At 70.5% G+C, this 54,784-nt stretch carries 56 protein-coding genes and 4 tRNA genes (2 of these 60 only partly in view); 26 read left to right on the top strand and 34 right to left on the bottom strand.

Annotated features, from left to right (window positions below):
- A protein-coding gene (locus AC5YDA_RS09950) for a SulP family inorganic anion transporter (RefSeq protein WP_496189215.1) crosses the window boundary here: on the bottom strand, positions 1-1,164 show its 5' portion. Its footprint begins 627 nt before the window's first position; the window shows 1,164 of its 1,791 coding nt (coding positions 1-1,164); it begins with the start codon at positions 1,162-1,164; its stop codon lies beyond the left edge, outside the window.
- Positions 1,165-1,249: 85 nt separating this feature from the next.
- Between AC5YDA_RS09950 and rph the strand changes: the two genes are divergently transcribed.
- Genes rph through AC5YDA_RS09930 form a run of 4 tightly spaced genes read left to right on the top strand, consistent with a single transcriptional unit; the run spans position 1,250 to position 3,924 of the window.
- Entirely contained in the window at positions 1,250-1,969 is a 720-nt protein-coding gene (gene rph / locus AC5YDA_RS09945) for a ribonuclease PH (protein ID WP_496189284.1), read from the top strand.
- Positions 1,969-2,580, top strand: a complete 612-nt coding sequence (rdgB, locus tag AC5YDA_RS09940; protein WP_496189283.1) for an RdgB/HAM1 family non-canonical purine NTP pyrophosphatase — start codon at positions 1,969-1,971, stop codon at positions 2,578-2,580. Before rph ends, rdgB begins: the two co-directional genes overlap by 1 nt.
- Entirely contained in the window at positions 2,577-3,386 is an 810-nt protein-coding gene (locus AC5YDA_RS09935) for a thymidylate synthase (protein ID WP_496189214.1), read from the top strand. Before rdgB ends, AC5YDA_RS09935 begins: the two co-directional genes overlap by 4 nt.
- A gap of 34 nt (positions 3,387-3,420) precedes the next feature.
- Entirely contained in the window at positions 3,421-3,924 is a 504-nt protein-coding gene (locus AC5YDA_RS09930; RefSeq protein ID WP_496189213.1) for a dihydrofolate reductase, read from the top strand.
- Here AC5YDA_RS09930 and AC5YDA_RS09925 read toward each other — a convergent pair.
- The 3 genes from AC5YDA_RS09925 to AC5YDA_RS09915 are packed head-to-tail and all read right to left on the bottom strand — an operon-like array spanning position 3,918 to position 5,908.
- Positions 3,918-4,439: a mycothiol transferase gene (locus tag AC5YDA_RS09925; RefSeq protein ID WP_496189212.1), complete on the bottom strand. Its 522-nt coding sequence runs from the start codon at positions 4,437-4,439 to the stop codon at positions 3,918-3,920. The two genes, AC5YDA_RS09930 and AC5YDA_RS09925, sit on opposite strands and share 7 nt — an antisense overlap.
- Before the next feature lie 10 nt (positions 4,440-4,449).
- Complete coding sequence (locus AC5YDA_RS09920) at positions 4,450-5,391, bottom strand: hypothetical protein (protein WP_496189211.1); 942 nt, start codon at positions 5,389-5,391, stop codon at positions 4,450-4,452.
- Positions 5,381-5,908: a KwaA family protein gene (locus tag AC5YDA_RS09915; RefSeq protein ID WP_496189210.1), complete on the bottom strand. Its 528-nt coding sequence runs from the start codon at positions 5,906-5,908 to the stop codon at positions 5,381-5,383. Before AC5YDA_RS09915 ends, AC5YDA_RS09920 begins: the two co-directional genes overlap by 11 nt.
- 56 nt (positions 5,909-5,964) lie before the next feature.
- Between AC5YDA_RS09915 and AC5YDA_RS09910 the strand changes: the two genes are divergently transcribed.
- Together AC5YDA_RS09910 and AC5YDA_RS09905 are read left to right on the top strand one after the other, a co-directional pair.
- A complete protein-coding gene (locus AC5YDA_RS09910; protein WP_496189209.1) occupies positions 5,965-7,383 on the top strand; it encodes a DNA polymerase IV in 1,419 nt (472 codons plus the stop codon).
- Complete coding sequence (locus AC5YDA_RS09905; protein WP_496189208.1) at positions 7,383-8,051, top strand: pentapeptide repeat-containing protein; 669 nt, start codon at positions 7,383-7,385, stop codon at positions 8,049-8,051. Before AC5YDA_RS09910 ends, AC5YDA_RS09905 begins: the two co-directional genes overlap by 1 nt.
- Positions 8,052-8,159: 108 nt before the next feature.
- On the opposite strand, the gene AC5YDA_RS09900 is transcribed toward AC5YDA_RS09905, so the two are convergent.
- Positions 8,160-9,302 carry a DUF3048 domain-containing protein gene (locus tag AC5YDA_RS09900; protein WP_496189207.1) on the bottom strand — a complete coding sequence of 381 codons (1,143 nt, stop codon included), beginning with the start codon at positions 9,300-9,302 and terminating at the stop codon, positions 8,160-8,162.
- Positions 9,303-9,458: 156 nt separating this feature from the next.
- Between AC5YDA_RS09900 and AC5YDA_RS09895 the strand changes: the two genes are divergently transcribed.
- Positions 9,459-9,540 (top strand) — tRNA-Leu (locus AC5YDA_RS09895).
- A 39-nt stretch (positions 9,541-9,579) separates the two neighbouring features.
- On the opposite strand, the gene AC5YDA_RS09890 is transcribed toward AC5YDA_RS09895, so the two are convergent.
- Genes AC5YDA_RS09890 through bcp form a run of 3 tightly spaced genes read right to left on the bottom strand, consistent with a single transcriptional unit; the run spans position 9,580 to position 11,729 of the window.
- Positions 9,580-10,578, bottom strand: a complete 999-nt coding sequence (locus AC5YDA_RS09890; protein WP_496189206.1) for a DNA topoisomerase IB — start codon at positions 10,576-10,578, stop codon at positions 9,580-9,582.
- Positions 10,579-10,610: 32 nt separating this feature from the next.
- Entirely contained in the window at positions 10,611-11,213 is a 603-nt protein-coding gene (locus tag AC5YDA_RS09885; RefSeq protein WP_496189205.1) for a class I SAM-dependent methyltransferase, read from the bottom strand.
- 39 nt (positions 11,214-11,252) lie between these two features.
- A complete protein-coding gene (gene bcp, locus AC5YDA_RS09880; protein ID WP_496189204.1) occupies positions 11,253-11,729 on the bottom strand; it encodes a thioredoxin-dependent thiol peroxidase in 477 nt (158 codons plus the stop codon).
- Between the two features lie 68 nt (positions 11,730-11,797).
- Between bcp and AC5YDA_RS09875 the strand changes: the two genes are divergently transcribed.
- The 4 genes from AC5YDA_RS09875 (at position 11,798) to AC5YDA_RS09860 (ending at position 15,715) form a co-directional block, all read left to right on the top strand.
- Positions 11,798-12,088, top strand: coding sequence for a DUF3618 domain-containing protein (locus tag AC5YDA_RS09875; protein ID WP_496189203.1), 291 nt, complete (start codon positions 11,798-11,800; stop codon positions 12,086-12,088).
- A gap of 204 nt (positions 12,089-12,292) precedes the next feature.
- Positions 12,293-13,615 carry an ABC transporter substrate-binding protein gene (locus AC5YDA_RS09870; RefSeq protein ID WP_496189202.1) on the top strand — a complete coding sequence of 441 codons (1,323 nt, stop codon included), beginning with the start codon at positions 12,293-12,295 and terminating at the stop codon, positions 13,613-13,615.
- Between the two features lie 76 nt (positions 13,616-13,691).
- Positions 13,692-14,798, top strand: coding sequence for a carbohydrate ABC transporter permease (locus AC5YDA_RS09865; protein WP_496189201.1), 1,107 nt, complete (start codon positions 13,692-13,694; stop codon positions 14,796-14,798).
- 110 nt (positions 14,799-14,908) lie between these two features.
- Positions 14,909-15,715 (top strand): carbohydrate ABC transporter permease, encoded by an 807-nt coding sequence (locus tag AC5YDA_RS09860; protein WP_496189282.1) that lies wholly within the window; start codon positions 14,909-14,911, stop codon positions 15,713-15,715.
- A 54-nt stretch (positions 15,716-15,769) separates the two neighbouring features.
- On the opposite strand, the gene AC5YDA_RS09855 is transcribed toward AC5YDA_RS09860, so the two are convergent.
- The 10 genes from AC5YDA_RS09855 to orn form a co-directional block, all read right to left on the bottom strand.
- A tRNA-Lys gene (locus AC5YDA_RS09855) sits at positions 15,770-15,845 on the bottom strand.
- 66 nt (positions 15,846-15,911) lie between these two features.
- Positions 15,912-16,661, bottom strand: a complete 750-nt coding sequence (locus tag AC5YDA_RS09850) for a type 1 glutamine amidotransferase (RefSeq protein WP_496189200.1) — start codon at positions 16,659-16,661, stop codon at positions 15,912-15,914.
- Positions 16,658-17,824 (bottom strand): MurT ligase domain-containing protein, encoded by a 1,167-nt coding sequence (locus tag AC5YDA_RS09845; RefSeq protein WP_496189281.1) that lies wholly within the window; start codon positions 17,822-17,824, stop codon positions 16,658-16,660. The genes AC5YDA_RS09850 and AC5YDA_RS09845 overlap by 4 nt, the downstream gene beginning before the upstream one ends.
- A gap of 224 nt (positions 17,825-18,048) precedes the next feature.
- Positions 18,049-18,996, bottom strand: coding sequence for an ABC transporter substrate-binding protein (locus AC5YDA_RS09840; RefSeq protein ID WP_496189199.1), 948 nt, complete (start codon positions 18,994-18,996; stop codon positions 18,049-18,051).
- A 31-nt stretch (positions 18,997-19,027) separates the two neighbouring features.
- On the bottom strand, positions 19,028-19,690 hold the full coding sequence (locus tag AC5YDA_RS09835; RefSeq protein WP_496189198.1) for an ABC transporter permease: 663 nt from the start codon (positions 19,688-19,690) through the stop codon (positions 19,028-19,030).
- Positions 19,687-20,370, bottom strand: coding sequence for an ABC transporter permease (locus AC5YDA_RS09830; protein ID WP_496189197.1), 684 nt, complete (start codon positions 20,368-20,370; stop codon positions 19,687-19,689). Before AC5YDA_RS09830 ends, AC5YDA_RS09835 begins: the two co-directional genes overlap by 4 nt.
- On the bottom strand, positions 20,367-21,167 hold the full coding sequence (locus tag AC5YDA_RS09825) for an ABC transporter ATP-binding protein (protein ID WP_496189196.1): 801 nt from the start codon (positions 21,165-21,167) through the stop codon (positions 20,367-20,369). The genes AC5YDA_RS09830 and AC5YDA_RS09825 overlap by 4 nt, the downstream gene beginning before the upstream one ends.
- Before the next feature lie 158 nt (positions 21,168-21,325).
- Complete coding sequence (locus AC5YDA_RS09820; RefSeq protein WP_496189195.1) at positions 21,326-21,700, bottom strand: SPW repeat domain-containing protein; 375 nt, start codon at positions 21,698-21,700, stop codon at positions 21,326-21,328.
- Positions 21,701-21,893: 193 nt separating this feature from the next.
- Positions 21,894-21,966 (bottom strand) — tRNA-His (locus AC5YDA_RS09815).
- Positions 21,967-21,990: 24 nt separating this feature from the next.
- Positions 21,991-22,656: an oligoribonuclease gene (gene orn, locus AC5YDA_RS09810; RefSeq protein ID WP_496189194.1), complete on the bottom strand. Its 666-nt coding sequence runs from the start codon at positions 22,654-22,656 to the stop codon at positions 21,991-21,993.
- 69 nt (positions 22,657-22,725) lie between these two features.
- Between orn and ppk2 the strand changes: the two genes are divergently transcribed.
- Positions 22,726-23,661, top strand: a complete 936-nt coding sequence (ppk2, locus tag AC5YDA_RS09805; RefSeq protein ID WP_496189193.1) for a polyphosphate kinase 2 — start codon at positions 22,726-22,728, stop codon at positions 23,659-23,661.
- Here the strand turns inward: ppk2 and AC5YDA_RS09800 are convergent.
- Positions 23,630-24,841, bottom strand: a complete 1,212-nt coding sequence (locus tag AC5YDA_RS09800; RefSeq protein WP_496189192.1) for an MFS transporter — start codon at positions 24,839-24,841, stop codon at positions 23,630-23,632. The genes ppk2 and AC5YDA_RS09800 overlap by 32 nt on opposite strands.
- A 90-nt stretch (positions 24,842-24,931) precedes the next feature.
- Here AC5YDA_RS09800 and AC5YDA_RS09795 point away from each other — a divergent pair, with 90 nt between their 5' ends.
- The 6 genes from AC5YDA_RS09795 (at position 24,932) to AC5YDA_RS09770 (ending at position 31,191) form a co-directional block, all read left to right on the top strand.
- On the top strand, positions 24,932-25,561 hold the full coding sequence (locus AC5YDA_RS09795) for a thioredoxin-like domain-containing protein (protein ID WP_496189191.1): 630 nt from the start codon (positions 24,932-24,934) through the stop codon (positions 25,559-25,561).
- Positions 25,558-26,196 (top strand): DUF305 domain-containing protein, encoded by a 639-nt coding sequence (locus AC5YDA_RS09790; RefSeq protein WP_496189190.1) that lies wholly within the window; start codon positions 25,558-25,560, stop codon positions 26,194-26,196. The genes AC5YDA_RS09795 and AC5YDA_RS09790 overlap by 4 nt, the downstream gene beginning before the upstream one ends.
- Positions 26,197-26,233: 37 nt before the next feature.
- Positions 26,234-26,309, top strand: a tRNA-Arg gene (locus AC5YDA_RS09785).
- A gap of 51 nt (positions 26,310-26,360) precedes the next feature.
- Complete coding sequence (locus AC5YDA_RS09780) at positions 26,361-27,743, top strand: PrsW family intramembrane metalloprotease (RefSeq protein ID WP_496189189.1); 1,383 nt, start codon at positions 26,361-26,363, stop codon at positions 27,741-27,743.
- Positions 27,744-27,749: 6 nt separating this feature from the next.
- Positions 27,750-29,591 carry a GTPase domain-containing protein gene (locus AC5YDA_RS09775; RefSeq protein ID WP_496189188.1) on the top strand — a complete coding sequence of 614 codons (1,842 nt, stop codon included), beginning with the start codon at positions 27,750-27,752 and terminating at the stop codon, positions 29,589-29,591.
- Positions 29,581-31,191, top strand: a complete 1,611-nt coding sequence (locus AC5YDA_RS09770; RefSeq protein WP_496189187.1) for a GTPase — start codon at positions 29,581-29,583, stop codon at positions 31,189-31,191. The genes AC5YDA_RS09775 and AC5YDA_RS09770 overlap by 11 nt, the downstream gene beginning before the upstream one ends.
- A 2-nt stretch (positions 31,192-31,193) precedes the next feature.
- Here AC5YDA_RS09770 and AC5YDA_RS09765 read toward each other — a convergent pair whose 3' ends face one another.
- Entirely contained in the window at positions 31,194-31,754 is a 561-nt protein-coding gene (locus AC5YDA_RS09765; RefSeq protein WP_496189186.1) for a YceI family protein, read from the bottom strand.
- Between the two features lie 137 nt (positions 31,755-31,891).
- On the opposite strand from AC5YDA_RS09765, the gene AC5YDA_RS09760 reads away from it, so the two are divergent.
- Entirely contained in the window at positions 31,892-32,398 is a 507-nt protein-coding gene (locus AC5YDA_RS09760; protein ID WP_496189185.1) for a single-stranded DNA-binding protein, read from the top strand.
- Between the two features lie 68 nt (positions 32,399-32,466).
- Here AC5YDA_RS09760 and ettA read toward each other — a convergent pair whose 3' ends face one another.
- Complete coding sequence (ettA, locus tag AC5YDA_RS09755) at positions 32,467-34,149, bottom strand: energy-dependent translational throttle protein EttA (RefSeq protein ID WP_496189184.1); 1,683 nt, start codon at positions 34,147-34,149, stop codon at positions 32,467-32,469.
- A gap of 70 nt (positions 34,150-34,219) precedes the next feature.
- Here ettA and AC5YDA_RS09750 point away from each other — a divergent pair, with 70 nt between their 5' ends.
- Positions 34,220-34,954 carry a DsbA family protein gene (locus AC5YDA_RS09750; protein ID WP_496189183.1) on the top strand — a complete coding sequence of 245 codons (735 nt, stop codon included), beginning with the start codon at positions 34,220-34,222 and terminating at the stop codon, positions 34,952-34,954.
- A gap of 3 nt (positions 34,955-34,957) precedes the next feature.
- On the opposite strand, the gene AC5YDA_RS09745 is transcribed toward AC5YDA_RS09750, so the two are convergent.
- From AC5YDA_RS09745 to AC5YDA_RS09730, 4 genes are read right to left on the bottom strand one after another with little or no spacing between them, the layout of a single operon-like run.
- Positions 34,958-35,656: a phosphatase PAP2 family protein gene (locus tag AC5YDA_RS09745; RefSeq protein WP_496189182.1), complete on the bottom strand. Its 699-nt coding sequence runs from the start codon at positions 35,654-35,656 to the stop codon at positions 34,958-34,960.
- Between the two features lie 44 nt (positions 35,657-35,700).
- On the bottom strand, positions 35,701-36,255 hold the full coding sequence (locus AC5YDA_RS09740; protein WP_496189181.1) for an NUDIX hydrolase: 555 nt from the start codon (positions 36,253-36,255) through the stop codon (positions 35,701-35,703).
- Positions 36,252-39,089 (bottom strand): FAD-binding and (Fe-S)-binding domain-containing protein, encoded by a 2,838-nt coding sequence (locus AC5YDA_RS09735; RefSeq protein ID WP_496189180.1) that lies wholly within the window; start codon positions 39,087-39,089, stop codon positions 36,252-36,254. Before AC5YDA_RS09735 ends, AC5YDA_RS09740 begins: the two co-directional genes overlap by 4 nt.
- A gap of 4 nt (positions 39,090-39,093) precedes the next feature.
- Positions 39,094-39,549: a MarR family winged helix-turn-helix transcriptional regulator gene (locus tag AC5YDA_RS09730; protein WP_496189179.1), complete on the bottom strand. Its 456-nt coding sequence runs from the start codon at positions 39,547-39,549 to the stop codon at positions 39,094-39,096.
- A 98-nt stretch (positions 39,550-39,647) separates the two neighbouring features.
- Between AC5YDA_RS09730 and AC5YDA_RS09725 the strand changes: the two genes are divergently transcribed.
- From AC5YDA_RS09725 to AC5YDA_RS09715, 3 genes are read left to right on the top strand one after another with little or no spacing between them, the layout of a single operon-like run.
- Positions 39,648-41,462: an AMP-dependent synthetase/ligase gene (locus AC5YDA_RS09725; protein WP_496189178.1), complete on the top strand. Its 1,815-nt coding sequence runs from the start codon at positions 39,648-39,650 to the stop codon at positions 41,460-41,462.
- The gene (locus AC5YDA_RS09720) at positions 41,463-42,341 is read left to right on the top strand and encodes an acyl-CoA thioesterase (protein WP_496189177.1); all 879 of its coding nucleotides are present in this window, start codon (positions 41,463-41,465) and stop codon (positions 42,339-42,341) included.
- The gene (locus AC5YDA_RS09715) at positions 42,305-43,156 is read left to right on the top strand and encodes a shikimate dehydrogenase family protein (protein ID WP_496192942.1); all 852 of its coding nucleotides are present in this window, start codon (positions 42,305-42,307) and stop codon (positions 43,154-43,156) included. Before AC5YDA_RS09720 ends, AC5YDA_RS09715 begins: the two co-directional genes overlap by 37 nt.
- Before the next feature lie 15 nt (positions 43,157-43,171).
- Here the strand turns inward: AC5YDA_RS09715 and AC5YDA_RS09710 are convergent, their stop codons facing one another.
- From AC5YDA_RS09710 to gnd, 4 genes are all read right to left on the bottom strand, one after another.
- Positions 43,172-43,462, bottom strand: a complete 291-nt coding sequence (locus AC5YDA_RS09710) for a GNAT family N-acetyltransferase (RefSeq protein ID WP_496189175.1) — start codon at positions 43,460-43,462, stop codon at positions 43,172-43,174.
- 43 nt (positions 43,463-43,505) lie between these two features.
- Positions 43,506-44,240: a DsbA family oxidoreductase gene (locus AC5YDA_RS09705; protein ID WP_496189174.1), complete on the bottom strand. Its 735-nt coding sequence runs from the start codon at positions 44,238-44,240 to the stop codon at positions 43,506-43,508.
- 16 nt (positions 44,241-44,256) lie between these two features.
- Complete coding sequence (locus AC5YDA_RS09700) at positions 44,257-44,958, bottom strand: DUF4328 domain-containing protein (protein WP_496189173.1); 702 nt, start codon at positions 44,956-44,958, stop codon at positions 44,257-44,259.
- An 81-nt stretch (positions 44,959-45,039) separates the two neighbouring features.
- Positions 45,040-46,488, bottom strand: coding sequence for an NADP-dependent phosphogluconate dehydrogenase (gene gnd / locus AC5YDA_RS09695; protein WP_496189172.1), 1,449 nt, complete (start codon positions 46,486-46,488; stop codon positions 45,040-45,042).
- A gap of 150 nt (positions 46,489-46,638) precedes the next feature.
- On the opposite strand from gnd, the gene uxaC reads away from it, so the two are divergent.
- Both uxaC and AC5YDA_RS09685 read left to right on the top strand, forming a co-directional pair.
- Positions 46,639-48,057 (top strand): glucuronate isomerase, encoded by a 1,419-nt coding sequence (uxaC, locus tag AC5YDA_RS09690; RefSeq protein ID WP_496189171.1) that lies wholly within the window; start codon positions 46,639-46,641, stop codon positions 48,055-48,057.
- A gap of 162 nt (positions 48,058-48,219) precedes the next feature.
- Positions 48,220-49,179: a LacI family DNA-binding transcriptional regulator gene (locus tag AC5YDA_RS09685; protein ID WP_496192941.1), complete on the top strand. Its 960-nt coding sequence runs from the start codon at positions 48,220-48,222 to the stop codon at positions 49,177-49,179.
- Between the two features lie 13 nt (positions 49,180-49,192).
- Here the strand turns inward: AC5YDA_RS09685 and AC5YDA_RS09680 are convergent, their stop codons facing one another.
- Positions 49,193-50,491, bottom strand: coding sequence for a lactate racemase domain-containing protein (locus AC5YDA_RS09680; protein ID WP_496189169.1), 1,299 nt, complete (start codon positions 50,489-50,491; stop codon positions 49,193-49,195).
- A 182-nt stretch (positions 50,492-50,673) separates the two neighbouring features.
- On the opposite strand from AC5YDA_RS09680, the gene AC5YDA_RS09675 reads away from it, so the two are divergent.
- On the top strand, positions 50,674-52,044 hold the full coding sequence (locus tag AC5YDA_RS09675) for a mannitol dehydrogenase family protein (RefSeq protein ID WP_496189168.1): 1,371 nt from the start codon (positions 50,674-50,676) through the stop codon (positions 52,042-52,044).
- Positions 52,045-52,084: 40 nt separating this feature from the next.
- On the opposite strand, the gene AC5YDA_RS09670 is transcribed toward AC5YDA_RS09675, so the two are convergent.
- The 4 genes from AC5YDA_RS09670 to pyrR all read right to left on the bottom strand — a co-directional run.
- Positions 52,085-52,294, bottom strand: coding sequence for a dodecin (locus AC5YDA_RS09670; protein ID WP_496189167.1), 210 nt, complete (start codon positions 52,292-52,294; stop codon positions 52,085-52,087).
- A gap of 67 nt (positions 52,295-52,361) precedes the next feature.
- Positions 52,362-53,642, bottom strand: a complete 1,281-nt coding sequence (locus AC5YDA_RS09665; RefSeq protein WP_496189166.1) for a dihydroorotase — start codon at positions 53,640-53,642, stop codon at positions 52,362-52,364.
- A 2-nt stretch (positions 53,643-53,644) separates the two neighbouring features.
- Positions 53,645-54,580 (bottom strand): aspartate carbamoyltransferase catalytic subunit, encoded by a 936-nt coding sequence (locus AC5YDA_RS09660; protein ID WP_496189165.1) that lies wholly within the window; start codon positions 54,578-54,580, stop codon positions 53,645-53,647.
- A protein-coding gene (pyrR, locus tag AC5YDA_RS09655) for a bifunctional pyr operon transcriptional regulator/uracil phosphoribosyltransferase PyrR (RefSeq protein ID WP_496189164.1) crosses the window boundary here: on the bottom strand, positions 54,580-54,784 show its 3' portion. The gene runs 350 nt beyond the window's last position; 205 of the gene's 555 nt are visible here — the last part of the coding sequence; the start codon falls outside the window, past its right edge — the gene reads right to left on this strand; the stop codon is at positions 54,580-54,582. Before pyrR ends, AC5YDA_RS09660 begins: the two co-directional genes overlap by 1 nt.

Below are 54,784 nucleotides of genomic sequence, written 5' to 3'. Positions count from 1 at the left end.
CACCATGTTGGCGGCGACCATCACCAGCACGCCCCCGAGGGCCGCCATCGGGATGCGCGCCACGAGGGGGCCGAGCGCCAGCATGATCAGGAGCAGCACGGCCGCATGGGAGACGGACGCCAACCGGGTCCGGGCGCCGGTGCGTACGTTGACCGCCGTGCGGGCGATCGCGCCGGTGGCCGGCAGGCCGCCGAACAGGCCACTGGCCATGTTGGCCAGGCCTTGGCCCATCAGCTCCCGGTTGGGGTTGGTGCGGGTGAGGTCGGGCACCATGCCGTCCGCCACGCGCGCGCTGAGCAGGGACTCCAGGGCGGCGAGGGCCGCGATGGCGAACGCCGGGGCGAGGAGTGCCTGCAGGGTTTCGAGGTCGGTCAGCGGCAGGGAGGGGGCCGGCAGCATCGAGGGCAGGACGCCGATGCGGGCCACGTCGAAGCCGGTCAGTTCCACGGCCAGGGTCGCGATCGCGATCGCGATGAGGGCCATCGGCAGGTGCGGCGCCAGCCTGCGTCCGATGAGGTGGATCACCACCACCAGGGCGGCCACGACGAGTGGTCGCCAAGCGGTGGACCAGTCGGTGGCCGCGCCCGTGAGCCACGCGGCCACCGCCGAGGACTCGGCGTTGGCGGCCGGGGTGCCCAGCAGCAGGGGTACCTGCTGGAGCATGATGATCACGCCGATGCCCATCGTGAATCCCTCGATCACGGAGTGGGGCAGCAGGTCGACCGACCCGCCCATGCCCGTGATGGCCATGATGACGACGATCACGCCCGCCATCAGCGCCAGGGTGGGGATCACGGACAGGCCGTAGAGGTGGATGACCGGGAGGAGCACCACGGTCATCGCACCCGTCGGGCCGGAGACCTGCAGATGGCTGCCGCCGAAGACCGCCGCCACGAAACCGGCGACGATCGCGGTGGCCAGGCCGGCTGCGGCACCCGCGCCGGACGCCACGCCGAATCCGAGCGCCAAGGGGAGGGCGACGACGCCGACGGTGATGCCGGCCAGCATGTCCTTGCGCCACGAGCGGGGGAGGTCCGCGTAGTCCGATGGTCGGGGCCACAGCCCCTTGAGGTCGACCAGTTTCTCCCCGGCCGATTCCAGGGCGTCCTGGATGTTCTCACGCGCAGTCGCCTGCGGCGGTTGGATGCGGTAGTCCTTGTCCACGTGCTCACTCCTGTCAGGGGCAGGATAGGCCCGAGGAAGGGGGGGTGGGCGCCCCCGTTCACGCAACAAGTAGGGTTGGCCCGTGATGGAACGCTTCGATGGCCGTGCCCCCGATCAACTCCGTGCTGTGCGCTTCACGCGCAAGTGGCTGGACCACGCCGAAGGCTCGGTGCTGGTCGAGTTCGGCCGCACCCGCGTGCTGGTGGCCGCGTCGGTGACCGAGGGCGTGCCCCGCTGGATGAAGGGTCAGGGGCGCGGATGGGTGACCGCCGAGTACGAGATGCTGCCGCGTTCCACGCACACCCGGTCCGACCGTGAATCCCGCAAGGGCAGGGTGGGGGGCCGCACCCACGAGATCTCCCGCCTGATCGGGCGCGCCCTGCGCGCCGTCATCGACTACGAGGCGCTCGGCGAGAACACGATCGTCATCGACTGTGACGTGCTGCAGGCGGACGGGGGGACGCGCACGGCGTCCATCACCGGGGCCTACGTCGCGCTGGCGGACGCCGTGGCCCACCTGCGCGCCAAGGGCGCGCTGAAGGGTGAGCCGCTGAAGGGCTCGGTCGCCGCCATCTCGGTCGGGGTGGTCGACGGGCTGCCGGTGCTCGACCTGCCGTACGAGGAGGACAGCACCGCCGAGGTCGACATGAACATCGTGATGACCGGCGACGGCCGTCTCATCGAGGTGCAGGGCACCGCCGAGGGAGAACCGTTCGACCGTGCCGTGCTCGACCAGTTGCTCGACCTGGGTGCCCTCGGGTGCGCCGAACTGACCCGCCTGCAGGCCGAGGCACTGGCCCGGTGATCGACCGCGTGGTGCTGGCCACCCACAACCCCAAGAAGCTCGTGGAGCTCCGGCGCATCGCGGGCGCGGAGGGCACGGGTCTGGAGGTCCTGGGCCTGGACGACGTCGGTTCGTACCCCGAGCCCGACGAGACCGAGCCCACCTTCGAGGGGAACGCCCTGATCAAGGCCCGGGCGGCGGCGTCCGCCACGGGGCTGCCCGCGTTGGCCGACGACTCCGGCCTGGAGGTCGACATCCTCAACAGGATGCCGGGCGTCCGCACCGCGCGCTGGGCCGGGGCCAAGGCGTCCGATGAGGCCAACCGCCGACTCGTCCTGGCCCAGATCGACGATGTGCCGGACGCCCAGCGCACCGCCCGCTTCGTCTGTGCGGTCGCGCTGGTGCTGCCGGACGGCACCGAGCACGTGCTGCGGGAGACGCTGGAGGGCCGCCTGGCCCGGGCCGAGGTCGGCGAGAACGGGTTCGGCTACGACCCCATCTTCATCGCTGCCGGCAACACCGTCACCAATGCCCAGCTCACGCCCGGGCAGAAGGATGCGATCAGCCACCGCGGCAAGGCGGTACGGGCGATGGTCGGCCACATCGCCCGCCTGAACGAGGGGGAGGCATGACCAACCACGCCGACGAGCAGTACCTCGCGCTGCTGCAGCGCATCCTGGACACCGGTGCGCACAAGTCCGACCGGACGGGCACCGGGACGCTGAGCGTCTTCGGCCACCAGATGCGGTTCGACCTCGCCGAGGGCTTCCCGCTGCTGACCACGAAGAAGCTGCACACCCGATCGATCTTCGGTGAATTGCTGTGGTTCCTGCGCGGGGACACCAACATCCGATGGCTGCACGCGAACGGCATCACCATCTGGGACGAGTGGGCCGACGAGAACGGCGACCTCGGCCCGGTGTACGGCGCCCAGTGGCGTTCCTGGCCCGCACCGGACGGTCGGCACATCGACCAGCTGGCCCAGGTCATCCAGCAGATCAAGGAGAAGCCCGACTCGCGTCGGCACGTCGTGGTGGCGTGGAACCCGGCCGAGGTCGACGCGATGGCCCTGCCACCGTGCCACATGATGTTCCAGTTCTACGTCGCCGACGGCAAGCTGTCGTGCCAGATGTACCAGCGCAGTGCCGACACGTTCCTCGGCGTGCCGTTCAACATCGCCAGCTACGCGCTGCTGACCCACATGGTGGCCCAGGTGACCGGGCTGGAGCCCGGCGAGTTCGTCCACACGTTCGGCGACGCGCACCTGTACAGCAACCACCTCGAACAGGCGCGTCTGCAGCTGTCCCGGGAGCCGCGGTCGCTGCCCACGCTGCGCCTCAACCCGGACGTCACCGAGATCGACCGGTTCGAGCTCGCGGACATCACGCTCGAGGGCTATGAGCCGCACCCGGCGATCAAGGCGCCGATCGCCGTGTGAGTGGGCCGGTGGTTCCGCTGGGTAGGATCCGCGCATGCCCGTGATCGCCATCGCCATCGTCGCCGCCAACGGAGTCCTCGGCGACGGCGAGAAGCAGCCCTTCGAGTTCGCCGAGGACTGGGCCCGCTACAAGCGCGTCACGTCCGGCCACCCCATGATCATGGGTCGGGCCACGCACGACGCCATCGGCCGCTGGTTGCCCGGGCGCACGACGATCGTCGTGACCCGTTCGCCCGAGGCCGTGGAACTGCCCGGGGATGGCCGGGCCGAGGGCCGCACCGCGACGTCGGTGGCCGAGGCGATCGACCTGGCCCGCTCGCTCGACGACACCGTCTACGTCGCCGGTGGCGGGCAGGTGTACGCCCAGGCCTGGGATGAGCTCGACGAGCTCGACCTCACCGAGGTCCACGCGGACGCCGAGGGCTCGGTGCTCTTCCCCGACATCGACCCGGACGTCTGGGAGGAGTACCGCCGCGACCCCCGCGGTGCGTTCGACTTCGTCGGCTACCGTCGCCGGAAGGCCGGCGCGGATCAGTAGCCGATCGACCAGCCCTCGAGGAGGCCACGGACGTAGGCCGCCTGGCCCATGTGCGCGACGGCGTCGTCGATCGTGCTGACCAACCGGACGCCGCGGGTCACCGGGGGAGTCCACGCGGTGTCGACGACGTCGGCCAGGTCGGCCTCGGAGAGGCCGCGCAGGTAGTCCTCGACCGAGGCGATCACCGCCGCGACATAGCCGAGAAGCTCGTCGGCGCCCCGCACCCGGAGGGCCGACACCTCGGTGGGCCCGTCCCCGAACCCGAAGTCGCCGGCCCCGCGGGGCACGCCCGTCCGCGCCGACCAACCACCGGACACCCACACCTCCTCGCCGCCGCGCAGGGCGCTGACCTGCACGTCCTGCTGGCGGGTGGCGTGCCAGACCAGCCAGGCGATCGAGTTCGCCCGCCCGCCCGGCATGGTGTGCAGCATCTCCTCGGTGATGCCGTCGAGCACTTGGTCGGCCGCGTGCAGGGGACGCCGGGCGGCGTCGATGAGCAGTGCGGTGGGGTCCATGATCTCCTCCTCAGACGGGCTGCTTGGAGCCCGCCTCGTAGTTGCGTCCGGTCAGGAAACTGTGCAGGTAGTCGTCGGCGAGCAGCTTGGGGATCTGGTGCCGGTGCTGGGGGGAGGAGTCGAAGACGAGGGTCTTCTGGCCGTCGACCTCCGTCACGGGGATGTGGTAGTCGGCGTGCTGCTCCGCGAACGACACCAGGGACTCGGTCGTCAGGTGGGCGGCGTACTCGGCGTCCGCCGCCACGATGCGGGCCACGGCGGTCATCTTCGCGCGGAGGGTGGGATCGTCCTCCACCGCCCTGGCCAACTCCTCGTGCCCCTCGATGCGGACGCGCTGGGTGACGGTGGCGAACGTCGTGCGGGCCAGCGACCGCGCCTTGGCGTCGGCCTGCAACTTCGTCTGGATCAGGGAGACGGCGGTGAAGAAGGCATACCCCCCGCACGTGTAGGCGTCGAAGCGGGGCTCGTAGAACAGCACCTCACCCCCGACCGCGGCGTAGTGACCGTCGCGGGGAACCAGCGTGACCTGCTTGCGGCGGACCGCGATGCCCGCCCCCTTCATGCGGTAGGCGACGATGGCGCCCTCGTCCCGGCCGATCGTGTGGGCCATGGCGACCACGCCGGTGTCATCGCCGCCGACGTCGGTGGGCACGTCGGTGCCGCGGATGGTCGCGTCCACCTCGGCGAACTCGGGCATGTCCGCCAGTGGCTCGACGAGCACCTGGGCGGCGCTCGTCCGGTAGCTGGGGTCGTACGCCAGGAACTCGCGCCCGGTCAGGCCGTGCGCCGCCGTCAGCACGTCGTCGGTGACCCGGTCGGCGAAGTCCGCGTCGAGGGTGAACCGCAGGACGGCGGCCTCCGACAGCGAGGCCCCGCGCAGGACATGGTTGGTGAGGATCCGTTCGGGCTCGACGAGAGCGGCCTCGAGGACGGCTCGGGCTTCAGTGTGCACGCCGACTCCTGAGCTGGATGGCCACGTCATCGGTCAGGAAGTGGCACTCGAGGTGTGCATCCTGACCGACGTGGCCGGCGGGGGTGAGCAGGTGGACCACGGTGTTGTTGGTCGCGGTGACCTCGTACAGGCGGAAGCGGAGCGCGAGCACGGGGTTGAGGTGGAACAGGCCGGCTCGGACGTAGATCAGGGACAGGAGGGTGAGCAGGACGCCGGTGGCCCCGAGGGCCGGACCCGGCGCCGCCACCAGGACGGCGACGACGATGGGCGCCAGGTAGGAACCGGTGAACCCGACGACGCGCTCGTCGGCGCGCCGCACCTGCTTGGCGGTGAGAGGTTCCCGCTGCCGGCGCCCGAGCGCGGCGAGGACGGCCACCAGGAGCAGCACCGCCAGCACACAGGCGGCGACGATCACCCACGTCCACCACCCCAGGTCGGTCAGGCGCGCGATCGCGACGGCGGCCACCACCGGGGCGAAGGCCGAGAGCAGCAGCCCGAGTCGCACGATCACTCCCATGCCCGGGAGTCTAGGGACCCGGTCCGACAGTGCGGTGACAGGCCTACGCTGGGTGGGTGCGCTCGGCGGCCTCCATCCTGCACCTCGACCTGGACGCGTTCTTCGCGGCGGTCGAGCAGCGCGACAAGCCGTCGCTGCGGGGCAAACCCGTCGTCGTGGGCGGGATCGGACCCCGCGGCGTGGTGGCGACGGCCTCCTACGAGGCGCGCGTGTTCGGCGTCCACTCGGCGATGCCGACGCACGAGGCGCGGCGGTTGTGCCCGCACGCGGCCTTCCTGACCGGGCGGTTCGGTGCGTACCGGGAGAGCTCCGCGATCGTGATGGAGCTCCTGCACGACCTGTCGCCGCTCGTGGAGCCGCTGAGCCTGGACGAGGCCTTCGTCGACCTGGCGGCGGGCTCGGCGACCGACTTCTCGGTCGAGGGCGTCCGCGCCGTCGCGGAGGGGCTGCGCGCCCGCGTCCGTGAGAGGACCGGGGGCCTGACGGCGTCGGTCGGCGTCGGGTCGAGCAAGTTCATCGCCAAGGTGGCCAGCGAGCTGGCCAAGCCCGACGGCGTCCGGGTGGTGGCCCCGGGCACGGAGGCCGAGACCATCGCGGACCTGCCGGCCCGTGCGATCCCCGGGGTGGGGCCCGCGACCATGGAGCGGCTCGCCCGTCTGGGGGTCAGGACCGTCGCCGACATCCGTGGGTTGAGCCATGGCGAGGTCGTCCGCGAGCTCGGCAGGGCGACGGGGGAGTGGGTCCATGCGCTCGCGTTCGCCCGGGACGACCGCCCGGTCGTGGCCGAGCGGGAGGCGAAGTCCATCTCGGTCGAGGACACCTTCGAGGCCGACATCAGCGATCGGGCCGAGCTCGACGCGATCATCGAGCGCGACTCCCGGATCGTCGCCGAGCGGCTCACCCGCAGCGGGTTCTTCGCCCGCACCGTCACCCTCAAGGCCAAGCGGCCCGACTTCACGACCCTGTCCCGGTCGCTGACGCTGAACGGGGCCACCGACCGGCCCGACGCGATCAGCCGTATCGCGCGCGGACTCCTCGACGGCGTCCCGATCGAGACGGGCTTCCGGTTGCTGGGGGTGGGTGTCGCCAACTTCACCGAGGCCGCCCAGGAAGCGCTCTTCGAGCCGAACGCCCACGGCGCCGTCGTCCAAGCGGTGACGGGGGCGGAGGTTCCCCGGTCCGCCCACCCCACGCCGATCGGGGACGCCGATCCCTCGATCCGGCCGCGCTGGCGCCCGGGCTTCCTGCCCGGCGCGGACGTGGTGCACGACGAGTACGGTGCCGGATGGGTGTGGGGTTCCGGACTGGGACGGGTGACGGTCCGGTTCGAGACGGCTGGGACGGGCCCGGGTCCCGTGCGCACCTTCCGCGAGGACGACCCAGCGCTGCACCTGGCCGACCGGCGCTCGCCGGCGGCCGAGGCGGCCCCGAGCGGACCGGGCTGGGCCCGGTCCATGACCGACGAGGAGACCTGATGCGTCGCCGCCGGGCACCCAGCACACCCCGTGTCGCGCCCGTGGAGCTCGCGGGCCTCGTTGAGGCCGCCGCCGATGACCTCGGAGCGGGGGTGCTGCTCGAGGGGGTGCGGCTGGCGGCCGTCGAACTGCCGCCGGTGAACCTGGCCGGCGCCGAGCTGACGGAGGTCCTGTTCGAGGGGGTCGGCGCTGACGACGTCGACCTCACGGGCGCGCGGCTGCGCGAGGTGTCGTTCGCGGGAGTGCGGTTCACCTCGTTGCGGGCGGTGCGCGGCGACTGGCAGGACTCCCAGCTCTCGGGACGCCTCGGTGTCGTGGACGGTCACGGTGCCCGGTGGCGCTCGGTGATGCTCACCGGGTGCAAGGTGGACCTGCTCTCCCTGCGGGGTGCCGAGGTGGAGGACCTGCTCCTCCGTGACTGCCGGGTGGACGAACTCGACCTGTCCGGGGCGCGGGTGAACCGCGTGCGACTGGAGTCCACGCGCGTCGGGACCCTCGAGGCCGCCGAGCTGCGCAGCGACCACCTCGACCTGCGCGGGGCCGAGATCGAGCGGTTCGTGAACCTGGCGTCCCTGCGTGGGGCCCTGGTCACGCCCGACCAGGTCGTCTCCTGGGCGCCGCTGCTCGCCGACGCGCTGGGCCTGCGCGTGGTGGCGGCAACCGTGTGACGTGTCGTCCTCGGTGCTCTCATGGCCGGCCATGGCGCACAGACGTTGCCTTCCCTCGACGGCCCACAGGCCCATGCCGAAGCTGACCGAGCTGCGGCTGGCGCAGGCCTAGCCGACGCGGACGTCCGCGTCGAGGGCGGGTAGCTCGATGAAGGTGCGCCCCGGTGCCATCGCGAGCGGGCGCCCGTCGTCGAGGGTGAACGTGAACGGTGCCTCGACCCCGCCCTTGGACCACGTTCCGCGCACGTGGGTGCCGGCGTGCGCGTACAGGAAGGTGCCCGCGCTGTCGATGATGTCGTGGATCGGGTCGGGTGCCCCCGCACCGTCCGCCAGCTTGGCCACGCGCTGCCCGGCCCTGACCACGAGGACGTTGTCGGTCGTGACCCGTCGGCCGTCGGCCAGGATGTGGGGTCCCCACGGTTCGCTGCGCGCGTAGACGCCGGCGCCGGCGTCCCAGTCGTAGCCCATGACGTACGAACTACCGGACTTCCACGGGACACGGATGCTCGCGGCCGGTGCCGCCCCCACCGTGGAGATGTCGGCGTCCGTGACGGCGAACGGCAGGTAGGGCTGGGGTGGCCCCGCGGTGAACGGCGCGCGTGCGAGCCGCGCGAGCACGGCGGGGTGGCAGACGATCGCCCGGTCGTAGTAGGTCTTGCCGTTGATCGTTCGCACGCGGCCGCGGTCGACCGAGTAGGCGCCGTCGCCGCGGGCGCGCAGGTTGGTCAGGGACACGTCGACGCGGTCGGCGAACCGGCGCGCGTAGTTGCCGACCCAATCGGAGTGGCCGGTGCTTCCGATCACGGCACGCATCGGCGCGAGCAGGGGGACATCCACCGGGCGCACCGACCGGACGGGTGCCACCCGGGCGGGGAATGTCGTGTGGAACACCGGCGCCAGCCTCGTCGCGCTCTCGCCGCGCGCGTCGTTGTACCCCTCGAGTTGGACGAACACGATGTCGGCCTCGTTGAGGCCCGCTTGCGGGTGCTCGGTGCGGTTGTCCGGCACCTTGACCGCCACTGCGGCGTGCGCCGCGGCAGCCGGGTCATCGAGTGGACGCCCGGTCAGCGGCCAGCGCGGGCCGGGCGTCGGAACCGGGCTGGGGGTGGGCGTCGGGGTCGGGGTCGGGCTCTCGGACGGGGTGGGCGTGGGGGTCGCGGTCGGCGAGGGCGTCGGTGCCGGCCCGGGGGTGCATCCCGCCAGTGAGGCCCCGATCGCCCCGAAGAGGAGTAGTGCAGTCCTGCGTTCCACGGTGGCGTCCCTGCTGGCGTGTCGGTGATGGTGTCCCTGGATTCTCCACCAGGTCAGGACGCTCCGCGCCGATGTGGGGAGTCCGCGCGTGTCGTGGCACCCCCCACGTGAGCCGTGACGGCGGCCGTCCTCAGGGGACCCTAGACTGGCCTCCACGCCGGGGTGGTGGAATGGGCAGACACGCTGGTTTTAGGTACCAGTACCGCGAGGTGTGAGGGTTCGAGTCCCTTCCCCGGCACCGTGGGTGGACGACTCGTGACACCCTCCCCGGCGGGGATCAGCTCAGCAGTTCCAGGACCGCCTGCTCGAGGCCGGTCTGGCGTGCGGCGGCACTGCGGTACTTCTTCGTGGCCGCCCCCAAGATGGTGGAGCCGGATTCGTAGGCGTCCACCACGCGAGGGTCGACGTAGGAGGACCTCGCGACGGCGGGGGTGTTGCCCAGGTAGCCCGCCACCTCGAGGATCGCGGCCTTCACCGCTCGCCGGCGGGACGCCTTGGTCTCGCCCCCCTCCTCGGTCATCGCGAGCGATTCGGCTGCGATCACGGTCGCGTGCCAGGTGCGGAAGTCCTTGGCGGTGAGCGCCCCACCGAAGAGGTCTGCCAGGTAGGCGTTGACGTCGGCGGCGGAGAGGTCGCGCCACGTGCGTCCGTCCCGCCATGCCAAGAGGCGCGCGCTGTCGCCGGAGCGCCCGCGCATGACATCCAGGGCGGCGACGGCGGCGGGGTCCTCGACGGAGATCGAGTGCGAGATGCCCGACTTGCCCACGAACGAGAAGATCAGTGCGGTCCCGTGCCGACGCACGTGGTGCCGTTCGAGCGTCGTCAGCCCGAAGGACCCGTTCGCATCGGTGTAGGCGTCGTTGCCGATCCGGAAGTACCCCACATCCAGCAGGCGCACCGCAGTGGCGCACGCGCGCTCCCGCGGCATCCCCTCCGCCGCCAGGTCGGCTGTGATGCGCCGCCGAGCCTGCGGGAGCATCGCCGCCGCCTCCCTCACCCGGTCGAACTTCGAGCGGTCACGCTTCGTCCGCCAATCGGGGTGGTACAGGTACTGGCGACGGCCGGCGGCATCCGTGCCGGTCGCCTGGAGGTGGCCGTTCGCCACGGGGCAGATCCAGACGTCCGTCCAGGCCGGGGGGATCGCGAGCGACCTGACGCGCTCGACCTCATCGGGGGGCAGCGCCGCGCCGGAGGCATCGGTGTAGCTGAACCCCTTCCCGCGCCGACGGCGGGTGTGGCCGGGCATGCGGGGGCTGACGCGTCGGAGTCGAGCCATGGCGCGATGCTAGCGAGCCATGGATGGGCCTGTCAGCGGGGGCGTTCGGCGTGCACCCGCTCGATCGCGCCGAAGTGCAGGCGGTCGGACGCCACGGGCGCCAGCCCGGCTCGGGCCAGGTGCAGGGACGGACGCCGCGTCCAGTACTCACCGTGCTTCCCCGTGATGGACTCCAGACCGCGTTGGGCCCACCGCACCGGGGGCGCGGTCGACACCACGTGGTCGACCAGCAGCAGGGAGCCCCCGGGCTTGAGCACCCGGGCCATCTCGGCGAGGGAGGCGTCCACCGAGGGGACGCTGCACAGGACCAAGGTGCACACCACCGTGTCGAAGGACGCGGACGCGAAGGGGAGCGCCTCTGCGTTTCCCTCTCGCAGCGCGACCCGGACGCCCAGGTCGCGGGCCCGCTGCCGGGCCTGCTCGAGCATCGCGGGGGAGAGGTCGACGCCGGTCAGGTCCAGGCCGAGGGGATAGTGGCGCAGGTTCGCCCCCGTCCCGATGCCCACCTCCAGCGTCCGTCCGGACGCCCGCGTGCAGGCCCATGCGCGGCTCGCGGCGAGGAAGGGCCGCTCCAGCGGAGCGGTCGCCCAGTCATACCGGCCCGCGACGCGGTCCCAGGAGTCAGCTGTCGGCATGGACCGATCGTGCCACCGGGACCCAAGGCCCCGACGGCATCAGATGCCGAGGTCGCGGCGCAGCTTGGCGACGTGACCGGTCGCCTTGACGTTGTACTGGGCGACGGAGATGGTGCCCTGACCCCCCGCGTCCACGTCGACGACGAAGGTCGAGCGGATCACACCCTCGATCTCCTTGCCGTAGAGCATCTTCTTCCCGAAGGCGCCGTAGGCGTTCATCACCGTGCGGTCCTCGTCCGCGATCAGGGTGACGTCGAGGTCCTCCTTGGTCTTGAACGCCGCCAGTTTGGCGGGGGTGTCGGGCGAGATGCCCACCACATCGAAGCCGGCAGACCCGATCGCGGGGGCCTGGGCGGTGAAGTCGACCGCCTGGGTGGTGCACCCCGGAGTCATGGCTGCCGGGTAGAAGTAGACGATCACGCGGCGTCCGGCGTAGTCGGAGAGGGAGACCGTCTTGCCGTCGGCGTCGGGGAGGGAGAAGCTCGGGGCTGCGTCGCCCACCTTCAGTTTGGCCATGCCGCCAGCCTAGCCAATGGCATAGTGTGGGCAAGGCACCGACCGTGACGCTTGAGAGAGGACCGAACGTGGCACAGGGAACCCGTTCCAAGGAGCAGATCCAGGCCGACATCGCAGCGGCACGCGAACGGCTCGCCAGCAACGTGGAGGGGCTGATCACCCAGGCCCACCCGAAGGCGGTCGGCGCCCGCACGGTGCAGGACGCCAAGGCGTTCGCCGCGGGCGAGTTCGAGGCCGCCAAGGCCCAGTTCGTCCACGTCGACGGCTCGCCCAGGGTCGACCGCATCGCCGCCCTGGCCGTGGCGGCCGTCGGCGCTGTCGCCCTCCTGCTGGTGTTGCGAGGGCTCGGCCGCCGCTGAGGGTCGCATTTTGGGGGAGTCCCCGCCCCTCGGTCAAGACCGTTTGACAGGCTGTTTCGGGTCGTCGGTAGTTTTTGTCGTCACAAAGTCAAGCATTGGTAACGATGGGCGCCTGCCCTCTTCCGGCGTGGTCGCAACGGGCATAGCTTGTCCTCAACAGCGATGCGTGAGCGCATCGCGACACCCACACAGGAGTGAGGTTCGATGACCAGCAAGACCATCAAACGGGCGCTCGTGGCGACGTTGTCCGCCGCAGCCGTGCTCGCGACCGCCGCGTGCTCCTCAGCCCCCAGCGCCCCCGGCACCGCAGCGCCGGGCGGTTCCCAGCAGCCCGCGGGCTCCGCGGGGGGCTGGGACGAGAAGGGCCCCATCACCTATGCGCAGGGCAAGGACACGTCCGGCAACCTCAAGTCCGAGATCGACGAGTGGAACGCGGCCAACCCCAACGAGAAGGTCACGTTCGTCGAGTTGAGTGACTCCGCCGACCAGCAGCGCGACGCGATGATCCAGCGCGCCCGTGCGAGCTCCGGTGAGTTCACCGTGATGAGCGTCGACGTCGTCTGGACCGCCGAGTTCGCAGCCAACGGCTGGCTCGAAGAGCTCCCCGCCGACAAGGCACCCCTCGAGGGCCACCTCAAGGGTTCCGTCGACTCGGTCACGTACTTCAACAAGGTCTACGCCTACCCGTCGACCTCCGATGGCGGCATGCTCTACTACCGCAAGGACCTCCTCGACGCCAAGGGCCTGCAGGCCCCGAAGACGTGGGACGAGATGAAGGCCGCGTGTGACGCGATCCTGCCCGAGCGCTCCGGCATGTCCTGCTACGCCGGCCAGCACCAGAAGTACGAGGGCCTGACCTGCAACATCGCCGAGGCGGTCAACTCCGCGGGCGGCGAGTTCCTCACCGCCGACGGCAAGCCCGCCGTCGACTCCGAGGCGGCCATCGCGGGCGTCCAGTGGATGGTGGACGGCTTCAAGTCCGGCATGATCCCGGCCGAGGCCATCACCTGGAAGGAAGAGGAGTCCCGCCAGGCGTTCCAGGAGGAGAAGATCCTCTTCCTGCGCAACTGGCCGTACGTGTGGAACCTCGCCCAGAAGACCGACGGTTCGTCGAAGGTCGCCGGCAAGTTCGCCGTCGCCCCGCTCCCGGGCAAGGACGGCCCCGGCGTGTCCACCCTCGGTGGCCACAACATGGGCATCTCCAAGTTCGCCAAGAACAAGGGCACCGCGCTGGCGTTCATGAAGTGGATGAACTCGGAGGAGAACCAGAAGCGCCGCCTCGAGAAGGCCTCGCTGGCCCCGTCGCTGCAGTCGCTCTACGATGACGCCTCGCTCCAGGAGCAGTTCCCCTACCTGAGCACGCTGGGAGACTCGATCGCCGGAGCCAAGTCGCGCCCGAAGGCCGTCAAGTACGGCGATGTGACGCTGGCCATCCAGGACGCCACCTATTCGGCCCTGCAGGGTCAGAAGGACGCCAAGTCGGCCTTCACCGAGTTGCAGACCAAGCTCACCGAGCTGACCAAGTAGGTAGGCCCATCACGCGAGTCGGCCCGGTGCGGAAGCGCACCGGGCCGTTCGTGAACCGACCCAGGAGAGGCTGCCAATGACAGCACAGACCCAACTCGCGGGCCCGACGGTGCAGCAGTCGTCCCCGACGAAGCGCAAGAAGAACCCGCTCAGCGACGGCCAGGACGCACTCGGCGCCCTCCTCGTGTCGCCGACCCTGCTCGTCATCGCCGTGGTGGTGGGTTTCCCGATCCTGTTCTCCATCCGGGAGTCGTTCTTCCGGGCGAACCAGGGCGTGGACCCGAACACCGGTATGGTCGCCCAGGGCGAGACGTTCGTCGGGCTGCAGAACTTCACCGACATCTTCACCAACCCGCAGACGATCGTCGCGGTGTGGGGGAGCATGGATCGCCTGATCAACGCCTTCATCAACACCACGTTCTTCACCCTCGTGTGCGTGGTGGTGGAGACGGTGATCGGCGTGGCCATGGCCGTCATCATGAGCAAGGCGTTCAAGGGACGCGGGATCGTCCGCGCGGCGATCCTCGTGCCGTGGGCCATCCCGACCGTCGTCTCGGCCAAGATGTGGGGCCTGATCTTCGACGCCAACGGCGTCATGAACCGCGTCACCGGTCAGGGCACGCTCTGGTTGGCGGACAACGCGTCGTCCCAGTGGGCGGTGATCATCTCCGACGTCTGGAAGACCGCGCCCTTCATCGGCCTCCTGACGCTGGCCGGCCTGCAGACCATCCCGGAGGAGGTCTACGAGGCGGCCCGGGTGGACGGGGCGTCCGCCTGGCAGCAGTTCACCCGCATCACGCTGCCGATGGTCAAGCCGGCCCTCGTCGTCGCGGTGCTCTTCCGCACCCTCGACACGATGCGCATGTTCGACCTGCCGTTCGTCATGATCGGCCCCGGCAAGTACTCGGTGGAGACGCTGTCGATGTTCGCCTACTTCGAGAACAACGCCCTGCGCTACGGCCCGGCCGCGGCGTACTCGATCGTCCTGTTCCTGTACATCGTCGTGGTGGCCTTCCTCTTCGTGAAGCTGCTCGGCGCCGATGTGGTGGGGGATCCCGAGCAGGCCGCCATCGCCGAGAAGCGCAAGCGCCAGAAGGCAGCCGCCAAGCTCGCCAAGAAGGAAGGGCGGACGGTCCCGGCGCTGGCCGGCAGCACGATCACGAACGGAGATTCCGCGTCATGACCGCATCGTTGCAGAACCCGAGCCGCACCTCGGCCTCCGAGGTGCAGGAACTCGCCCGTGCCAAGCGCAGCACCAAGGACACCGTCGTTCTCATCGGTGGCCTCGTCGGCATGGGGTTCATCATCCTGTACTGCCTGCTGCCCTTCTACTGGATGGTCGTCTCCTCGTTGCGCCTGCCCAGCATGGGCCGCAGCACGGACTTCATCCCGAGCCCGGTTTCGGTGGAGAACTACGTCGGCGTCTTCGACCCGCGCAACCAGTTCACCGCCGCGATCATCAACTCGATCGTCGTCTCCTCGGTGACGACACTGCTGACGCTGGTGTTCGGCATCCTGGCCGCCTACGCGCTGGCCCGGCTCCGCTTCCGGTTGAAGGGCGTCGTGCTGGCGATCATCATCGCCTGTTCGATGTTCCCGGGTATCACGCTGCTGATCCCGCTGTTCAAGCTGTTCACCGGCGCCTACCCCGCCGTCCCGATCAACTGGATGAACACCTACCAGGCGCTCATCATCCCGTCGCTCTCGTTCGGCCTCCCGCTCTGCGTGTGGAACCTCACGGCGTTCTTCCGTCAGTTGCCCGTCGAGTTGGAGCAGGCGGCGATGGTGGACGGGTGCACGCCCGCCCAGGCGTTCCGCAAGGTGATCCTCCCGCTGGCTGCCCCGGGCGTCTTCACCACTGCGATCATCACGTTCATCGCGGTGTGGAACGAGTTCATGATCGCGAACACGTTCGTGACCCGGGCCGACATGTACACCACCACGGTCGCGGTGTCGAAGTTCACCGGGCAGTACGGCTATGACACCCCGTGGGGGACCATCATGGCCGCCGGCGTGATCATGACGATCCCGCTCATCGCGCTGGTGCTGTTCTTCCAGCGCCGTATCGTGGCCGGCCTCACCGCGGGCGGCGTCAAGTAACGATCCCAAACAAGCGAGGAGCCCGTCCCACAGATGTGGGACGGGCTCCTTGTTTGGTACACCGCCAGGGACTCGAACCCTGAACCCGCTGATTAAGAGTCAGCTGCTCTGCCAGTTGAGCTAGCGGTGCGCGCGAGGAATGACTATAGACCCATCCCGTCCCGATTGTGAAATCGGCGGTTGCCGTCCCGGGATGTCAGCGGCGGACGAACGCCATCCGTTCCTTCCGCAGGCCCTCGTGCTCGTCCCGGGCGCGGGCCAGCGGCTCGAGCGGACGCCCCAGTGCCAGCTCCAGCAACCAGTCGGCCAGCTCGGGGTTGCGGGCGAGGACCGGCCCGTGCGGGTAGGTGCCGATGACCCGCCGGGACGCCGACATCGCGCCCTCGGTGCCGTCCCCGTTGTTGCCGAGGCCGACCTCGACGCGGGCCAGGGGCGTGGCGTCCGGACCGAGCGTGGTGTAGCCACCGTGGTTCTCGAAGCCGGTCAGGACGTACTCGCCGCCGTCCGGCTTCGTCCAGCGGGTCAGGACCTCGCCCACGGCGCGCCTGGGGCCGCGACGGGTGGTGACGTCCAGCAGGCCGAGTCCCTCGCGGACCTCCTCGTTCTCGCCCGTCGTGAAGGTGTGCCCGCAGATCTGGTAGCCCGCGCACACGGCGAACAGGACGGCGCCGGCGTCCAGCGCCCGGAACAACCCGGCATCCGCCTTCAGTTCGCGCACCGCGGTGGTCTGGGCGGCGTCCTCGCCGCCACCCAGCAGGTAGATGGCGCCGTCGTCCGGGAGCGGGGTGCCGGGCTCGGCGAACACGACCTCGGCCGGGATGCCGCGCCACTGGAGGCGCTGGGCCAGCACGCGGCTGTTGCCCTGGTCGCCGTAGATGCCCAGCAGGGACTGGTAGACGACCACGATCTTCACGGGATCGGTCGCCTGGTCGAGGTGTTGGGTCATCGCAGGCCTGCCATCTTGAGGAGCTTCTGGAACGGGGTGTAGGTCGAGATGAGGTCGACCGGCTGTGGCTGGTCACGGACGGACGCCAGCGCCTCGGCGAGGTCGAGGACCACCTCGTGCGACACCTCGGCATAGGCGAGCCGGACGGCGAGGTCGTGGGCGCGCGGACCGGTGCACACGACGTGCTTGCCCACGAGTTGTTCGAAGTCCACGTCCCACAGCCATGAGAGGTCCTTGCCGTCAGCGGCCACGGCGTCGATCGCCAGGACGACGGTCGGCGTGGTCAGCAGGGGGAGGGACTCCGCCCATCCGGCCGGGTTCTTGCTCAGCATCAGGCGGGCGGAGGTGCCCCCGAAGTGGGCGGTCGCGAAGCGGCCCGCAGGGGCCTCGACCGTCCGGAATCCGACGAGCGCGTCCTCGACGGTGACGCCGAGTTCGACCGCGGCCGCGAGTGCGGCGGCGGCGTTGGAGACGTTGAACGAGCCGGGCACCCTGAGCTGGGGGTCGACGACGCGCCCGTCGGGCAGGGCGATGCGGCCGTCGCGCACCTGGTAGTCGGGGGCGTGTTCGGTGAGGTCGCAGCCCGGGCAGTCCCAGCGGCCCTGGGGCTCGTCGGGGTTCGGGTCCACACGGGTGAGGATCGTGCCGCAGGCGGGGCACAGGGCCGCGTCGCCGGACCACTTCGAGGGCGTGTCCACCCAGATCACGCGCCGGGCCTCCTGGACGGCCCAGGTGATGAGCGGATCGTCCGAGTTGGCCACGACCACAGGGCCGGCCTCGCCCGCCCTGGCCAGGGCCTCGCGCCAGGAGCGGGCCAAGAACTTGATCTCGTGGTTCCGGTCGAGCTGGTCGCGGCTGAAGTTCAGCATCACCAAGACCTCGGGGCGACCTGCCGCGATGAGGTCGGCGACCACACGCTCGTCGGTCTCCAGCACCGCCAGGTCGGCGTGTGGCGCCTGGGACAGGGCCGACGCGATGCCGTAGTGCAGGTTGGCGCCGTCCGCGTTCGTGACGAGCCGGCCCGCGTCGGCGCCCAACCCGGTGCGGATCGCCGCCGCGAGCAGGTGTGAGGTCGTGGTCTTGCCGTTGGTGCCGGTGACCGACGCGATACGGCGCCCCTGGACCAGCGACCCGAACGCGCCCGGATGCACCCGGGTGAGCACCTGCCCGCGGATCGAGGCCCCCGAGCCCTTGCCGAGCACGCGCGAGGCGAGGGCTGCGGCATCCCCCAGGGCGGTGGCGGCACCCAACCTGATCCGGTCGGACACGGGGCGTCGGACGGGCGCGGCTCGCCTGCTCAGGTCATTCGGCACCCGACCATTGTGCCGCACCGCCGGGGAATACCCCGTGCACCTCCGCGCCGCGCACGTCCGGTGGATCCTCCGCGTCAGGCCAGGCCCTGGGCGACCAGCCAGTCGGCGGCGATGTCGGCCGAGCGGGCCTGCTCGTCGATGCTGCGTGCGTTGAGGGCCTGGAGTTCGGTGACGGTCAGCTTGGCGTTCACGGCCTCGATGGCGGCGGCCGCCGCGGCGTCGACCTTGGCCGAGACGAGGGGGACGACGTTCTGCGGCAGGATCAGGCCCTCGGGATCCTCGAGGATGACGAACCCCTGCTTCGCGATGGTCGGGTCGGCGGTGTACAGGTCGGCGACCTGGACGGTGCCGTCGGACAGGGCGCGCGCGGTCAGTGGTCCGCCCGAGTCCTCCACGGGGACCAGCTGGATGTCCACCCCGTAGGTCTCCTTGGCGCCCGTGGGTCCGTAGGGACGTGTCGCGAACTCGGCGTTGGCGGCCAGCCTCACCGGCTGGGGCGCCTTGGTCAGGTCGCCGATCGAGGTGAGTCCGTACTGCTCGGCGAAGGCCTGGGTGACCGTGTAGGAGTCCTGGTCGGACGCCTCGGCGGCGGCCAGCACGCGGAGGCCCTTCGGCAGGACGCCCGCGAGAGCGCTGGTGACGCTGGCGGCGTCGGTCACCTCGGCGGTCTTGTCGTAGTACTGCAGCAGGTTGCCGGAGTACTCGGGCAGGACGTCGATCGTCGCCGCCTCGATCTCGGGCAGGTAGACCTCGCGCTGGCCGATCTGGAACTGCCGATCGACGGTGAAGCCCGCGTTCTCGAGGGCTTGGGCGTAGAGCTCGGCGATGATCTCGTTGGAGTAGTACTGCTGCGACCCCACGACGAGCGTGGCCCTGGCGGCCGGCGCGGACGCCCCGGCGGTGCCCGGCGCGGCGGTCGGGGCCGCGCCACCCAGCGGGTTGGAGCGGGCGCAGCCGACCAGGGTGCCGGCTCCGGCGAGGGCGATGAGTGCGCCGAGGCGGCGGCGGGAGATGGCGGTCATGGTGCTTCCTTTCGTGGGAACGGGACGGGGGTCAGGGTCGCAGGCCCGTGGGCGTGGCGAGACGTTGCAGGAGGGCGAACAGGAGGTCGCAGGCGAGGGCCAGCGCCACGACGAGCAGCGACGCCGCGAGCATCTGGGGGTAGTCCTGGGTCTTGAGGCCGAGGAACAGGTAGCGGCCGAGCCCGCCGGCCCCGACATAGGCCGCCAGCGTGGCGGTGGCGATGACCTGCAGGAAGGCCGAGCGGACGCCGCCCACCAGCAGGGGCAGGCCGAGCGGGATCTCGACGCGGGTGAGCACCTGCAGGCCGGTCATGCCGGACGCCCGCGCGCCGTCCACCGCCAGCGGGTCGACAGCCTCGAGGCCGGAGTACGCGCCGGCCAGCACCGAGGGCAGGGCGAGGACGACGAACGCGACCATGGGCCCGACCAGCCCGATGCCGAGCAGGACGCCCAGGAGCGTGACCAGGCCGAGTGTCGGCAGGGCCCGGGCGGCACCCGAGAGCCCGACGGCCAGGCCCCGGCCACGCCGGGTGTGGCCCACCCACCAGCCGACGGGAAGGCCGATCAGGCAGGCGATGAGGACGCCGACGACCGAGTAGCCGAGGTGTTCCACCAGCCGGGTGGCGATGCCGTCGTGCCCCGGCCAGCGGGCGGGGTCGGCGATCCAGGCGATGGCGTCCAGCAGGTGGTTCATGCGCCGGCCCCCTTCGGCGCCGGCATCGACGGGAACCGGGAGGCCTCGCCCCGGCGGGTCCAGGGCAGCAGGACACCGCCGGCCAGCACCAGCAGCGCATCGATCGCCAGCGCCAGCACGACGGTCGCGATGATGCCGGTCAGCACCGACGCGATGATGCCGCGCTGGAACCCGTCGGTGAACAACAGGCCCAGGCTCGGGACGCCGAGGACGGCACCCACGGTCACCAGCGACACCGTGCTCACGGCCACCACGCGCAGGCCCGCCAGCAGGGCCGGCCCGGCGAGTGGCAGGTCGACGCCCAGGAAACGCCGCAGCGGGGTGTGTCCCACGGCGTCCGCCGCGTCCAGGACGCGAGCGTCGACCTGGCGCAGCGCGTCCGCCGTGACCGGCACCATGAGGGCGAGGCCGTACAGCGTGAGCGCGACGGTGATGTTGAGCGGATCCCGGATCCCGGTGCCGATGATGACCGGCAGCACCACGAACAGGGGCAGGGAGGGGACGGCGTAGAACAGGCCCGCCCCGGTGAGCAGGGGGCCGCGCAGCCAACCGACCCGGTTGGCCAGCCAGCCGATGGGGACGGCCAGGAGGAAGCTCACGAGGATGGGGGGGATCGCCAGGGCGAGGTGGCTGAGGGCGCGGTCGAGTACGACGTCGAGGTTGGTGGCGAGCCAGTTCATCGGCGCAGGACCCCGGCGGCGCGGCCGTGCATGTCGACCAGGACCCCGTGGTGTTCGGTGAGGTCGCGGTCGCCCCGGTTCAGGCCCAAGAAGTCGGAGACGAAGCCATCGGCCGGCCGGGCGAGGAGTTCGGGGCCGGTGCCGCGCTGGGCGACCCTCCCGTGCTGGGCGAGCAGGATGATCTGGTCACCCAGGCGCAGGGCCTCGTCCACGTCGTGGGTGACGAACACGATCGTCTTGCCCAGCGTCGACTGGATGCGGAGCAGTTCGTCCTGCAGTTCGCGGCGGACCAGTGGGTCCACGGCGCCGAACGGCTCGTCCATCAGCAGGATGTTCGGATCGGCCGCGAGCCCCCGGGCGACGCCGACGCGCTGCTGCTGGCCACCCGAGAGCTGGCTGGGGTAGCGGCGTCCGAGATGCTCCTCCAGGCCGACCAGCGCCATGAGCTCTCGGGCGCGCGCATGGGCGTCCCGCTTGGGGGCACCGTTCAGCAGGGGCACCGTGGCGATGTTGTCCAGCACGCTGCGGTGGGGGAGCAGGCCGCCGTTCTGCATGACGTACCCGATGCTGCGGCGCAGGTGGACGGGGTCGCGCCCGGCGATGTCCTCGCCGTCGATCGTGATCGTGCCGGACGTCGGCTCGACCATCCGGTTCACCATGCGCAGGATCGTGGTCTTGCCGCTGCCCGAACTGCCCAGCAGGACGGTCGTGCGGTGCGGGGGGAACTGCGCGGAGAAGTCCGCCACGGCGACGGTGCCGTCGGGGTAGGTCTTGGTCACTCCGTGCAGTTCGATCATGCGGAGGGATGCCTTCCTGGGCGGTGAGGCGCACCGTGGTGCGAACCACGTCGAGCACTCACCCTACCCGCCGCCCCACCGACGGTCCGCCCCTCGTCCCCGTGAGCCGACGAGGGGCCGCGACACGAGGTCGCGGCCCCTCGACGGACGGCCCGAGCTCAGTGCTGGGGCTGCATGCGGTGGTGATGGGCGTTCATGGCCGGCCGGATGGCGGCAGCCGTCACCGTGGTGGCGACCAGACCGGCGACCCATGAGGTCCAGGCCGCGGAGGTGGCGGACATCGACGCGCTGGCGTACGACCCCATCCACGGCGACAGGAACAACAACAGACCCACGGCCAGTTGGCCATACTCGAGCCACGGAGTGCCCGGCATGGACAGGTTGATGACGGCGGTGATGACCAGCAGGGCACCGAAGACCAGCATCAGCACCCGGGACGCCCCCATCGCGGGCGTCCAGATCAGAGCTGCGAGGACCGCGAACAGGCCAGCCGCGCCAGCGACGTAGTCCTCCCAACGCGTCCACTTCTTCATGCGGATCGCTTCCCTCCACACTCAATCCTCGGTCCGTCCGGGGACCCGGTCAGGGACGGTGGTCGGCGCCCGCGCGCCGACGAATCGGCGCCGCTCCTGGCACTGACCATTTTACGCCCGCGGTGCGGATTGGTCGTCGCCACCCGCGCACCAAAAAACCCGCCCTGACCTGGTCAGGGCGGGTTTCCGCCGGGGTGAGTAACGGGACTCGAACCCGCGACATCCTGGACCACAACCAGGTGCTCTACCAGCTGAGCTATACCCACCATCGCTGCGAACAGCGAAGGACATCATAACCCGTCGGTGCTCGCCGCGCGAATCGGCGTGGTCTCGGGCGCCTGCGGGTGCCGGTTGCCTGTGAGTGAACCCTGGTGCCGACGGGCGATCTCGCGCAGATCGGCGGCGGCGGGGCCGGGGGAGGGCACGAACACGGCCTCGCGGTAGTAGCGCAGTTCCTCGATGGACTCCTGGATGTCGGCCAGGGCCCGGTGGTTGCCCGACTTGCCGGGTGAATTGAAGTACGCCTTGGAGAACCAGCGCCGCGACAACTCCTTGATGGTGCTGACGTCGACGTTGCGGTAGTGCAGGTGGCCCTCGAGTTCGGGCATGTCGCGGGCCAGGAATGCCCGGTCGGTGCCGACGGTGTTGCCGGCCAGCGGGGCCTTGCGGGGCTCGGGGACCCACGCGCGGATGTAGGCCAGGACCTGGGCCTCGGCGTCCGCCAGGGTGGTGCCCGTGGCGAGTTGCTCCAACAGCCCCGAGTTGGTGTGCATGGTGCGGACGTAGTCGCCCATCGAGTCCAGTGCGGCCGCCGGGGGAGCGATGACGATGTCCACGCCCTCACCGAGGACGTTGAGGTCCCCGTCCGTCACGAGGGCGGCCACCTCGATGAGGGCGTCGGTGCCCAGGTCGAGGCCCGTCATCTCGCAGTCGATCCACACAAGTCGGTCATTCACGGGTCCAACTGTAGGGCGCGCGAGTCGATAGGCTGGACGCGTTCCCGCCGCCGTGCCACCAGGAGAGCCATGGACCCCAGCAACCTCCAGGACATCCTCGACGAGGCCCCGGCGCAGCGTGAGAACCTGCGCCAGTTCATCGACAAGCTCGTCAACGAGGGCTACACGGTGGGGGACGTCGAGGGGCCGGACCCGGCGCTGATCGACCCGGGCGGTCGGGCGGTCGAGACGTGGCGTGAGGACTACCCCTACGACGAGTTGATGACGCGGGAGGCGTACGAGGCCGAGAAGTACCTGCTCCAGGTCGAACTCCTCAAGCTCCAGTACTGGAGCCAGGACAACGACGTCCGGCACATCATCCTGTTCGAGGGGCGTGACGCCGCCGGCAAGGGTGGCACGATCAAGCGGTTCACCGAACACCTCAACCCGCGCGCCGCGCGCGTGGTCGCCTTGACCAAGCCGACCACGACCGAGCAGGGCCAGTGGTACTTCCAGCGCTACATCAACCACTTCCCGACCTACGGCGAGATCGTCATGTTCGACCGCTCCTGGTACAACCGGGCCGGCGTCGAGCGCGTCATGGGATTCGTCAGCGACGAGCTGTACGAGATCTTCATGAGGCAGGCGCCCGAGTTCGAGCGCATGATCATCGACGCGGGCATCCACCTGACGAAGTTCTGGTTCTCCGTCACGCAGCGTGAGCAGCGGACGCGGTTCGCCATCCGCCAGATCGACCCGGTCCGTCGCTGGAAGCTCTCGCCCATGGACCTGGAGTCCCTCGACCGCTGGGAGGACTACACGGCGGCGAAGGAAGCCATGTTCGAGCGCACGGACACCGACTGGGCGCCCTGGCTCACCATCCGGTCCAACGACAAGAAGCGCGCTCGCCTCAACGCCATGCGGGCCTTCCTGGCCCAGTTCGACTACGAGGGTCGCGACGACTCCGTCGTCCAGGAACCCGACCCGCTGATCGTCAAGCGCGGGCGGGACGCCGTCGGCGACTGACCCCGTCCTGTGGCTTGGCCCAGTGCCACAGCCACGCACCTCCGGCGAAGCCGATCGCGGCCACGACCCATGCCGCCACCGACAGGGAAGCCACCGCGGTGAGCGCGCTGATCACCAAGGGGCCCGCGGCTTGGCCGATGCCCGTGGTGAGTCGCCAGCCGGCGAGGAAGTGGGTCCGGCCGACATCGGGGGAGTGGTCAGACCCCAGCGTCAGCACGACGCCCGAGCTGATGCCGTTGCCGAGCCCCAGCCCCACCGCCACCGCGGTCAGGCCGAGCCCGGTCGCCGTGAGCGGCAACAGGCTGAAGCAGACCGACATGGCGACCATCGAGGGAACGGCGACGGCGCGGCGTCCGAGGCGGTCCATCATCGAGCCGCCGACGTAGAACAACGTGAGGTCGATCGCTGAGGAGGCCGCGAAGATCAGGCTGGTCTGCGCCGCGTTCAGGCCGATGGACGCCGCCCACAGCGGCAGGAGGGCGTCACGCGAGGCCCGCACCAGCATGAGGGCGGCGGCGCCCATGCCGACGGTGAGGAAGGTGCGTGCGTGCGCGCGCAGGACGGACGCCATCCCCGCGGGTTCGGCGGGGGAGGTCGCCCCGTGCTCCGGCAGGTCCGGCAGGAGCAGGCTGGCGGCTGCGGCCGCCAGGGACGTGGCGATGGCCAGCCAGTAGGCGGCCCGGAGGTCGAACGCCGTCACGACGGCGGCACCGGCCAGGGGGCCGAGCAGGTTGCCCACCCGGAAGACCCCGCCGAGCGTCGACAGGGCCCGGGCGCGGAGGCGATAGGGGATGAAGACGGTGAGGAACGATTGCCGGGCGATCATGAGCACCGCGCCGGACAGGCCGAGGACGAACACCGCCCCGGCCAGGACCCACACGTGGGGCGCGAGTGCGGCGGTGAGCATGCACAGGGCGTCGAGCAGCAGCGACCCGACCAGCGACCGGCGTTCGCCGAACCGCTGGGCCACCATGCCGGCGGGCAGCGCACCGAGCAGGCTGCCCAGGCCGAGCAGCGCCACCACCAGCGCGGCCTGGGGCACGGTGGCACCGAGGTCGTGGGCCGTCAGGGCGAGCAGCGGGACGACGGCGCCGAAGCCGACGAACGACAAGGTGGTGGGCAGGTAGACCGACAGGGCGAGCGTGCGCCACTGGCCACGGCTGAGACGGTCCTGCTCCACGGGAGGTGAACCTACTCCTTGGTGGTCTCGCACAGGTTCACCGGCTAGTCTGGACGAGATCGTTGAAACAGCAACCAATGGAGCAACGCAATGGCCAGGAGCAAGAAGGCGGCGCATGACCGCGCCGCTCGCGTGCAGGCGATGCAGGCCGAGCAGGCTCGCAAGGAGAGGCGCTGGCGCGTCGGCATAGCCCTGGCGGCGGCAGTCCCCGTGCTGGCGCTGCTGGCGGCCGTCCTCCTGCCGTTCCTGCTCGGTGCGCGCAGCGTCGACCCGAGCGCGCCGATCGAGGGCGTCCAGACGTACGAGGGGCTGTCCGCCAATCACGTGGCGACCCCGGTTCAGTACGCGCAGACCCCGCCCGTGGGCGGTGACCACGCCGGCTACTGGCAGAACTGTGGCATCTACACCGAGCCCATCCAGCCGATCGAGCCCGCGGTCCACTCACTGGAGCACGGCGCAGTGTGGATCACCTACGACCCGGCGCTGCCGGCCGACCAGGTCGCGAAGCTGCAAGGGCTCGTGCGTGGCAAGCCCTACGCGATGTTGAGCCCGATGCCCGGCCTGCCCTCGCCGGTCGTCGCCAGCGCGTGGGGACTCCAGTACCAGGCGCAGGACTCCTCGGACGCCCAGCTGTCCGCCTTCCTGACCCGGTACATGCAGGGCCCGCAGACGCCCGAGCGTGGCGCTGCCTGCTTCGGTGGCGTGGGGACCCCCTCGTGAGCGCGAGCGGGGCGCCACGCCCGACCAGGCGCGTCGGGGCGACCGTCGCCCTCACGATCGGGGTGGTCGCCCTCGCCCTGGCTGCATTCCTGTTCGGCCGCCTCAGTGTCGGCCCCGAGGCCGAACGTCCCAATCATTTCGATGTCGGCTTCGCGCGGGACATGGCCGTCCACCACCAGCAGGCCGTCCTGATGGCGACCCTGGTCGGGGACCGGGCCACCGACCCCGAGCTGAGGAAGATCGCGTTGGACATGGTCCTCACCCAGCAGAACCAGGCCGGACAGATGCAGGGCTGGCTCGCGCTGTGGGGGGAGCCGTTCTCTTCCGAGGAGCCGCCGATGCGCTGGATGGGCGGCGAGCACGCGGGTCATGGCGCCGACGAGCCGATGACCGGGTTGGCCTCTCAGGCCGACCTGAACGCGCTGGAGGCGTCGACCGGTGTCGAGGCCGAGCGCCGGTTCCTGACGCTGATGATCCCGCACCACGAGGGTGGCGTCCTGATGGCCGACGCAGCGCTGCAGGGGGCCTCGGTCCCAGCCGTCCGCGACCTCGCGCAGTCCATCGCGAACGCGCAGACGGTCGAACTCGCGACGCTGAAGAAGTTCCTGGACGCGCGCGGTGGTGCGCTGCGGTGAGCCGACGGGCGCGTCTGCCCGTAGAATCGTCGGAGTGGCCCCCGTAGCTCAGGGGATAGAGCAGCGGCCTTCTAATCCGTCGTGCGCAGGTTCGATTCCTGCCGGGGGCGCCATGTGGATCCGGTCCTCCTGCTCCTCGGGGCGGCGCGACTACCCTTGAGCGCATGAGTCTCGACCACCTCGCCCTGCGCGAACGCCGCGCCAACGGTCTCCCGGTCGAGAACGACGGACCCCGGCAGCACTGGGCCAGGCGCATCCTCACCAGCCCGTGGACGTGGCTGGTGCTCGGCATGACGCTCATCTACGCGACCGGCCTGGCGTGGATGTATCAGACGTCCATCCAGCAGACCACGGTCGAGGGCGGCGTCATCCCGGGCCTCAACGCGTCCGCGATCCGGCGCTCGGCCCACCTCGCCCTCCCGACGCTCGTCGCGTGGGTCGTGGTCTTCCTGGCGGTCGACCGCTTCCGCCCCCTGCGTCCGGCCCTGTGGTGGCTCGCTCTGGGCTGGGGTGGGAGCGTGGCCACGTCCCTGTCCATGGTGGTCAACACCTGGGCCGGGCAGGAGATGGCCATCGTCGGCAACGGGGACCCGGCCACCGGCGCGCGGACGGCGGTGTTCGTCGCCCCGTTCGTCGAGGAGGCCACGAAGGCCACGATCCTCTTCCTGATCGCGATGGCGCTGCGCCACCGGTTGGTCACACGCCTCCAGGGGGTGGCGCTGGCGGGGCTGTCGGGCGCCGGCTTCGCCTTCACCGAGAACATCCTGTACTACAGCCGCGCGATCGTGTACTCGTCGGCGACCATCGAGGCCGGTGACCCGGAGGCGGCTCTGGCCGAGATCGTGCTGTTGCGCGGGCTGAAGACCGCCTTCGGCCACCCGCTGTTCACCGTGTTGGCCGGCATCGCCCTCGTCATCGGCCTGCGGTCGGCGAGCAAGACCGTCCGGATCCTCGCCCCGGTGGCCGGCTACCTGGTCGCTGCGCTGGCCCACATGGTCTTCAACTTCCTGGCCAGCACCGGTATGGACGCCAACTGGATGGCGATCATCGGCTGGCTGGTCACCCTGAGCGTCGCGTTCCAGATCGTGCGCCAGGTCCTCCTGGAGGGTCACCGGCACCGTGACCGCCTGCACGACTACGCATCGATGGGCTGGCTCCCGCCGGAGGCGCCGGCTGCCTTCAGCCGCCAGCGGACGCGCTGGCACAGCCTGTTCAACGCGATCAGTTACGGGTGGCGTGCCTGGCTGGCCACCCTGGGCCTCCAGCGGACGATGAGTGAACTGGTCCACGTGCGCGATTCCCTCGTGCGGGGGCTCGTCGACTCCGCTGGGCACGGCCGGGAACGGGAACTGCTCCAGCGCGCGCACGGCCTCTGGCCGGTCGCGATCACCGACCCGAAGGTCCAGAGGTTCCAGCTGCCGCGCCTCCCCGATCCGCTCCGGCGGTTCAGGCGCCGGAGCAACATGCCTGCGACAACGGGTTCGGTACCGCTAGGCTCGCCGCATCACTCACCGGTCGATCCACGGTGGGCACCACCGAGAGGATAGGTGAGGATGAGCACAGCGGCACTGGTCGAGTCGTTGACCGGCCTGCGCGACGCCCTGGGGTCGGTGCGTCTCCCGCTGGGCCTCCCCGGCAGTGCGGCCGCGGGCAGGAGTGCCCGTGACATGGTCACCCAGCTGGACGATTACATCCTGCCCCGTCTGGCCGCGCTCGAGGCGCCGCTGCTCACCGTCATCGGCGGGTCGACCGGTGCCGGCAAGTCGACGCTGGTCAATTCGCTCGTCGGTCGCGTGGTCTCACGCCCGGGTGTCATCCGCCCCACCACGAAGAGCCCCGTGCTGGTCCACCACCCCGACGACCTCGAGTTCTTCCAGTCCGACCGGATCCTGCCGGGGCTCGGGCGCTCCTTCGACCAGTCCCACGACACCGCCACGCTCCGGCTCGTCGCCGAACCCTCCCTGCCGCCCGGGCTCGCCCTGCTGGACGCGCCCGACATCGACTCGGTGGTGGCCGAGAACAGGGCCTTGGCGGCGCAATTGCTGGCCGCGGCCGACCTGTGGCTGTTCGTGACCTCGGCCGCCCGCTACGCGGATGCCGTGCCGTGGGAGTACCTGCGCGCGGCGGCCGACCGCGCCGCGGCGGTGGCGGTGGTCCTCGACCGCGTGCCGCCGGCGGCGATGGCGGAGGTGCCCTCGCACCTGGGCCGCCTGATGACCGAGCGGGGGCTCGCCCGGTCGCCGCTGTTCGCGGTTCCGGAGACCACCGTCGATGCCGAGGGCCTCCTGCCGGACGCCGCGGTCTCGCCGATCCGCACCTGGCTCGCGACGCTGGCGTCCGACCAGGCCAGCCGGCAGGCGGTCGTCCTGCAGACCCTCGACGGTGCCATCGGGTCGTTGGTCACGCGTTCACCGGACGTGGCCACCGCCGTCGATGGGCAGGTGGAGGCGCTGGCGCAACTGCGCAGCGACGCCGAGAAGAGCTATGCCGAGGCAGTCAGGACGGTCGGGGTCCAGACCGCCGACGGCACCCTGCTCCGCGGTGAGGTGCTCGCCCGCTGGCAGGACTTCGTCGGCACCGGGGAGTTCATGCGTGCGGTGGAGCAGAGGATCGGCCGGCTGCGCGACAGGCTCGTGGCCGCGATCAAGGGCGAGCCGCCGCACGCCACCGAGGTCAAGCTGGCCGTCGAGTCGGGCCTGGAGGCGCTCGTCCGCGAGGAGGGTGACGCGGCAGCCGAGCGCGCCGAGGCGGCTTGGGCCGCCAACGCGGCGGGACGCCAGGTGCTCTCCGCCTCGCGAACGGACCTGTCCCACAGCTCGCCCGAGTTCCGCGCCGCGGTGTCGCGTGCGATCCGCGACTGGCAGGGCGACGTCCTGGACATCGTCTCCGAGGTCGGGGCGTCCAAGCGCAACACCGCCCGGTACCTCGCCCTGGGGGTCAACGGGCTGGGCGTCGCGCTGATGGTCGTGGTGTTCAGCCAGACCGGGGGCATCACCGGCGCTGAGGTCGGTGTGGCCGGCGGCACCGCGCTGCTGGCCCAGCGGCTGCTGGAGGCCGTCTTCGGGGAGGACGCCGTGCGCCGCCTCGCCAAGCAGGCCAAACAGCGCCTCGACGAGCGGATCGAGGCACTCATGGGCGAGGAACTCAACCGCTACCTGAGGGCGTTGGCCGACACCGGGGTGGACGGTGCGACCGCGGACGCCGTACGGGAGGCCACCGCGGCCCTGGCGGACCGACGCGGAGGGGATGCCGTCCTGGGCAGTGTCGGGCGTGCCGAACTCGACCCCGGTCGTCGCCTGCCACCGGCGGGTGAGCAACCGGCCCTCAGCGGCGTGGTCCTCGACCCTCGTGACGAGACCGAGGGCTTCCGGGTGGAGGTGCGTGATGGCCCGTAGGCGCAGGGGTCCCAGCATCGCCGTCCGTCTGCAGGCGCTCGACGAGGCCATCGACCTCGCTCGTGGCCGGGCGTCCGACGAGGTTGTCGCCGCGGCCGACACCCTGGTCGAGCGGGCCGGCCATCGTCTCTCCATCGCGGGCGAGCAAACCGTCGTCGCTCTGGCCGGGGCCACCGGCTCGGGGAAGTCGTCGACCTTCAACGCCATCTCGGGCACGCAGTTGGCCACGACGGGCGTGACCCGTCCCACCACGAGCGAGGCCATGGCGGTCTCGTGGGGGACCGAGCAGCCCACCGAACTCCTCGACTGGCTCGACGTCCGACGCCGCCACCTGGTGGCTGCGGGGGAGGACTCCCCGCTGCGTGACCTCGTCCTGCTCGACCTGCCCGACCACGACTCCACCGAGGTCGGCCACCGCCTCACGGTGGACCGGCTCGTCGAACTGGTGGACATGCTCGTGTGGGTCGTCGACCCGCAGAAGTACGCCGACGGGGCCCTCCACGACGGGTACCTGAAGCCGCTGGCCGACCACGCCGAGGTGATGGTCGTGGTCCTCAACCAGGCCGACCGGCTCAGCGAGTCAGGACGCCGGGACGCCTTGGCCGACCTGCGTCGCCTGCTGGACTCCGAGGGGCTCGGGCACACCCGGGTGCTGGCGATGTCGGCCCTCACGGGCGAGGGCGTCGCGGAACTGCGAGCCCTGCTCGAGGAGGTCGCGCGGGCCAAGGCCATGAAGATCCAGCGTTTCTCGGCCGACGTCACGCGCCAGGCCGAGCTGATGGCGACCGAGCTGGGGACCCATCCGATCCCGCGCCTCACGGCCGGCGTCGTGGATCGGCTCAACGAGACCATGGCGGAGGCTGCGGCCGTCCCGGTGGTCACCGAGGGCGTCCTCAGGGCGTGGCGGCACCGTGGCACGATCGCCACGGGCTGGCCCATGGTCAGTTGGGTCAAGCGCTTCAAGCCGGACCCCCTCCGCAGGCTCCGGATCGGGCTGTCGCCGAAGGAACTCGGCCCGACCGATGTGAGCCGCACGTCGCTTCCCCAGGCCACCTCCGTGCAACGGGCCCGGCTGGACGCCTCGCTGCGGGGCCTGTTGGACACCGCGACCGAGGGGGTGCCGCGCGGCTGGGCGGACCGGATCAAGTCCGTCGTCCGCGGAAACCAGAAGCTGCTGGCCGACCGCCTCGACCGGGCCATCGGCTCGACCGACCTGCGCATGGACCGGGGGCACGGGTGGTGGGTGGTGGTGACGATCCTGCAGTGGATCCTCTTCCTGGCACTCATCGGCGGCGCGGTCTGGTTGGCGCTGCCGCTGGTGCTCGCCCTGCTCCAGATGCCCGTCGACCTGCCGGTCGTCACGTGGCAGGGCTGGCCGGTCCAGACGTTGCTGGTCGCCGGGGGCGTCGTGGGTGGCGTGGCGTTGGCCCTGCTGAGCAGGGTGTTCGTCGAGGCGGGGGCACGGGTCAAGGCGCGGCAGGCGCGCAAGGCCCTGACGGACGCCGTCGCGGAGGTCACCGCGGTGGAGGTCGTCGAGCCGATGCGGGCCGAGCTCGATCGGCTGGCAGCGGCCCGCGACGCGGCGCGGCGGGCTGCCTGAGGTCACTGAGGGGCGTTGGCCTGCTTGATGGCCGACACCTCGAACTCGAGCTTGACCGCGTCCCCCACGAGGACGCCGCCGGTCTCGAGCAGGGCGTTCCAGGTCAGCCCGAAGTCAGCGCGGCTGATGGTGGCGGAGCCGCTGAAGCCGATGCGCTCGTTGCCGAACGGATCCTTGGAACCGCCCTCGTACTCGAAGGGCACGCGCACCGGTTTGGTCACGTCCCGGACGGTCAGGTCGCCGTCGACCTCGACGTGGATGTCGTCGAGGATCCGGAAGCCCGTTCCGACGAAGGTGATGGCGGGGAAGTGCTCGACGTCGAGGAAGTCGGGACTCAACAGGTGCCCGTCCCGATTGGCGTCGCGGGTGTTGATGCTGCTGACCTTGACACTCACGAGCAGGGCTGAGAACTCGGGGGTGGAGCTGTCGATCATCGCCCATCCGTGGAAGGACTCGAACGTGCCACGCACCTTGGCGATCCCGGCGTGGCGTGCCACGAAGGCGACGCTGCTGTGGGCGGCGTCGAGATGGTACGTCCCATCGAGTTGATTGAGCGGCAGCACGATGTGCCTCCCTTTCTGTCCACAGCCCCGAAGGCGAGCGGAGCCCACTTTTCCACAGCCCCGGGAAACAACTGCACCACCGTACCCCCTTCCGCCCATTGTCTGCGGCATCACATCGACACAGGAAAGGGCACGACATGGAAGCGGACATCGTCATCGAGGGCAACGTCGGCAACGGCGTGGAGTGGCGGGAGCACCCGGTCCACGGAGGGCGCACCACCTTCAGCGTCGCCGTGACGCCGGGCTACCGTCAGGAGAAGGGCTGGGTGGAGCTGAACACCATGTGGTTCCGGGTCACGTGCTGGCGGCAGATGGCCGTCCACGTCCGGGACAGCTTCGGCAAGGGCGACCCGGTCGTCGTCAAGGGCAAGCTGCGCCTCGACAAGTGGCGTGACGAGCAGGGCAATGAGAAGCAGGAGTTCTCGATCAAGGCCGACTGGGTCGGGCACAACCTGAAGCGCGGCAAGACCGTCTTCGAGCGGACGCGGTCGCGCCCCGAGCCCGAGGAGCCCGGCCACCTGACCGACGACGAGGCGGCGCGGTTGGCTGCCATCGAGGCCGAGTACGCGTCGCTCTCCCGCGGTGAGGTCATCGACGCCGACGGCGTGGTGCACGAGACCGGACGGGCGGTGGTGGACGCCTGAGCCGGCCGACCGATGCAGACGCCCCGGGCAAGCGCTGTGCTTGCCCGGGGCGTCTGCATCGTCGGCGCTCAGTCGCGCTTGAGGCGGCGGTGCTTGGAGGCGTGCGGACGGGCGGCGTCTGCACCCAGGCGCTGGACCTTGTTGGCCTCGTAGTCGGCGAAGTTGCCCTCGAACCAGAACCACTTGGCCTGGTTCTCGTCGTCACCCTCCCAGGCGAGGATGTGCGTGGCCACGCGGTCCAGGAACCAGCGGTCGTGGGAGATCACGACGGCGCAGCCGGGGAAGTCGAGCAGCGCGTCCTCGAGCGACTGCAGGGTCTCGACGTCCAGGTCGTTGGTCGGCTCATCGAGCAGCAGCACGTTGCCGCCCTGCTTCAGGGTGAGTGCGAGGTTCAGGCGGTTGCGCTCTCCACCGGACAGCACGCCGGCGAGCTTCTGCTGGTCCGGCCCCTTGAAGCCGAAGGAGGCGACGTAGGCGCGCGACGGCATCTCGAAGTTGGCGACCTTGATGTGGTCCAGCCCGTCGGAGACGACCTCCCAGACGTTCTTCTTCGGGTCGATGCCGGAGCGGTTCTGGTCGACGTAGCTGAACGAGACCGTCTTGCCGACCTTCAGCTCGCCCGAGTCGGGCTCCTCGGAGCCGGTCACCATCTTGAACAGCGTGGTCTTGCCGACGCCGTTGGGGCCGATGATGCCGACGATGCCGGCGCGGGGCAGCGTGAACGACAGGTCGTCGATCAGGACGCGGTCGCCGAAGCCCTTGGCGAGGTCGATGGCCTCGAGCACGTCCGCACCCAGGCGCGGGCCCGGCGGGATGTTGATCTCGGCCGGGTCGATCTGCCGCATCTTCTCGGCCTCGGCCGCGAGCTCCTCGTACCGGGCGAGGCGGGCGCGGTTCTTGGCCTGGCGGGCCTTGGGGTTGGCCCGCACCCACTCCAGCTCGCGCTCGAGGATCTTGGCGCGCTTGGCGTCCTTCTTGCCCTCGATCTGGAGGCGCGAGCGCTTGGTCTCCAGGTAGGTGGAGTAGTTGCCCTCGTAGGGGTGGAGCTTGCCCCGGTCGATCTCGCAGATCCACTCGGCGACGTTGTCGAGGAAGTACCGGTCGTGGGTGACGGCCAGGACCGCACCGGGATAGGTCTTGAGGTGACCCTCGAGCCAGGCGACACTCTCGGCGTCCAAGTGGTTGGTGGGCTCGTCCAGCAGCAGCAGGTCAGGCTGGGCGAGCAGCAGCTTCACCATGGCGACGCGGCGACGCTCGCCACCGGACAGGACGTCGACGACGGTGTCACCGGGCGGGCACTGGAGGGCGTCCATGGCCTGCTCGAGCTGGGATTCGATGTCCCAGGCGTTGAGGTGGTCGAGCTCCTCCTGGAGGGTGCCCATCTCGGCCATGAGTGCGTCGAAGTCGGCGTCCGGCTCGGCCATCTCCATGCCGATCGCGTTGAAGCGCTCGACCTTGGCCAGCGTGCCGGCGACCGCCTCCTGCACGTTCTCCATGACCGTCTTGCCCTCGGTCAGGGGAGGCTCCTGCAGCAGGATGCCGACCGTCTTGCCCTTGCCGAGCATCGCGTCGCCGTTGTTGGGCTTCTCGAGGCCCGCCATGATCTTCAGCATGGTCGACTTGCCGGCGCCGTTGGGGCCGACGACGCCGATCTTGGCGCCCTCGTAGAACGACAACGTGACATTGTCGAGGATGAGCTTCTCACCCAACGACTTGCGCACGTTGTGCATGGTGAACACGAACTCGGGCATGGACCGTCCTTGCTTGGAAAGGTTGGGATGGAATCGGCCCCCAGTATAGGGAGCAGCTACCGTGACGGCCATGTCGTCGCAGCGCAAGGCCCTTCTGGCCGCCATGTGGGCCGTCTCGGTCGCCCTGGCCTTCTTCCTCGGAGCCCAGTTCAGCCCCACGCCCCCACAGCCGGCCACGCCAGCGGCGCCGGCCGACGCTGTGCCCACGCAGGCGGCCCCGTCCCCCGACCCCTCGGCGTCCGCCGCGCTGCAGCAGTACCTGCTCGACCTCCCGCGCCGACAGGCGGACGATCCGCTCGCCCTGGGCCGGGTGGACGCCAAGGTCGTCCTCACCAACTGGTCGGACTACCGGTGCCCGTTCTGCGCGCGGTGGCACCAGACCACGCTCCCCGAGCTGCAGCGCTTCGTCGACGACGGAACCCTGCGCATCGAGTTCCGCGACCTCGTGCTCTTCGGTGAGGAGTCCACGAACGCTGCCATCGCAGCCCGCGCCGCGAGCCGGCAGGGCAAGTTCTGGGAGTACCAGGAGGCGGTGTTCAGCCACGCCCCTCAGAGCGGCCACCTCGAGATCGACCGGTCGAAGCTGCTCGAGTTCGCCACAGCGGCCGGTGTCGACGACCTGAGCGCGTTCCAGGCCGCCCTTGACGACCCCGCGCTGGCCCAGGCCGTCCAGGCCGACACGCGGGAGGCGCAGCAGCTGGGCATCAGCGGCACGCCCTTCTTCGTGGTGGGGGCCCAGGTCATCAACGGTGCGCAGCCGCTCGAGGCGTTCGTGCAGGCGATCGAGGCCGAGGCGCAGCGCTGACGGCTACGCGCCGGCCGAGGTGTTCCGACGTAGCACCCCCCAGCCCAGGAACGCGCAGGTCACGCCGATGACGGCACCCGCGATCGCGTCACTGGGGTGGTGCATGCCCAGGTAGAACCGGGAGACGGCCACGGCGAGGGTCCAGCCCGCCCCGAGCGCGCCGGCCAGCAGTGCCACCCATCGTGGCCGGTCGGATGCGGCGAGCACCAGCACGAGGACGGTCGCGAGGCACGCGGCCGCTCCCACGTGGCCGCTGGGGTAGCTGGCGTCCGGCAGCCCGAAGTCGAGCTGCTCGGCGCCGGCGGGCCGCTCCCTCGTCACGAGCAGGGCCGCGGTCTGGTACACGAGTGCCTCCAGGGTCACCGACAGCAGGGGGACCAGGGCGAACCACCACCGCCTCGTCGCGCGCCACAGCCAGAACACCCCGACGAGCGCCGTCAGCGGTGCCCCGACCACACCGGCGATGTGGGACACCGTGAGGGCGAGGAGGTCGAGCAGCGGCGTCCGCCCCGCCTGGAGCGAGCGGCTCAGGACGGCCTCGTCCCCGAATCCGCTCGGGGGGAAGAGGAACGTCCCCACCGCCCACACACACGCCAGCAGTCCCAAAGCGGGGAGCACCCCCCGGATGGCGACGTCCCGGGCCACCGCCGCCTTCGTGGGCTCGGACGTGTCGAGTCGGTAGCGGTGCAGGTACGCGGACATGGGGGCGCTCCTCCTCGAGGGGCCGGTCGGCCCAGAGCGGAACTCTATTCCCCGCCGGCCGCCAGGCGGCCGACCGCCGCCGTCACGAGTTCGCGAACCTCGTCGAAGACGTCGTCCGGCAGCGCGTCGACGGGCCACCAGCGGACCTCACGCGATTCGTCGGAGCGGACGAGTTCCGCCCCCGGGTGCGCCCGAGCCGCGAAGCGCACGTCGAGGTGCCGGGTCGGCTCGTCGTAGCCGCGGCACGTGATCGGGTGGCAGTCCAGCGTCACCGGGTCGGGGTCCAGGTCGACCTCCAGGCCCAACTCCTCGCGTACCTCCCGGCGTGCGGCGTCCGCCAGGGTGGGGTCGGTGGCCTCGACGTGCCCGCCGGGCGCCAGCCACGCCCCCACGATGCCGTGCAACACGAACGCCACCGACGTGAGGTCATGGCTCAGGACCACGGCCGAGGCCGTGAGGTGACCCGGTTCGCACGTGCGCTCGCAGGCGTCCGGACGCGCGGACAGGAGGGCGAGGTAGGCCTGGGCCAGCGCTGCCTGACTGGGAGAGGGCGCCGTCCAGCCGGCCAGGGTGGCGACCGCGTTCGCGTGCGGGCTCATGCGTGGACGGTGTGCGCGACCACCAGTTCGGCGAACGTGAGGGCCTGCCGGTTCTGCAGGTCCTGCAGCTGCGTGCGGCAGGAGAACCCGTCGGCCAGCACGATCGCATCCTCGCCGGCGGCGGCCAGGGCCGGGCCGAGGTTGGTCTCGAACACCTTGACCGAGAAGTCGTAGTGGCCGTCGATCATGCCGTGGTTCCCGGCCAGTCCGCAGCAGCCGGTGACGCGCACCAGCTTCGCGCCGGACGCCTGGAGCAGCCGCTGCTCGGCCGCCCAGCCCATGACGGACGCCTCGTGGCAGTGCGGCTGTGCGACGACCGTGTGGCCGGAGAGGTCCGGCATGCGGAAGTCCGGATCCTCGGCGAGGAACTCGGCCAGCGTCCTCACCGACCCGGCCACCTCGGCAACCCGGGCGTCGTCGTGGAGCAGCTCCAGGGCGTCCGAACGCCAGACGGCGATGCAGGACGGCTCGGTCCCGACGACCCGCACCCCCCGCGTCACGTACGGGTGAAGCACGTCGGTGGCGTTGCGGAGCTCCTGGGTCGCGCCGTCCAACTGGCCCGTGGTGATCCAGGTCAGGCCGCAGCAGGCCTTGCGCTCGAGCAGGCGGGGGGTCCAGCCGTTGGCGATGAGGAGCCCGGCCATGGCGACGACGTGGTCACCCTCGAAGGCGTCGGAGAACGAGTCGACCCAGAGGACGACCTCGCCCTTGTCGGCGACCCGGCCGCCCGCCGAGCCCTGCAGCTCACGGCGCTGGGTCACGCCGGCGACCTCCTTGCGGGCCCTCTCCTTGTTGGAGCCTCGCGCGAACCGGGGCATGCCTCGGCGCCGGTCGATGCCGGCCACCGCCTTGACGATCGTGCTGAGGCCGGGCGTCTGCATGAACAGGTTCATGAGGGGAGGGAGCGCCGGGTTGGCGGAGACCAGGCGTCCCCACATCGGCAGCCACCCCATCGTGTAGTGGTCGCGTGGCCGCAGGCGTCCCTTGAACGCCTCGTACTGGACGCGCGCCTTGTAGGCGGCCATGTCGGTGCCGGTGGGGCAGTCCCGGGAGCAGCCCTTGCAGGACAGGCACAGGTCGAGGGCCTCGTGGACCTCGGCCGAACGCCATCCGTCGGTGACCAGCGTGCCGTTGACCATCTCCTGCAGGATCCGGGCGCGGCCGCGGGTGGAGTCCTTCTCCTCGCGCGTGGCCTGCCAGCTCGGGCACATCACGTTCGTGCCCGTGGAGGCCACGCACTTGCCGACCCCGGTGCAGCGGTGCACGTCGTCGACGAACGTCCGGTGGGTGCGGAACAGCGGTGACCGGCGGACGGCGGGGGCCCGGAGGTCGGCGTCCAGCGGGGCCGGGTCGACCAGGACTCCCGGGTTGAGCAGGTTGTCGGGGTCGAAGATGTGCTTGACGGCCGCGAAGAGCTCCAGTGCCTCGGGGGAGTACATGCGGGACAGCAGTTCCGAACGCGCGCGTCCGTCGCCGTGCTCGCCCGACATGGAACCGCCGTAGGACGCCGCGAGGTCGGCCGCCTCCTCGACGAAGGCGCGGTAACGGGCGGCGCCGTCAGCCACCTGGGTGAGCGGGAAGTCGATGCGGCAGTGGACGCAGCCGTCACCGAAGTGCCCGTACGGCAGCCCCTCCAGGTCGTGCTTGGCCAGCAGGGCGTCCAGGTCGCGCAGGTAGTTGCCGAGCTCGCTCGGCGGGACGGCGGAGTCCTCCCAGCCCGCGTAGGCCGGACGGGACAGGCTGACGCCGGCCAGGCCGGCGCCGTCCGAGCGGATCTTCCAGAGCGCGGCCGCGACGGCCGGATCGTCGACCACCTCACCGTCGAGGCAGCCGGACGCCGCGAGCAGCCCCCGTGCCCGCTCGTCCAGCGCCGCAGGGTCGTCGCCGACGAGTTCGACGAAGATCCAGCCGTCGCCGTCGGGCAGGCGCGGGACGGCGTCCACCCCGAGGGTGCGGGCCACGACGTCCACGATGCGACGGTCCATGCCCTCGACCGCGGTGGGGGAGAACGGCAGGATCGCCGGCATCGCGTCGGCGGCCTCGGGCATGGAGGGGTAACCCAGCGCGAGCATGGTCTTGTACGGGGCGTCCGCGACGAGGCGGACGGTGGCCCGCGTGATGACCCCCAGCGTGCCCTCCGACCCCGCGAAGAACTTCGCGACGTCGAAGCCGTTCTCCGGGAGCAGCCACTCCAACGAGTAGCCCGACACCTGGCGGGTGAACGTGCCGAAGCGGGTGCGGATCGTCCCGAGGTTGGCCATGACGAGCGCGTGGAGGGCGCGCAGGGTGGGGGAGTCGGACCTCGTGAGGTCCTGGCGGGAGTCGAGGGTGAGCCGCTCGCCGGTCCCGGTGATGACCTCGAGGGCGATGACGTTGTCGGACGAGCGTCCGTAGCCGAGCGCCCGGGGCCCGCAGGCATTGTTCCCGATCATCCCGCCCACGGTGCAGCGGGTGAAGGTGGAGGGGTCCGGCCCGTAGCGCAGCCCGACCTCCTGGGCCGCGCGGGAGAGGACGTCCTGGACGACCCCGGGGTCGACCACGGCGGTCCGTGTCGCGGGGTCGATGGCGTGGATGCCGGTCAGGTGGCGCGCGACGTCCACCACGATGCCCGCCCCGACGGCGTTGCCGGCACACGATGTCCCTGCGCCGCGGGTGGTGAGGGGGATCCGGGCCTCGAGCGCGGCGTCCACCACGGCCTCCAGGTCACCCGACGTCTCCGGGTGTGCCACCCCCTGCGGGACGACCCGGTACAGCGAGGCGTCGGTGGAGTAGAGGGCCCGGGTCAGCGTGGACTCGTCCAGCCCGGGAACGGAGGCAGCGGCGACGGTTGACACCGCCTCAGTCTGCCACCTCGTTGACGGCGCGCATGGCACGTCCCAGGGCCTCGTAGTCGTCGGGCGTGACGACGTCGACCAGGATCTCGCGCACCGAGGCGACATGCGTCGGGGCTGCGGCCTCGAGCAGCGCGAAACCCTCGTCGGTGAGGATGGCGATCACGCCGCGGCGATCATCGGGACAGGGGACGCGCGTCAGCAGGTGCTTCTGCTCCATGCGGGCGACCGTGTGGGTGAGGCGCGACCGGGACTGGCGGGCGGCGTCCGCGAGGTCGCTCATCCGCATCCGTCGGTCCGGCGCCTCGGACAGGCGCACGAGGATCTCGTACTCACCCAGGTCGAGGCTGAAGGGCCGAAGGGCGGCGTCGAGGTGGCCGTCGATCTTGGCGACACCGTCGAGGAACGCGCGCCACACCACCTGTTGCTCGCGGTCCAGCCAGCGTGTGAAGGTGGCCTGCATGGCGGCATCATAGTCCGACTTGACAGTTCAATCGTCAGCTTTTGGGCCCTAGACTGACCCGGAACGGGGGGCACGCGCCTCGCAAGGGGAGGATCACGATGACCGACATCCAGTCGATGCTGGACAACCGGCCGCCGACGGTGGGTGCCATGTTCAACGGGCGGGTCGCGGCCACGCCCGGGAACGAGGCCATGCGTTACCCGGACGCCTCGGGCAACTGGGTCTCCCTCACCTGGGCCGAGATGCGCAAGGTGGTGTGGGAGATCGGCGCCGGCCTGTTGGCCATCGGTCTGCAGCCCGAGGAGCGCGTCGCCATCGCGTCCAGCACCCGCTACGAGTGGGTGCTGCTCGACCTGGCGATCAACTGCGCCGGCGGGGCCACGACGACCGTGTACCCGAACACCCAGGGCGAGGACTTCGTCCACATCGTCACCCACTCCGACAGCAGGTACTTCGTCGCCGAGAACCTCGAGCAACTCGCCAAGCTGCGTGAGAACGTCCCCGGCGACCAGATCCGCCAGGTCATCCTGCTCGACGGCATCGCCGAGGGCACGATCAGCAAGGAGCAACTGCGCGAGAAGGGCCGCGCGCTGCTGGCCGAGAACCCCTCGGCCATGGACGACGCGGTCGCCAACACGACCCCCGACACGCTGGCCACCCTCATCTACACGTCCGGCACCACGGGCCTGCCCAAGGGCGTCGAGTTGTTGCACAGCAACTGGACGTACGAGGGCGTGGCCGTCGACGCGCTGAACATCATCGGCCCCGACTCGCTGCAGTACTTCTGGCTGCCGCTGAGCCACGTCTTCGGCAAGGCCGTCATGATGATCCAGCTCCAGATCGGCTTCGCCTCCGTGGTGGACGGCCGCCTCGAGCGCATCGTCGACGGCCTGGAGGCGACGCGGCCGACCTTCATGTGCGGCGCCCCGCGTATCTTCGAGAAGGTCCGCAACGGGGTGAAGGCCAAGTCGGCCGGTGGCGTCAAGGGTCGGATCGCACGCTGGGCCTTCGCGGTCGGGCGCGAGTCGAACCCGTACCGCATCAAGGGGGAGAAGCTGCCCGGCACGTTGGGCCTGCAGTACCGGATCGCCGAGAAGCTGGTCTTCTCCAAGCTGCAGCACCGGTTGGGCGGGAACATCCAGTTCATGATCTCGGGTGCGGCGAAGCTGAGCGCGCAGGTGCAGGAGTGGTTCTACTCGGCCGGCATCGTCGTGGTCGAGGGCTACGGCGCGACGGAGACCTCGGCGGTGGCCGCGGTGAACGTGCCCTGGACGCCGCGCTTCGGCACGGTCGGACCTGCGCTGCCCGGCACGGAGATCCGCATCGCCGACGACGGTGAGGTGCTCATCAAGGGCCCCGGCATCATGAGGGGTTACCACAAGGACCCCGATCAGACCGCCGAGGTGCTGGTCGATGGCTGGTACCACAGCGGCGACATCGGCGAGCTCGACAGCGACGGCTACCTGCGCATCACCGACCGCAAGCGGGACCTGATGAAGACCTCGGGTGGCAAGCTCGTCGCGCCGCAGAAGGTCGAGGGCGTCCTGGCCGCCAACATCCCGTACGTGTCGCAGGTGATCGCGGTCGGCGACGGCAGGAAGCACATCTCCGCGTTGTTCACCATCGATCCCGCTGCGATGGAGAGCTGGGCCAAGCGCCACGGCAAGGAGGGCCTGAGCTACGCGGAGCTGACGCAGCTCCCCGAGTTCCGCGCGTCGATCGACCGTTTCCTGGCCCGTGCCAACGCGAAGCTGGAGCGGTGGGAGACCGTCAAGCGCTACGCGGTGCTGGACCACGAGCTCACCGTCGAGCAGGGGGGCGTCACGGCGAACATGAAGCTGCGTCGCAGCGCGGTCGCCCAGCAGTACGCCGACCTGGTCGATTCGCTCTACGACGCCGATCCCGAGGACTGAGTGGAGGCCTACCGCGTCCGCGTGCCGCTGCGCTGGGTCGACCTCGACGCGCAGGGGCACGCGAACAACGCCGCCCTGGTCGACTACCTCCAGGAGGCGCGCGTCGACTGGCTCCTGACGGGGCCGAACGCCCACCTGTTGGGCAACGGCATCATCGTGGTGGGTCACCAGGTCGAGTACCTGGGGCCCATCTTCTTCACGCCCGAGCCGCTCGAGGTCGCGTTGCACGTGGGTGACGTCGGTGCCGCGCGGTTCACGGTCGGCTACCTCGTCCACCAGGGCGGGCGGTTGGTCGCCCGCGCCCGGACGGTGCTGGCCAACTTCGACTTCGCGTCCGGTCGCCCCGCGCGCCTCGCGGAGGAGGAGCGCGCCTGGTTCAACGAGCGTTCGGTCCCCCTCGAGCCGCTGCGCGAGGTCGCCGGCTATGCGGTGGGGGAGGACCACCACACGCACCCGTTCCAGGTGCGCTGGTCCGACCTCGACGCCTACGGGCACGCCAACAACACCCGCTTCTTCGACTACGTCGCCGAGGCCCGTGTCGCGCTGAAGACGCCGCTGCTGGCCAACGCCATCCGCACCAGCGCGCACGAAGACGTCGAGCACGCCTGGCTGGTGGCCCGGCAGGACATGCGCTACACGGGACAGATCACCCACCGGCTCGAGCCGTACGAGGTGCACACGGCCGTCGGGGCACTGGGCCGGACGTCCCTCAACCTGGCCGCGGTGGTGGTCGACCCGCTCAACGGGCAGGTCATGTCCCGCTCCACCACGGTCCTCGTCCACGGGGACGCCGCGGGACGCCCCCAGCCGCTGCCGGACGCGATGCGCCGCATCGCGGAGTGGTGGCCCGCCCCCGCCACCGGGCGGCCGGTGCTGTGAGCGGGTTCCACCGCTGCGCGGTCCTGGGGTCGCCGATCGCCCACTCCCTGAGCCCGCTGATCCACACCCGGGCCTACGAGGTGCTCGGCATCGCCGGCGACTGGGAGTACGGGCGCCACGAGGTCGACGAGGCCGGGCTGGCCGGCTTCATCGCCGGGTGCGGTCCCGAGTGGGTGGGGCTGTCCTGCACGGCACCGCTCAAGCACGTGGTGCTGTCCCTCGGCACGGCGTCCGAGCGTGCGCGACTGCTCGACTCGGGCAACACCTTCCTGTTCAACGACGGCGACCCGCTGGTGGAGAACACCGACGTCACCGGCCTGGTCGGGGCGTTCGCCCGCGCCGGGGTGACCGCGGCCTCCTCGGCGCTGCTGCTCGGCAACGGCGCCACCGCTCGTTCGGCCCTCTACGCGCTGGCGGAGATGGGGGTGTCGGACGCCCTCGTCCTGGCCCGCTCGGAGGCCAGGGCGCGCGCCTCGCTGGACGGGCTGGGGGCGACGCTGGGCGTGCGCCTGACGCACGGTCCGTGGGGAGAGGTGCCGGACGTCGATGCCGTGGACGTGCTCGTCTCGACGGTGAGCACACCGTTGTCCTCCCACGTCGCGCAGGGCCTCGCCCGGCTCACCGCCGCCTGCTTCGATGCCACCTACAACCACTACCCGACCGAGCTCGACCGGGCCGCCCGCTCCGCCGGGATCGTCCAACTCTCCGGGATCGACCTGCTCGTCGGGCAGGCGTTGGATCAGATCCGGCTCATGACGGGACGCTCCTGCCCGGCCGAGCCCCTGCTCGAGGTGGCGTACGCCGCCCTGGGCTGACGCCGCGGCGGTGCCTCAGGCGCCCTGGACGAGGTCCTGATAGGCGGGATGCCTCGCGATCCAGCCCTTGATGAAGGGGCACAGCGGCAGCACCTTCCGGTCGCCACCGGCCCGGACGTCGTCCAGGGCGCCCTGGGCCAGCCGGCTGCCGACGCCCTGCCCCTCGAAGGCGGGGTCGACCTCGGTGTGGGTGAAGACGATCAGGCCACTGGCGAGCTGGTAGTCGGCGAAGCCGGCGAGCTCGCCGTCCAGTCGGGCCTCGTAACGGCTGGCCTCGGCGTTGTGGGTGATGGTGACGGTGGACAAGGTCGTGCTCCTGTGGCTCGGGGGCGGATAAGTGGGCGGACCGTCAGTCACAGCCCTCGGGCCCGCAGGCGGGACCCGTGGCGTCCTGGCTCAGGCCGGGGATCGAGAGGGTCGCGAACGCCGGCTTGGGGTGCACCTCGTCCCAGACCTGGGTGAGCGCCTGGGTGAACACCTCGAGCGGCTGTGCGCCGGAGATGCCGTACTTGTCGTGGAGCACGAAGAACGGGACGCCGTTGATGCCCAGCGAACGGGCGGCGTCGACGTCGGACTGCACGCGGCCGTCCAGTTCCTCGTCCTCGAGTGAGGCGCGGGCGATCCCGGTGTCCAGGCCGACCGATTCGGCGAGCCGGACGAGGACATCGGCGTCCGAGATCGACTCACCGTCGGTGAAGTGCGCGCGGAACAGGACCAGCTTGAGGTCGTGCGCGAGGCGCCCGGACTCGTCGGTGGTCTTGGCTGCGTGCAGCAGGCGGTGGGCCTTGCGCGAGTTGGCGACCTGGAGGGCGTCGAAGTCCATGACCAGGCCCTCGGTCTCGCCGGCGGCGACGACCTGGCCGAACATCTGGCGGACGGTGGATTCCGAGATGCCCTTGCGCTCCGCCAGGTACTGGGTCTCGGTGCCCTCATAGCTGTCCGGCAGCGTGGGGTCCAGCTGGAAGCTGTGCAGCCTGACCTCGACGCCGTCCCGGTGCTCGAAGGCAGCCAGGGCACGGTCGAAACGGGTGAGGCCGATGTAGCACCACGGGCAGGCGATGTCGGACCAGATGTCGATCTTCATGCTGAGCCCAACACCGTCAGTCCCCGTGGTGTTCCCCCGTGGGCCCGATTGCCTCGGTGAGGCGCTCCACGATCCGCCACGCGAACGGCGCGGATGCCGTGAACAGCAGCGACCCCACCAGGACGAGGACGGGCAGCGCCGCGCCCAGCCCGGCCACGAGCACGCCGGCGACCCACAGCGTCCACCACGCAGCCAACCACCCGGGGCGCCGTCCGGTCGACCGGGAGAAGAGGTCGCCCACGTTCTGGAACGGCACCCACCAGGCCGCGACCGGGACGAACCAGGACGCGACGTGCCAGGCGGGGGTGCGGCGGGTGGTGCCGGGCGGGAGGGCGCTGGCGACCCGGTACTGCCAGACCAACCAGAAGGTGCCGGAGACGACCAGCAGGCCCGACGCCGCGCCCGTGGCGGCGAGGACGACGTCCTTGGCCAGCCACGCCGGGGCGGCGGCCTGCTGCCAGAGGTGGACGCCGGCGGCGAGCGGTGCCGCAACGCCGGCCAGGGCGATGGCCACGCGGGTGAGGAGGGCCAGCGTCCGGAGGCGCGGTGGTTCGGGAGCGGCCCACCCCGAGATGGCTGGGATCTCCCACGTGTGATGGCTGGGTTCGGGCGCGAGGGTCGCGTCGGTCCACATCACCCCGTCCCACCAGCGCTGCACGGGTGCGCCGTCGGGGGACGGGTACCACCCGGCTGGAGCGGGCTGTGGGGCCTGGGTCATCGGAACACCTCCACACACCAGTGTGCCCCGGGCACGAGGCCCGGGGCACACCGGCGATTGCTCGGTTCGATCAGCGTGGGGTCAGTGGGCGTCCACGGCCTCGGACTCGGTGCGGTCACCGCTCCAGTTGGTGTGGAAGGTGCCCTCCTTGTCGATGCGCTTGTAGGTGTGCGAGCCGAAGAAGTCGCGCAGGCCCTGGGTCATGGCCGCGTTCGTGCGCTCGGCACGGACGAGGTCGTAGTAGGACAGGGCGGACGCGAAGCCCGGGATCGGCACGCCGGCCTCGGTGGCCCTGGCCACGACGCGGCGCCACGAGGTGTTGGCGTCGGCGAGGCCCTTGGCGATCGAGGGGGCCTCGAGCAGGGTCTCCAGGTTGCCGGCCGCGTACTCGTTGGAGATGCGGTCGAGCAGCTTGGCGCGGATGATGCAGCCGGCGCGCCAGATGCGGGCGCAGGCGGCGACGTCGATGTCCCAGCCGTACTCCTGGCCGGCGACCTTGATCAGGTGCAGACCCTGGGCGTACGCGATGACCTTGGCGCTCCACAGCGCCTGGCGGACGTCCTCGATGAAGGCTTCCTTGTCGTCGACCTGGACCTTGCCGTCCGGACCGGACAGGGCCGCCCGGGCGGACTTGCGCAGGTCGGGGGAGCTGGAGGCGGCGCGCGCGAACACGGACTCGGCGATCGCGGCGGCGGGGACGCCGAGGTTCAGGGCTTCCTGGACCGTCCAGGTGCCGGTGCCCTTCATGCCGGCGGCGTCGTGGATGACGTCGATGAGCGGCTTGCCGGTCTCGGCGTCGACCTGGCGGAGCACCTCGGAGGTGATCTCGATCAGGTAGGAGTCGAGGTCGCCGGTGTTCCACTGGGCGAAGATGTCGGCGGCCTCGGCAGCGGAGACGCCGACACCCTTGAGGAGGTCGTAGGCCTCGCCGATGAACTGCATGTCGGCGTACTCGATGCCGTTGTGGACCATCTTGACGAAGTGGCCGGCGCTATCGGTGCCGATCCAGGTGCAGCAGGGCTCACCCTCGTACTGCGCCGAGACCTTCTCCAGGATGGGGCCGACGACGTCGTAGGACTCCTTGGGGCCACCGGGCATCATGGACGGACCCTTGAGGGCGCCCTCCTCGCCGCCGGAGATGCCGCAGCCGATGAAGTTGAAGCCTTTCTCGGCCATCATCTTCTCCCGACGACGGGTGTCGGGGAAGTAGGTGTTGCCACCGTCGATGACGATGTCGCCCTGGTCGAGGTGCGGGATCAGGGACTCGATGGTCGCGTCGGTCGCAGGGCCGGCCTTGACCATCATGATGATCCGACGGGGCTTCTCCAGGGAATCGACGAACTCCTCGACCGTCTCGGAACCGACGAACTCAGCCTCGGGATGCGCCTCGAGGACGGCGGCCGTCTTCGCGTACGACCGGTTGAAGATAGCCGTCCTGAAACCCTTGCTGGCGAAGTTGCGGGCCAGGTTCGAGCCCATGACGGCCATGCCGACGACGCCGATCTGGGCTGTGCCTGTCTTCTCGCTCATGTGTGGTGCTTCCTTTGCTAGGGGACCGAACACGTTCATCTTGCCGCAACGCCGAACGGCGGGTAGCCGGTTGCCTTGTTTGCCCTGCATTCACCGGAAAGTGGCGGCAATCGGCTGTGTATGGCGCAGAGGCCCGACAGAATGGCCACCATGACAGAGCCGTTGACCCTCAATCCCGATCGGCTGTTCCCGGCCGAACCGCAGACTCGCGCGGTCGCCCGCAAGCTGTACGACCAGATCAAGGACCTGCCGATCCTGTCACCCCACGGCCACGTCCCCCCGGCCTGGATCGCCGACGACATCCCCTTCTCCGACCCGACCAACCTGTTGCTGACGCCCGACCACTACGTCAACCGCATCATGCACGGGCAGGGCGTCGACCTCGCCGACCTCGGCGTCCCGATGGGGCGCACCGACTTCAGCGCCGATCAGGCGCGCAACGCGTGGCGCACCTTCTGCCGCAACTGGTACCTGTACCGCGGCACGCCGATGAAGTTCTGGATGGAGGCGGAACTCGTCGACATCTTCGGTGTGGACGTCCGCCCGTCGGAGGAGACCGCCGACCGCATCTACGACCAGATCTCCGAGAAGCTCGCCCAGCCCGAGTTCAAGCCGCGGGCGCTGATGGACCGCTTCAACATCGAGTTCATCGCGACCACGGACGACCCGCTGGACGACCTGGAGCACCACGCCAAGATCCGCGAGGACGCTTCGTTCACCCGCACCGTCGCCCCGACCTACCGCCCCGACAAGTACCTCGAGCCGGCCCGGGACGACTGGAACGGCCTCATGGACGCCCTGGCCGAGAAGACCGGCATCGACACCGGCACCTTCGCCGGTTGGGTCGAGGCCATGGAGAACCGTCGCGCGTTCTTCAAGTCGATGGGGTCCACCTCGACCGACCACAGCCACGCCGACCTGGGCGCCGAGCCGCTGGACGACGCAGAGGCCGTCTACGCCAAGGCCCGCCGGGGCGAGGCGTCGAACGAGGAGTGCACCGCCCTGCGCAAGGCCTTCATGTTCGAGCAGGCGCGCATGGCATCGGAGGACGGCCTCGTGATGACCGTCCACCCGGCCGTGTACCGCAACCACCACCAGGGCACCTTCCAGAAGTACGGCGCAGACGTGGGCGGCGACATCCCGATGGCCATCGAGGTCGTCAACACGCTGCAGCCCATGCTGAACGCGTTCGGCACGAACCCGAACTTCCGCATCATCCTGTTCGGCATGGACGAGACCGTCTACAGCCGGGAGGTGGGCCCGCTCGCCGGGTTCTACCCGTCGGTGTACGTCGGCCCGCCGTGGTGGTTCATCGACGCCCCGGACGCCATCAAGCGCTGGCGCAAGGCCGTCACCGAGTACGGCACGTTCTACAAGACGTGCGGCTTCATCGACGACACGCGCGCGTTCATGTCGATCCCGGCCCGCCACGACGTGGCGCGTCGCTGTGACGTGTCCCACCTGGCCGAACTCGTGGTCGAGGGTCGACTCGACCTCGACGAGGCCGAGCAGACGGCGTTCGACCTGACCTCGACGCTGCCGCGCAAGGCGTTCAACATCCCGGGCTGATCGCGCTCTGAGACAACGCCACCGCTGCCCCGGCCCACCCAGCACCCGCTGGGTGGGCCGGGGCACAAGTTCGCTCAAGTTCGTTGCACGAGGTTGCCAAGTTGCTAGGGTTCGGTCATGGTCAATGAGCCGGGGACTGGGTCGGATGCCACCATCTACGACGTGGCACGCGTCGCAGGTGTGAGTCCGTCGACCGTGTCCCGGGCGTTCTCCCGGCCCGGGCGCGTGAGCGCGCAGACCGCCGAGAAGATCCGCCAGGTCGCCGAGGAGCTCGGTTACCGCGCCCGCGAGGTCGCCCGCACCACGGCCAAGAGCACCACGAAGGTCCTGGGCCTGGCCGTCGCCGACATCACCAACCCATTCAACTTCCGCGTGATCCGCGGCTGCCAGGCCGCCGCCGCCGAGGCCGGCTTCGTCGTCACCCTGAACGACGCCCAGGAGTCCGAGGCGCTCGAGCGCGAGATGCTGCGCCGCTCCATGCCGTTGCTGGACGGCCTGATCATCGCCAGTTCGCGCCTGTCCGACACGGAGCTGCGCACCGTGGCCAAGAGCATCCCGACCGTCGTGCTGAACCGCCGGGTGGCGGGGTTGCACTGCATCATCCCCGACATGGGGCATGGCGTCCGCAAGGCCGCCGAGCACCTGATCGCGCTCGGTCACCGCAACATCACCTACCTGGCCGGGCCGGAGGCGTCCTGGGCCGACGGCATGCGCTGGCGGGCGATGCGCGACTCCGCCAAGGAGCTGGGCTTCACCGAACACCGCGTGGGCCCGTTCGCCCCGACGATCCAGGGTGGACGCGGTGCCGCCGAGGTCATCGCCGCCCGGCGACTCAAGGCGGTCGTCTGCTACAACGACCTGATGGCCATCGGCCTCATGCAGGGCCTGGCCGAGCGCGGCATCAAGGTGCCGGAGCAGGTCAGCGTCGTCGGGTTCGACAACATCTTCGCCTCGGCCCTCATCACGCCGGGCCTGACCACCGTCGCGGCGCCGCTCACGATGCTGGGCGACTCCGCGGTCCGTTACATCGTGGCGGCGCTGACGGGGCACAAGGCCGCGGACTCCGCCCCGGTGTCGGTGCCCGTCCGGCTGATCGTGCGTCAGAGCACCGGCCCCGCGTAAGCGGCGTCACGCCTCAGGCGTTCTTGCGCAGGCGGTACAGGACCTCCCCGGCGTTCTCCTGGACGTAGACGCTCGGGTCGTTCTTCCACGCCTCGACGTCCACGGCGTCCAGCGGGAGGTACCCGAGGTTGACCGACCGGCAGACCTCCTCGGGGATCTGCGTGCACAGGGTCACCTTGATGCGGTTGGTCTCCACCCCCGTCTCGGGGTCGTAGGAGCCGGCGCCGCGCACGTGGGTCGAGTGCGCGAGCACGCCCTTGGGGACGGTGGAGAACTTGTCCCACTGCTTGGTGAAGTACTCGATCGAGTGGTAACCGATGTCGTAGATCTCCGGGTGCTGCTCGGAGACCTCGGTGACGTGGGGGGCGTAGATGATGACCTCGCCGCCGTCGGCCATGGCCGGCTGCATCTTGTAGCAGCCCTTCGCGGCGGTCCAGATGTCGTCGTAGCGCGTCGGCATCATGGCCAGCACCTTGGTGAAGGGCTCGTCGACATGGACGACGTGGCTCTCGGCGGCGATGTCGGCGGCGTCGGCCCACGAGGACTCCGTGTCGCCGAACGACACCGACTCCAACTCGCCCGTGCCGGACTGGACGACGATGCACAACGCGTACTTGTCGTTGGGGATCAGCTCGACGCCGGCGTTGATGATCTTGCGCACCGGGGTGACGCCCGGGGAGCCGATCATGTCCTCGACACCGATGAGCGCGCCGACCCAGTGCGACAGGTCGATGGCGTCGTGGGTCGAGCAGCCGGGGATGAAGTACTTGTTGCCACCCGAGATGCCGACCACCTCGTGCGGGAACACCGGGCCGATGACCAGGTTGATGTCGGCCTCCACGACGTGGCGGTTCATCTCGACGACGACGTCCTCGGACATGGAACCGTTGGACAGCTCCCGGATCCGGTCCGCCGTCAGCGTGCCGATGTTCACGATCTGGGAGGGATCGAGGAACTCGTGGTTGACGATCGTCATGCCGGGGTAGACCGACTCGAGGGTCTCGCCGTCGGTGATGCCGAACCAGGCGTCGATCTCGTCGGGTTCCATGTAGGAGTGGGTGCCCAGGGCGATGACGCACGTCAGCGACGCCACGCGGTCGATGAGGTACTTGTGGGCGGTGCCGACCACCAGCCGCAGCGGGCAGCTGCGCGTACCGTCCGGCACCACGAGGACGACGTTCTTGCCGTCGAAGTCGACCCGCTGGAACTGCTCGGCGACGAAGGCGTCCAACTCCGCATCGCTGACCGTCCGGTGGGGTCCACCGATGGTCACGGCCTCGAGGGTGGCCGCAGTGGTCACGTCTGTCGTCACGAATGCCTCCTAAGTGCGGGTCGCGTGGGCCCCAGCCTAGTCCGGACGCCCTTGCCCCACATCCGAAATGGCGCAGCCACCGTGGCAACTTACGGCCTTTCCGCCCCTCCTGTGGGGCGGGCGAACTAGTCTCGGGACCACATGGATCCCCCCACCGGTGCCGCTTGGAAAGGAACTCACTCGTGGCTCGTCGACTCTCCCGTTCGCAGGACGGACGTCCCGCCGCTCCTGTTCGGATCGTCCACCTCGGGATGGGCAACTTCTTCCGCGCCCACCAGGCGATGTACACCGATCGCGCCCCCGACGCGGGTGAGTGGGGCATCGCCGCGTTCACCGGGCGCTCGCTGGGCATCGTCCCGCAGATGCAGGAGCAGGACAACCTGTACACCCTCGTCGTGCAGAACCCGGAGGGCAACGACTACCAGGTGATCAGCTCGCTGTCGGCCACCCACTCGGGCACCGACGTGGAGCAGCTGCTGGAGTACTTCCGCTCGCCCGAACTGGCGATCGTCACCTCGACCATCACCGAGGCCGGCTACCTGCCCAAGCCGGGCGGTGGCCTGAACGCGGAGCACCCGGCCGTCCAAGCCGACATCGAGGCGATCCGGGCCGGCAACCTGGCGGGCGTGACCACGGCGCCGGGCAAGTTCGCCGCCGGACTGCTCGTCCGCCGCGAGGCGGGTGCCGGCCCGATCACCTTCTGCCCGTGTGACAACGTTCCGGACAACGGCGAGATGGTCGCCCACGTGGTCCGCGACATCGCCGCACTCGTCGACCCGACGCTGCCGGAGTGGGTGGAGGAGAACGTCGGGTTCGCCACCACGATGATCGACCGCATCACCCCGGCGATCTCCGCCGAGGCGCTGCAGGCGATCACCGACGACACCGGTGTCGAGGATCCCGCCGCCGTCGCGACCGAGCCCTTCACCGAATGGGTCATCGCGGGCGACTTCAAGGCAGGACGCCCCCGCTGGGAGGACGCGGGGGCGAACTTCGTCGACGACATCACCCCGCACGAGCTGCGCAAGCTCTGGCTGCTCAACGGCTCGCACTCGCTCATGGCGTACGCCGCCACGATCGTCGGGCGTCCGACCGTGTACGAGGCCATCTCGGACCCGGTCGTGGCCGGCTGGGTGAACGAGTGGTGGGACGTCGCGGCCCAGCACCTGCCGCTGCCCGCCGCGGAGGTGGACGCCTACCGCGCCGCCCTGCTGGAGCGCTTCGGCAACCCGCGCATGAAGGACCAGCTCGCCCGCATCGCGGCCGACGGCTCGGTGAAGATCCCGATCCGCATCGTGCCGGCGCTGAACGCCGAGCGTGCGGCCGGTGGCGAGCCGATCGGTGCCGAGCGCGCGGTCGCCGCCTGGGTCCTGCACCTGCGTGGCGTGGGCGCCCCGTTCCAGGACGCCAACGCCGACGCGGTCAAGGGCTTCGGTGAGGGCACGCTGGAGGAGTCGGTCGAGAAGGCCTGCGACCACCTCGGCATCCCGGATGCCGCCGCCCGCGCCTCGATCCTGGCGCTGGCGCGGGAGTTGGAGGGCCTGGCCGCCTGACGCCGGGGCCCGCCGGCCCGTCACCCACCTCTGCCGATCCTCAGTCGTCGATGCGGAAGCCGAGCTTCAACGTCACCTGGAAGTGGGCCACCTGTCCGTCGACGAGGTGCCCGCGCGTGCTCACGACCTCGAACCACTCCAGGTTGCGCACCGTCCGGTTGGCGCGCGCCACCGCGCCGCGGATGGCGTCGTCGAACGACTCCTTGGAGGTGCCGACGATCTCGCTGATGCCGTACGTGTGGTCACTCATGGTGCTCCTCCTCGGTCAATGGATGAGGCATTCTCGCCGAGGGGCAGCACTGCCGACAAGGGCCGGGTCAGCGCCGGTGGGTGATCCTCCCGGCCCACACCGTGAGCTCGACCGGATCGGGCAGGTCGAGGCCGTGGTAGGGGTTGTTGCGCGACTTGGACGCCGACCGGTTGCGGTCGACCATCGAGCGGCGCGACGGGTCGACGAGGACGAGGTTGGCGGGTTCACCCACCGTGATCGGACGCCCCTGGTGCGCCAGGCGGCCGATGCGGGCGGGCGCGAGCGACATGCGGTCGGCCACGCCGGCCCAGTCGAGGCGCCCGGTCGACACCATGACCTCCATCACCACGGCGAGGGCCTCCTCGAGGCCGAGCATGCCGGGGGAGGCCACGTCGAACGGGTGGTCCTTGTCCTGCACGGTGTGGGGCGCGTGGTCGGTGGCGACGATGTCGATCGTCCCGTCGGCCAGGGCCTCGCGCAGTGCCTCGATGTGCTCCGAGGGGCGCAGGGGCGGGTTGACCTTGAACGTCGTGTCGTAGGTCTCCACGTGCGGGGTGTCCAGCAGCAGGTGGTGCGGCGTCACCTCGGCCGTCACGACGGCCCTGCCACGCTTCTTCGCCCAGCGGATCACCTCGACCGACTCCGCGGTCGAGATGTGGCAGGCGTGGTAGCTGCCGCCGGTGAACTCGGCGAGTTGGACGTCGCGGGCGATGATCGTGGACTCGGCGACCGTGGGCCAGCCGGGCAGCCCGAGCCGGCCGGAGACCTCGCCCTCGTGGCAGCAGGCACTCGGGCCGGCGAGCCGCGGGTCCTGGGCGTGCTGGGCGACGACCCCGCCGTAGGGCTTGAGGTAGGTCAGCGCCCGGCGCATGATCAACGAGTCGTGGACACACGCCCCGTCGTCCGAGAAGACCCGGACGCCCTGGGCGGCCATCAGCCCCAGCTCGGCCAGTTCCTCACCCTCCCGGCCCTTGGTCACCGCGCCGATCGGCACGACCTCGCAGTGGCCGTCCCGGATCCCCAGCTCGGCGATGTACTGCGCGGCCTCGGCGGTGTCGGTGGTCGGGGTGAGGTTCGGCATCGCGAACACGGCGGTGTAGCCACCCCGCGCGGCCGCCAGGGTGCCGGTCGCGACGGTCTCGGCATCCTCCTTGCCGGGCTCGCGGAGATGGGTGTGGAGGTCGACCAGACCCGGCAGGGCGAGGAGCCCGGCGGCGTCGATGCGCTCGGCGTCGCCGGGGGCGTCCGCCGCGTCGACGAAACGCCCGTCGGCGATCGCCAGGTCGGTGGTCGAGCCGTCCGCCAGCTCGACGCCGGTCAGGATCAGGGACCGGGTAGCGTCCGCCATGGTCAACGTCCTCCCTCTCCACCCAGCAGGTGGTACAGCACGCTCATCCGGACGGCCACACCGGCCGACACCTGGTCCAGCACCCGTGAGTTGGCGGCGTCCGCCGCCTCGCTGCTGATCTCGACGCCGCGGTTCATCGGGCCGGGGTGCATGATCGCGGCGGTCGGCTTGAGCCGGGCCAGCCGTTCGGCGGTCAGCCCGTACTCGGTCGCGTACTCGCGGGCCGTCGGGAAGAACCCACCCGACATGCGCTCGCGCTGGACGCGCAGCATCATCACGACGTCGGCGGATTCCAGCGCCTCGTCGAAGTCCTGGGTCACGTGGACCCCCCACGTGTCCACGCCCGACGGCAGGAGGGTCGGGGGAGCGACGAGGGTGACCTGGCCGCCGAGCGTCCGCTGGAGGAGCACGTTCGAGCGGACGACCCGGCTGTGCAGCAGGTCGCCCACGATCGCGATGCGCTTGCCCTCGAAGGTGTCGGCCTGCTTCTGCTCGCGGAAGTGCTGGCGCATCGTGTAGGCGTCCAGCAGGGCCTGCGTGGGGTGTTCGTGCTGGCCGTCACCGGCGTTCACGACGGACGCCCTGACCCACCCGGCGGCCTGGGCGGCGGCGCCCGAGCTCGCGTGGCGGATGATGAAGCAGTCCACGCCCATGGCGTCCAGCGTCAGCATGGTGTCGCGCAGCGACTCGCCCTTGCTGACCGAGGAACCCTTGCCGGACACGTTGATGGTGTCGGCGCTCATCCACTTGCCGGCGATCTCGAAGGAGGTGCGGGTGCGGGTGGAGTCCTCGAAGAACATGTTGATGATCGTGCGGCCGCGCAGCGCCGGCAGCTTCTTGATCGGACGGCTCTGGACCTCGTGCATCTCCTCGGCGACGTCGAGGAGCGACTGCACCTCCGACTCGGACAGGTCGGCGGCGCTCAGCAGGTGGCGCATCAGGACTCCTTGGGCTGGCTGAGGGTCACCAGGTCCTCGCCGTCGATCTCGGCGAGAGCCACGCGAACGTGCTCGGCCGAACTCGTCGGAAGGTCCTTGCCGACGTGGTCGGCCTGGATGGGCAGGTCGCGGTGTCCGCGGTCGATGAGGACGGCGAGCCGGACGGCGCGGGGCCGGCCCAGGTCCTTCAGTGCGTCCATCGCG

The organism is Propioniciclava sp. LT294, from assembly GCF_059516005.1.
The sequence above is the reverse complement of the archived record's forward strand: the minus strand, read 5'-3'. Positions and strand labels throughout refer to the sequence as shown.

Excerpts from the sequence above, each read along its gene's own strand:
- AC5YDA_RS09915 (WP_496189210.1), bottom strand. The coding sequence starts at position 5,908 with ATGGGAGTGATCGTGCGACTCGGGCTGCTGCTCTCGGCCTTCGCCCCG.
- AC5YDA_RS09750 (WP_496189183.1), top strand. The coding sequence starts at position 34,220 with ATGTCGTCGCAGCGCAAGGCCCTTCTGGCCGCCATGTGGGCCGTCTCG.
- AC5YDA_RS09820 (WP_496189195.1), bottom strand. The coding sequence starts at position 21,700 with ATGAAGAAGTGGACGCGTTGGGAGGACTACGTCGCTGGCGCGGCTGGC.
- AC5YDA_RS09930 (WP_496189213.1), top strand. The coding sequence starts at position 3,421 with ATGCCCGTGATCGCCATCGCCATCGTCGCCGCCAACGGAGTCCTCGGC.
- AC5YDA_RS09780 (WP_496189189.1), top strand. The coding sequence starts at position 26,361 with ATGAGTCTCGACCACCTCGCCCTGCGCGAACGCCGCGCCAACGGTCTC.
- AC5YDA_RS09795 (WP_496189191.1), top strand. The coding sequence starts at position 24,932 with ATGGCCAGGAGCAAGAAGGCGGCGCATGACCGCGCCGCTCGCGTGCAG.
- AC5YDA_RS09835 (WP_496189198.1), bottom strand. The coding sequence starts at position 19,690 with ATGAACCACCTGCTGGACGCCATCGCCTGGATCGCCGACCCCGCCCGC.
- AC5YDA_RS09745 (WP_496189182.1), bottom strand. The coding sequence starts at position 35,656 with ATGTCCGCGTACCTGCACCGCTACCGACTCGACACGTCCGAGCCCACG.
- rph (WP_496189284.1), top strand. The coding sequence starts at position 1,250 with ATGGAACGCTTCGATGGCCGTGCCCCCGATCAACTCCGTGCTGTGCGC.
- AC5YDA_RS09725 (WP_496189178.1), top strand. The coding sequence starts at position 39,648 with ATGACCGACATCCAGTCGATGCTGGACAACCGGCCGCCGACGGTGGGT.
- AC5YDA_RS09870 (WP_496189202.1), top strand. The coding sequence starts at position 12,293 with ATGACCAGCAAGACCATCAAACGGGCGCTCGTGGCGACGTTGTCCGCC.
- AC5YDA_RS09935 (WP_496189214.1), top strand. The coding sequence starts at position 2,577 with ATGACCAACCACGCCGACGAGCAGTACCTCGCGCTGCTGCAGCGCATC.
- AC5YDA_RS09850 (WP_496189200.1), bottom strand. The coding sequence starts at position 16,661 with ATGACCCAACACCTCGACCAGGCGACCGATCCCGTGAAGATCGTGGTC.
- AC5YDA_RS09885 (WP_496189205.1), bottom strand. The coding sequence starts at position 11,213 with ATGCCGACAGCTGACTCCTGGGACCGCGTCGCGGGCCGGTATGACTGG.
- AC5YDA_RS09705 (WP_496189174.1), bottom strand. The coding sequence starts at position 44,240 with ATGAAGATCGACATCTGGTCCGACATCGCCTGCCCGTGGTGCTACATC.
- AC5YDA_RS09890 (WP_496189206.1), bottom strand. The coding sequence starts at position 10,578 with ATGGCTCGACTCCGACGCGTCAGCCCCCGCATGCCCGGCCACACCCGC.
- AC5YDA_RS09670 (WP_496189167.1), bottom strand. The coding sequence starts at position 52,294 with ATGAGTGACCACACGTACGGCATCAGCGAGATCGTCGGCACCTCCAAG.
- AC5YDA_RS09925 (WP_496189212.1), bottom strand. The coding sequence starts at position 4,439 with ATGGACCCCACCGCACTGCTCATCGACGCCGCCCGGCGTCCCCTGCAC.
- AC5YDA_RS09665 (WP_496189166.1), bottom strand. The coding sequence starts at position 53,642 with ATGGCGGACGCTACCCGGTCCCTGATCCTGACCGGCGTCGAGCTGGCG.
- uxaC (WP_496189171.1), top strand. The coding sequence starts at position 46,639 with ATGACAGAGCCGTTGACCCTCAATCCCGATCGGCTGTTCCCGGCCGAA.
- AC5YDA_RS09860 (WP_496189282.1), top strand. The coding sequence starts at position 14,909 with ATGGGGTTCATCATCCTGTACTGCCTGCTGCCCTTCTACTGGATGGTC.
- AC5YDA_RS09700 (WP_496189173.1), bottom strand. The coding sequence starts at position 44,958 with ATGACCCAGGCCCCACAGCCCGCTCCAGCCGGGTGGTACCCGTCCCCC.
- ettA (WP_496189184.1), bottom strand. The coding sequence starts at position 34,149 with ATGCCCGAGTTCGTGTTCACCATGCACAACGTGCGCAAGTCGTTGGGT.
- gnd (WP_496189172.1), bottom strand. The coding sequence starts at position 46,488 with ATGAGCGAGAAGACAGGCACAGCCCAGATCGGCGTCGTCGGCATGGCC.
- AC5YDA_RS09840 (WP_496189199.1), bottom strand. The coding sequence starts at position 18,996 with ATGACCGCCATCTCCCGCCGCCGCCTCGGCGCACTCATCGCCCTCGCC.
- AC5YDA_RS09830 (WP_496189197.1), bottom strand. The coding sequence starts at position 20,370 with ATGAACTGGCTCGCCACCAACCTCGACGTCGTACTCGACCGCGCCCTC.
- AC5YDA_RS09760 (WP_496189185.1), top strand. The coding sequence starts at position 31,892 with ATGGAAGCGGACATCGTCATCGAGGGCAACGTCGGCAACGGCGTGGAG.
- AC5YDA_RS09865 (WP_496189201.1), top strand. The coding sequence starts at position 13,692 with ATGACAGCACAGACCCAACTCGCGGGCCCGACGGTGCAGCAGTCGTCC.
- bcp (WP_496189204.1), bottom strand. The coding sequence starts at position 11,729 with ATGGCCAAACTGAAGGTGGGCGACGCAGCCCCGAGCTTCTCCCTCCCC.
- AC5YDA_RS09730 (WP_496189179.1), bottom strand. The coding sequence starts at position 39,549 with ATGCAGGCCACCTTCACACGCTGGCTGGACCGCGAGCAACAGGTGGTG.
- AC5YDA_RS09825 (WP_496189196.1), bottom strand. The coding sequence starts at position 21,167 with ATGATCGAACTGCACGGAGTGACCAAGACCTACCCCGACGGCACCGTC.
- AC5YDA_RS09770 (WP_496189187.1), top strand. The coding sequence starts at position 29,581 with ATGGCCCGTAGGCGCAGGGGTCCCAGCATCGCCGTCCGTCTGCAGGCG.
- AC5YDA_RS09775 (WP_496189188.1), top strand. The coding sequence starts at position 27,750 with ATGAGCACAGCGGCACTGGTCGAGTCGTTGACCGGCCTGCGCGACGCC.
- AC5YDA_RS09660 (WP_496189165.1), bottom strand. The coding sequence starts at position 54,580 with ATGCGCCACCTGCTGAGCGCCGCCGACCTGTCCGAGTCGGAGGTGCAG.
- AC5YDA_RS09740 (WP_496189181.1), bottom strand. The coding sequence starts at position 36,255 with ATGAGCCCGCACGCGAACGCGGTCGCCACCCTGGCCGGCTGGACGGCG.
- ppk2 (WP_496189193.1), top strand. The coding sequence starts at position 22,726 with ATGGACCCCAGCAACCTCCAGGACATCCTCGACGAGGCCCCGGCGCAG.
- AC5YDA_RS09905 (WP_496189208.1), top strand. The coding sequence starts at position 7,383 with ATGCGTCGCCGCCGGGCACCCAGCACACCCCGTGTCGCGCCCGTGGAG.